The sequence below is a fragment of the Sulfurospirillum sp. SCADC genome (genome assembly GCF_000743525.1).
Taxonomy (GTDB): Bacteria; Campylobacterota; Campylobacteria; order Campylobacterales; family Sulfurospirillaceae; genus Sulfurospirillum.
On sequence record NZ_JQGK01000011.1, the window covers coordinates 878 to 57,634 of the forward strand.

General features: G+C 42.0%; 64 protein-coding genes, 1 tRNA gene, 1 rRNA gene and 1 pseudogene (2 of these 67 only partly in view). 54 read left to right on the forward strand and 13 right to left on the reverse strand.

Annotation, left to right across the window (positions count from 1 at the left end; genetic code table 11):
- The 3 genes from JU57_RS07970 to JU57_RS07980 form a co-directional block, all read left to right on the forward strand.
- Positions 1–1,884 (forward strand): 23S ribosomal RNA (locus JU57_RS07970) (its annotated part extends 877 nt beyond the left edge of the window); the annotation flags it as partial.
- Between the two features lie 319 nt (positions 1,885–2,203).
- Positions 2,204–3,094 (forward strand): DMT family transporter, encoded by an 891-nt coding sequence (locus JU57_RS07975; protein WP_037959365.1) that lies wholly within the window; start codon positions 2,204–2,206, stop codon positions 3,092–3,094.
- On the forward strand, positions 3,091–3,483 hold the full coding sequence (locus JU57_RS07980; RefSeq protein ID WP_037959368.1) for a thioredoxin fold domain-containing protein: 393 nt from the start codon (positions 3,091–3,093) through the stop codon (positions 3,481–3,483). The genes JU57_RS07975 and JU57_RS07980 overlap by 4 nt, the downstream gene beginning before the upstream one ends.
- Here the strand turns inward: JU57_RS07980 and JU57_RS07985 are convergent.
- A complete protein-coding gene (locus JU57_RS07985; RefSeq protein ID WP_037959371.1) occupies positions 3,476–4,354 on the reverse strand; it encodes a nucleoside recognition protein in 879 nt (292 codons plus the stop codon). The genes JU57_RS07980 and JU57_RS07985 overlap by 8 nt on opposite strands.
- Before the next feature lie 68 nt (positions 4,355–4,422).
- On the opposite strand from JU57_RS07985, the gene JU57_RS07990 reads away from it, so the two are divergent.
- A tRNA-Arg gene (locus tag JU57_RS07990) sits at positions 4,423–4,499 on the forward strand.
- Positions 4,500–4,504: 5 nt separating this feature from the next.
- Here JU57_RS07990 and JU57_RS07995 read toward each other — a convergent pair.
- Genes JU57_RS07995 through JU57_RS08005 form a run of 3 tightly spaced genes read right to left on the reverse strand, consistent with a single transcriptional unit; the run spans position 4,505 to position 7,151 of the window.
- The gene (locus tag JU57_RS07995; protein ID WP_037959374.1) at positions 4,505–4,963 is read right to left on the reverse strand and encodes a GNAT family N-acetyltransferase; all 459 of its coding nucleotides are present in this window, start codon (positions 4,961–4,963) and stop codon (positions 4,505–4,507) included.
- Complete coding sequence (gene murG / locus JU57_RS08000; protein WP_037959377.1) at positions 4,957–5,994, reverse strand: undecaprenyldiphospho-muramoylpentapeptide beta-N-acetylglucosaminyltransferase; 1,038 nt, start codon at positions 5,992–5,994, stop codon at positions 4,957–4,959. The genes JU57_RS07995 and murG overlap by 7 nt, the downstream gene beginning before the upstream one ends.
- Positions 5,991–7,151, reverse strand: a complete 1,161-nt coding sequence (locus tag JU57_RS08005; protein WP_037959379.1) for an FtsW/RodA/SpoVE family cell cycle protein — start codon at positions 7,149–7,151, stop codon at positions 5,991–5,993. The genes murG and JU57_RS08005 overlap by 4 nt, the downstream gene beginning before the upstream one ends.
- Positions 7,152–7,274: 123 nt before the next feature.
- On the opposite strand from JU57_RS08005, the gene flgB reads away from it, so the two are divergent.
- The 4 genes from flgB to JU57_RS08025 are packed head-to-tail and all read left to right on the forward strand — an operon-like array spanning position 7,275 to position 10,311.
- Entirely contained in the window at positions 7,275–7,709 is a 435-nt protein-coding gene (gene flgB, locus JU57_RS08010; protein WP_037959382.1) for a flagellar basal body rod protein FlgB, read from the forward strand.
- Positions 7,710–7,718: 9 nt separating this feature from the next.
- Positions 7,719–8,213, forward strand: a complete 495-nt coding sequence (flgC, locus tag JU57_RS08015; RefSeq protein WP_037959385.1) for a flagellar basal body rod protein FlgC — start codon at positions 7,719–7,721, stop codon at positions 8,211–8,213.
- Positions 8,214–8,218: 5 nt separating this feature from the next.
- Positions 8,219–8,515 (forward strand): flagellar hook-basal body complex protein FliE, encoded by a 297-nt coding sequence (fliE, locus tag JU57_RS08020; RefSeq protein ID WP_037959388.1) that lies wholly within the window; start codon positions 8,219–8,221, stop codon positions 8,513–8,515.
- A 14-nt stretch (positions 8,516–8,529) separates the two neighbouring features.
- The gene (locus JU57_RS08025; protein WP_037959391.1) at positions 8,530–10,311 is read left to right on the forward strand and encodes a penicillin-binding protein 2; all 1,782 of its coding nucleotides are present in this window, start codon (positions 8,530–8,532) and stop codon (positions 10,309–10,311) included.
- On the opposite strand, the gene hemH is transcribed toward JU57_RS08025, so the two are convergent.
- Both hemH and JU57_RS08035 read right to left on the reverse strand, forming a co-directional pair.
- Positions 10,308–11,243, reverse strand: a complete 936-nt coding sequence (gene hemH / locus JU57_RS08030; RefSeq protein WP_037959393.1) for a ferrochelatase — start codon at positions 11,241–11,243, stop codon at positions 10,308–10,310. The two genes, JU57_RS08025 and hemH, sit on opposite strands and share 4 nt — an antisense overlap.
- 82 nt (positions 11,244–11,325) lie before the next feature.
- Entirely contained in the window at positions 11,326–11,967 is a 642-nt protein-coding gene (locus tag JU57_RS08035; protein WP_037959395.1) for a hypothetical protein, read from the reverse strand.
- Positions 11,968–12,072: 105 nt separating this feature from the next.
- Between JU57_RS08035 and JU57_RS08040 the strand changes: the two genes are divergently transcribed.
- Positions 12,073–12,759 carry an SDR family oxidoreductase gene (locus JU57_RS08040; protein ID WP_037959397.1) on the forward strand — a complete coding sequence of 229 codons (687 nt, stop codon included), beginning with the start codon at positions 12,073–12,075 and terminating at the stop codon, positions 12,757–12,759.
- On the forward strand, positions 12,756–13,238 hold the full coding sequence (locus JU57_RS08045) for a DUF1566 domain-containing protein (RefSeq protein ID WP_037959400.1): 483 nt from the start codon (positions 12,756–12,758) through the stop codon (positions 13,236–13,238). The genes JU57_RS08040 and JU57_RS08045 overlap by 4 nt, the downstream gene beginning before the upstream one ends.
- On the opposite strand, the gene JU57_RS14085 is transcribed toward JU57_RS08045, so the two are convergent.
- Together JU57_RS14085 and JU57_RS08050 are read right to left on the reverse strand one after the other, a co-directional pair.
- On the reverse strand, positions 13,235–13,399 hold the full coding sequence (locus JU57_RS14085; protein WP_294876701.1) for a hypothetical protein: 165 nt from the start codon (positions 13,397–13,399) through the stop codon (positions 13,235–13,237). The two genes, JU57_RS08045 and JU57_RS14085, sit on opposite strands and share 4 nt — an antisense overlap.
- A 64-nt stretch (positions 13,400–13,463) precedes the next feature.
- Positions 13,464–13,799 carry a hypothetical protein gene (locus JU57_RS08050; protein ID WP_051906726.1) on the reverse strand — a complete coding sequence of 112 codons (336 nt, stop codon included), beginning with the start codon at positions 13,797–13,799 and terminating at the stop codon, positions 13,464–13,466.
- On the opposite strand from JU57_RS08050, the pseudogene JU57_RS08055 reads away from it, so the two are divergent.
- The 10 genes and pseudogenes from JU57_RS08055 to JU57_RS08100 form a co-directional block, all read left to right on the forward strand.
- Positions 13,800–14,024, forward strand: a pseudogene (locus JU57_RS08055) (hypothetical protein); the annotation flags it as partial.
- Positions 14,025–14,083: 59 nt separating this feature from the next.
- A complete protein-coding gene (locus tag JU57_RS08060; protein WP_037959405.1) occupies positions 14,084–15,478 on the forward strand; it encodes an ATP-binding protein in 1,395 nt (464 codons plus the stop codon).
- A gap of 10 nt (positions 15,479–15,488) precedes the next feature.
- Positions 15,489–16,139, forward strand: a complete 651-nt coding sequence (locus JU57_RS08065) for a DUF4276 family protein (protein WP_037959408.1) — start codon at positions 15,489–15,491, stop codon at positions 16,137–16,139.
- A 178-nt stretch (positions 16,140–16,317) separates the two neighbouring features.
- Complete coding sequence (locus JU57_RS08070; protein ID WP_037959410.1) at positions 16,318–18,270, forward strand: exo-beta-1,3-glucanase; 1,953 nt, start codon at positions 16,318–16,320, stop codon at positions 18,268–18,270.
- A gap of 93 nt (positions 18,271–18,363) precedes the next feature.
- Positions 18,364–20,910, forward strand: coding sequence for an alanine--tRNA ligase (gene alaS / locus JU57_RS08075; protein WP_037959413.1), 2,547 nt, complete (start codon positions 18,364–18,366; stop codon positions 20,908–20,910).
- Between the two features lie 3 nt (positions 20,911–20,913).
- The gene (locus JU57_RS08080) at positions 20,914–21,411 is read left to right on the forward strand and encodes a hypothetical protein (protein WP_025345408.1); all 498 of its coding nucleotides are present in this window, start codon (positions 20,914–20,916) and stop codon (positions 21,409–21,411) included.
- Position 21,412: 1 nt separating this feature from the next.
- Positions 21,413–21,967, forward strand: a complete 555-nt coding sequence (maf, locus tag JU57_RS08085) for a septum formation inhibitor Maf (protein WP_037959417.1) — start codon at positions 21,413–21,415, stop codon at positions 21,965–21,967.
- Positions 21,968–21,969: 2 nt separating this feature from the next.
- Entirely contained in the window at positions 21,970–23,061 is a 1,092-nt protein-coding gene (locus JU57_RS08090) for a pyridoxal phosphate-dependent aminotransferase family protein (protein WP_037959419.1), read from the forward strand.
- Complete coding sequence (locus tag JU57_RS08095; RefSeq protein WP_037959421.1) at positions 23,058–23,753, forward strand: ATP-binding cassette domain-containing protein; 696 nt, start codon at positions 23,058–23,060, stop codon at positions 23,751–23,753. Before JU57_RS08090 ends, JU57_RS08095 begins: the two co-directional genes overlap by 4 nt.
- Entirely contained in the window at positions 23,750–25,675 is a 1,926-nt protein-coding gene (locus JU57_RS08100; RefSeq protein ID WP_037959422.1) for a PBP1A family penicillin-binding protein, read from the forward strand. The genes JU57_RS08095 and JU57_RS08100 overlap by 4 nt, the downstream gene beginning before the upstream one ends.
- Positions 25,676–25,869: 194 nt before the next feature.
- Here JU57_RS08100 and glnA read toward each other — a convergent pair whose 3' ends face one another.
- Positions 25,870–27,300, reverse strand: a complete 1,431-nt coding sequence (gene glnA / locus JU57_RS08105) for a type I glutamate--ammonia ligase (protein WP_037959424.1) — start codon at positions 27,298–27,300, stop codon at positions 25,870–25,872.
- 71 nt (positions 27,301–27,371) lie between these two features.
- Positions 27,372–28,151, reverse strand: a complete 780-nt coding sequence (locus tag JU57_RS08110) for a histidinol-phosphatase (protein WP_037959428.1) — start codon at positions 28,149–28,151, stop codon at positions 27,372–27,374.
- A 91-nt stretch (positions 28,152–28,242) separates the two neighbouring features.
- Between JU57_RS08110 and JU57_RS08115 the strand changes: the two genes are divergently transcribed.
- The 18 genes from JU57_RS08115 to JU57_RS08200 all read left to right on the forward strand — a co-directional run bounded on the left by JU57_RS08115 (position 28,243) and on the right by JU57_RS08200 (position 41,524).
- Positions 28,243–28,980 carry a chemotaxis protein gene (locus tag JU57_RS08115; protein WP_037959430.1) on the forward strand — a complete coding sequence of 246 codons (738 nt, stop codon included), beginning with the start codon at positions 28,243–28,245 and terminating at the stop codon, positions 28,978–28,980.
- Positions 28,981–30,246: a peptidase U32 family protein gene (locus JU57_RS08120; protein WP_037959434.1), complete on the forward strand. Its 1,266-nt coding sequence runs from the start codon at positions 28,981–28,983 to the stop codon at positions 30,244–30,246. It begins immediately after the preceding gene.
- Positions 30,247–30,249: 3 nt separating this feature from the next.
- Positions 30,250–30,744, forward strand: coding sequence for a 5-(carboxyamino)imidazole ribonucleotide mutase (gene purE / locus JU57_RS08125; protein WP_037959437.1), 495 nt, complete (start codon positions 30,250–30,252; stop codon positions 30,742–30,744).
- 11 nt (positions 30,745–30,755) lie between these two features.
- Complete coding sequence (locus JU57_RS08130) at positions 30,756–31,244, forward strand: DUF3972 domain-containing protein (protein ID WP_037959440.1); 489 nt, start codon at positions 30,756–30,758, stop codon at positions 31,242–31,244.
- Between the two features lie 36 nt (positions 31,245–31,280).
- Positions 31,281–32,138, forward strand: coding sequence for a glycine--tRNA ligase subunit alpha (glyQ, locus tag JU57_RS08135; RefSeq protein WP_037959443.1), 858 nt, complete (start codon positions 31,281–31,283; stop codon positions 32,136–32,138).
- The gene (locus JU57_RS08140; RefSeq protein WP_037959447.1) at positions 32,138–32,857 is read left to right on the forward strand and encodes a Nif3-like dinuclear metal center hexameric protein; all 720 of its coding nucleotides are present in this window, start codon (positions 32,138–32,140) and stop codon (positions 32,855–32,857) included. Before glyQ ends, JU57_RS08140 begins: the two co-directional genes overlap by 1 nt.
- A 14-nt stretch (positions 32,858–32,871) precedes the next feature.
- The gene (locus JU57_RS08145) at positions 32,872–33,594 is read left to right on the forward strand and encodes a zinc ribbon domain-containing protein (protein WP_037959449.1); all 723 of its coding nucleotides are present in this window, start codon (positions 32,872–32,874) and stop codon (positions 33,592–33,594) included.
- Positions 33,595–33,597: 3 nt separating this feature from the next.
- Entirely contained in the window at positions 33,598–34,749 is a 1,152-nt protein-coding gene (gene waaA / locus JU57_RS08150) for a lipid IV(A) 3-deoxy-D-manno-octulosonic acid transferase (RefSeq protein ID WP_037959452.1), read from the forward strand.
- A gap of 1 nt (position 34,750) precedes the next feature.
- On the forward strand, positions 34,751–35,479 hold the full coding sequence (locus tag JU57_RS08155) for an RluA family pseudouridine synthase (RefSeq protein WP_037959455.1): 729 nt from the start codon (positions 34,751–34,753) through the stop codon (positions 35,477–35,479).
- A gap of 276 nt (positions 35,480–35,755) precedes the next feature.
- Complete coding sequence (gene ffh, locus JU57_RS08160; protein WP_037959457.1) at positions 35,756–37,096, forward strand: signal recognition particle protein; 1,341 nt, start codon at positions 35,756–35,758, stop codon at positions 37,094–37,096.
- An 85-nt stretch (positions 37,097–37,181) separates the two neighbouring features.
- Entirely contained in the window at positions 37,182–37,412 is a 231-nt protein-coding gene (gene rpsP / locus JU57_RS08165) for a 30S ribosomal protein S16 (protein WP_037959460.1), read from the forward strand.
- Positions 37,413–37,414: 2 nt separating this feature from the next.
- Positions 37,415–37,660 (forward strand): KH domain-containing protein, encoded by a 246-nt coding sequence (locus JU57_RS08170; protein WP_037959462.1) that lies wholly within the window; start codon positions 37,415–37,417, stop codon positions 37,658–37,660.
- Positions 37,653–38,192: a ribosome maturation factor RimM gene (gene rimM, locus JU57_RS08175; protein ID WP_037959465.1), complete on the forward strand. Its 540-nt coding sequence runs from the start codon at positions 37,653–37,655 to the stop codon at positions 38,190–38,192. Before JU57_RS08170 ends, rimM begins: the two co-directional genes overlap by 8 nt.
- Positions 38,192–38,884, forward strand: coding sequence for a tRNA (guanosine(37)-N1)-methyltransferase TrmD (gene trmD / locus JU57_RS08180; RefSeq protein WP_037959468.1), 693 nt, complete (start codon positions 38,192–38,194; stop codon positions 38,882–38,884). Before rimM ends, trmD begins: the two co-directional genes overlap by 1 nt.
- 21 nt (positions 38,885–38,905) lie before the next feature.
- The gene (gene rplS, locus JU57_RS08185) at positions 38,906–39,262 is read left to right on the forward strand and encodes a 50S ribosomal protein L19 (protein ID WP_037959469.1); all 357 of its coding nucleotides are present in this window, start codon (positions 38,906–38,908) and stop codon (positions 39,260–39,262) included.
- A gap of 78 nt (positions 39,263–39,340) precedes the next feature.
- The gene (locus JU57_RS08190) at positions 39,341–40,201 is read left to right on the forward strand and encodes an ARMT1-like domain-containing protein (protein WP_037959472.1); all 861 of its coding nucleotides are present in this window, start codon (positions 39,341–39,343) and stop codon (positions 40,199–40,201) included.
- 186 nt (positions 40,202–40,387) lie between these two features.
- Positions 40,388–41,083, forward strand: coding sequence for a DUF4198 domain-containing protein (locus JU57_RS08195; protein WP_037959474.1), 696 nt, complete (start codon positions 40,388–40,390; stop codon positions 41,081–41,083).
- Complete coding sequence (locus JU57_RS08200; protein WP_037959477.1) at positions 41,084–41,524, forward strand: hypothetical protein; 441 nt, start codon at positions 41,084–41,086, stop codon at positions 41,522–41,524.
- Positions 41,525–41,627: 103 nt separating this feature from the next.
- On the opposite strand, the gene JU57_RS08205 is transcribed toward JU57_RS08200, so the two are convergent.
- Complete coding sequence (locus tag JU57_RS08205) at positions 41,628–42,788, reverse strand: PLP-dependent aminotransferase family protein (RefSeq protein WP_037959480.1); 1,161 nt, start codon at positions 42,786–42,788, stop codon at positions 41,628–41,630.
- Positions 42,789–42,890: 102 nt separating this feature from the next.
- Here JU57_RS08205 and JU57_RS08210 point away from each other — a divergent pair, with 102 nt between their 5' ends.
- The 3 genes from JU57_RS08210 to bioD all read left to right on the forward strand — a co-directional run bounded on the left by JU57_RS08210 (position 42,891) and on the right by bioD (position 45,017).
- Positions 42,891–43,754 (forward strand): AraC family transcriptional regulator, encoded by an 864-nt coding sequence (locus tag JU57_RS08210; RefSeq protein WP_037959483.1) that lies wholly within the window; start codon positions 42,891–42,893, stop codon positions 43,752–43,754.
- A gap of 94 nt (positions 43,755–43,848) precedes the next feature.
- Complete coding sequence (locus JU57_RS08215) at positions 43,849–44,271, forward strand: hypothetical protein (protein ID WP_037959485.1); 423 nt, start codon at positions 43,849–43,851, stop codon at positions 44,269–44,271.
- Positions 44,272–44,342: 71 nt separating this feature from the next.
- Entirely contained in the window at positions 44,343–45,017 is a 675-nt protein-coding gene (bioD, locus tag JU57_RS08220) for a dethiobiotin synthase (protein WP_037959488.1), read from the forward strand.
- Here bioD and JU57_RS13760 read toward each other — a convergent pair.
- Positions 44,979–45,500, reverse strand: coding sequence for a glycine zipper 2TM domain-containing protein (locus JU57_RS13760; protein ID WP_051906727.1), 522 nt, complete (start codon positions 45,498–45,500; stop codon positions 44,979–44,981). The two genes, bioD and JU57_RS13760, sit on opposite strands and share 39 nt — an antisense overlap.
- A 107-nt stretch (positions 45,501–45,607) precedes the next feature.
- Here JU57_RS13760 and JU57_RS08230 point away from each other — a divergent pair, with 107 nt between their 5' ends.
- Genes JU57_RS08230 through JU57_RS08250 form a run of 5 tightly spaced genes read left to right on the forward strand, consistent with a single transcriptional unit; the run spans position 45,608 to position 50,157 of the window.
- On the forward strand, positions 45,608–46,480 hold the full coding sequence (locus tag JU57_RS08230) for an aspartate carbamoyltransferase catalytic subunit (RefSeq protein ID WP_037959492.1): 873 nt from the start codon (positions 45,608–45,610) through the stop codon (positions 46,478–46,480).
- Positions 46,470–47,432: an aminodeoxychorismate synthase component I gene (locus JU57_RS08235; protein WP_294876767.1), complete on the forward strand. Its 963-nt coding sequence runs from the start codon at positions 46,470–46,472 to the stop codon at positions 47,430–47,432. The genes JU57_RS08230 and JU57_RS08235 overlap by 11 nt, the downstream gene beginning before the upstream one ends.
- Entirely contained in the window at positions 47,395–47,997 is a 603-nt protein-coding gene (locus JU57_RS08240; RefSeq protein WP_037959495.1) for an aminotransferase class IV, read from the forward strand. Before JU57_RS08235 ends, JU57_RS08240 begins: the two co-directional genes overlap by 38 nt.
- Complete coding sequence (locus tag JU57_RS08245; protein ID WP_294876837.1) at positions 47,991–49,715, forward strand: M3 family oligoendopeptidase; 1,725 nt, start codon at positions 47,991–47,993, stop codon at positions 49,713–49,715. Before JU57_RS08240 ends, JU57_RS08245 begins: the two co-directional genes overlap by 7 nt.
- On the forward strand, positions 49,708–50,157 hold the full coding sequence (locus tag JU57_RS08250) for a hypothetical protein (RefSeq protein ID WP_037959501.1): 450 nt from the start codon (positions 49,708–49,710) through the stop codon (positions 50,155–50,157). Before JU57_RS08245 ends, JU57_RS08250 begins: the two co-directional genes overlap by 8 nt.
- A 3-nt stretch (positions 50,158–50,160) precedes the next feature.
- Here the strand turns inward: JU57_RS08250 and JU57_RS08255 are convergent, their stop codons facing one another.
- A complete protein-coding gene (locus JU57_RS08255; RefSeq protein WP_037959503.1) occupies positions 50,161–51,066 on the reverse strand; it encodes a LysR family transcriptional regulator in 906 nt (301 codons plus the stop codon).
- A 257-nt stretch (positions 51,067–51,323) separates the two neighbouring features.
- Here JU57_RS08255 and JU57_RS08260 point away from each other — a divergent pair, with 257 nt between their 5' ends.
- The 8 genes in view from JU57_RS08260 to clpA are tightly spaced (at most 57 nt apart) and all read left to right on the forward strand, a layout consistent with a single transcriptional unit that may run on beyond the window.
- The gene (locus JU57_RS08260; RefSeq protein WP_037959505.1) at positions 51,324–53,369 is read left to right on the forward strand and encodes a UvrD-helicase domain-containing protein; all 2,046 of its coding nucleotides are present in this window, start codon (positions 51,324–51,326) and stop codon (positions 53,367–53,369) included.
- Positions 53,369–54,196, forward strand: coding sequence for a tRNA pseudouridine(55) synthase TruB (truB, locus tag JU57_RS08265; protein WP_037959508.1), 828 nt, complete (start codon positions 53,369–53,371; stop codon positions 54,194–54,196). The genes JU57_RS08260 and truB overlap by 1 nt, the downstream gene beginning before the upstream one ends.
- 1 nt (position 54,197) lies before the next feature.
- Entirely contained in the window at positions 54,198–54,425 is a 228-nt protein-coding gene (csrA, locus tag JU57_RS08270; protein WP_037959511.1) for a carbon storage regulator CsrA, read from the forward strand.
- On the forward strand, positions 54,425–55,216 hold the full coding sequence (locus JU57_RS08275) for a 4-(cytidine 5'-diphospho)-2-C-methyl-D-erythritol kinase (protein WP_037959514.1): 792 nt from the start codon (positions 54,425–54,427) through the stop codon (positions 55,214–55,216). The genes csrA and JU57_RS08275 overlap by 1 nt, the downstream gene beginning before the upstream one ends.
- Complete coding sequence (gene smpB, locus JU57_RS08280) at positions 55,209–55,673, forward strand: SsrA-binding protein SmpB (protein WP_037959516.1); 465 nt, start codon at positions 55,209–55,211, stop codon at positions 55,671–55,673. Before JU57_RS08275 ends, smpB begins: the two co-directional genes overlap by 8 nt.
- Positions 55,674–55,730: 57 nt before the next feature.
- Positions 55,731–56,330, forward strand: a complete 600-nt coding sequence (locus tag JU57_RS08285; RefSeq protein WP_037959519.1) for a thioredoxin — start codon at positions 55,731–55,733, stop codon at positions 56,328–56,330.
- 11 nt (positions 56,331–56,341) lie between these two features.
- On the forward strand, positions 56,342–56,650 hold the full coding sequence (locus JU57_RS08290; protein WP_051906729.1) for an ATP-dependent Clp protease adaptor ClpS: 309 nt from the start codon (positions 56,342–56,344) through the stop codon (positions 56,648–56,650).
- 53 nt (positions 56,651–56,703) lie between these two features.
- A protein-coding gene (gene clpA, locus JU57_RS08295) for an ATP-dependent Clp protease ATP-binding subunit ClpA (RefSeq protein ID WP_037959522.1) crosses the window boundary here: on the forward strand, positions 56,704–56,757 show its beginning. It continues 2,145 nt past the right edge of the window; only the first 54 of its 2,199 coding nucleotides appear in the window; its start codon is at positions 56,704–56,706; its stop codon lies off the right edge, out of view.

Consider the following 56,757-nt stretch of genomic DNA (forward strand, 5'->3'; position numbering starts at 1 on the left):
AAGTGATAACTCAGTGGAAAACGATGTGGAGTTGCTCAAACAACCAGGAGGTTGGCTTAGAAGCAGCCATCCTTTAAAGAAAGCGTAACAGCTCACTGGTCTAGCGATTCTGCGCGGAAAATATAACGGGGCTAAAGTTATCCACCGAAGCTGTAGATTCTATTTTTAATAGAGTGGTAGGAGAGCGTTCTAGTCAGCATTGAAGGTGTACCGGTAAGGAGCGCTGGAGCGGCTAGAAGTGAGTATGCAGGCATGAGTAGCGATAAAACGGGTGAGAATCCCGTTCGCCGAAAACCCAAGGTTTCCTACGCGATGTTCGTCATCGTAGGGTTAGTCGGGACCTAAGTCGAGTCCGAAAGGGGTAGACGATGGAAAGTTGGTTAATATTCCAACACCAATTATAGAGCGCGATGGAAGGACGCTTAGGGCTAAACGAGGCAACTGATGGAATAGTTGTTCGAAGGGTGTAGATTAGATTACAGGCAAATCCGTCATCTTTTATTCGAGACCTGACAGGCACTTGATGCTCTTCGGAGTGGATGGTGAATCGTTGATGCCGTCGAGCCAAGAAAAGTTTCTAAGTATATCTGTAATTGCTCGTACCGTAAACCGACACAGGTGGGTGAGATGAGTATTCTAAGGCGCGTGGAAGAATTCTGGTTAAGGAACTCTGCAAAATAGCACCGTATCTTCGGTATAAGGTGTGCCTCCTTCTGTATAGAGACTTGCTCTCGAAAGCGGAAAAGGTTGCAACAAAGAGTCCCTCCCGACTGTTTACCAAAAACACAGCACTCTGCTAACTCGTAAGAGGATGTATAGGGTGTGACGCCTGCCCGGTGCTGGAAGGTTAATTGATGGTGTTAGCGCAAGCGAAGCTCTTGATCGAAGCCCCAGTAAACGGCGGCCGTAACTATAACGGTCCTAAGGTAGCGAAATTCCTTGTCGATTAAATATCGACCTGCATGAATGGCGTAACGAGATGGGAGCTGTCTCGACCAGAAATCCAGTGAAATTGTAGTGGAGGTGAAAATTCCTCCTACCCGCGGCAAGACGGAAAGACCCCGTGGACCTTTACTATAGCTTGACACTGCTGTTGGGATAAAGATGTGCAGGATAGGTGGGAGGCTTTGAGAGTATGACGCCAGTTGTACTTGAGCCATTGTTGAGATACCACTCTTCTTTATTCTGATAGCTAACTGGGACATATTATCTATGTTCAGGACAATGTCTGGTGGGTAGTTTGACTGGGGCGGTCGCCTCCTAAAAAGTAACGGAGGCTTACAAAGGTTGGCTCAGAACGGTTGGAAATCGTTCGTAGAGTATAATGGTACAAGCCAGCTTGACTGTGAGACATACACGTCGAGCAGAGACGAAAGTCGGTCATAGTGATCCGGTGGTTCTGTGTGGAAGGGCCATCGCTCAAAGGATAAAAGGTACCCCGGGGATAACAGGCTGATCTCCCCCAAGAGCTCACATCGACGGGGAGGTTTGGCACCTCGATGTCGGCTCATCGCATCCTGGGGCTGGAGCAGGTCCCAAGGGTATGGCTGTTCGCCATTTAAAGCGGTACGCGAGCTGGGTTCAGAACGTCGTGAGACAGTTCGGTCCCTATCTGCCGTGGGCGTAGGAAAGTTGAGGAGAGTTAACCCTAGTACGAGAGGACCGGGTTGAACGAACCACTGGTGTACGGGTTGTTCTGCCAAGAGCATCGCCCGGTAGCTATGTTCGGATGTGATAACCGCTGAAAGCATCTAAGCGGGAAGCCAACTCCAAGATTAACTTTCCCTGAAGACCTCATGAAGACTACATGTTTGATAGGCTGGGTGTGTAATGGGTGAGAGCCCTTTAGCTGACCAGTACTAATAGGTCGTTTGGCTTACATATTATTACGTATGATAATGCTATTTCACTTCCTTATTAAGTGTAAAGTGTTCTGTTGACTAGACAATACTAAACTCACCAAAAGAATGGTGAATTAAGTAGTAATCTGATGGGAGTCAGAGCTAAACTTTAAACCTAAAGGTATTAAAGTATTAGCGCTGACCCCTATTTTTACTGTTTAATTCACGATTCTGGTGGCTATNNTAAGCTCTTCATCGCCGATAATACTCTCCCTTACTGGGATGGAAACGTAGGTCGCTGCCAGTTCCGTGATTCTTTTTTCTTTATTCTTTCATTTCGTCTTATACAAAGGCGGTCTTTCTTGGAAAAAAATCAATCAAAAGCTTATCTATTTGCTATTTCTGCTGTTTTACTTTGGTCAACCGTTGCGAGTGCTTTTAAACTGACATTAGCCCATTTTGATGCGTTACAACTTTTACTGTATGCTTCATTTTTTTCATTATGCGTCTTTTTTATGGCTATGGTGTATCAAAAAAAGTTTTATATGCTTTTGACCTATTCAAAAAAAACCTATCTCTACCTTGCTTTGTTGGGTTTAATCAACCCATTTATTTACTATTTAATCCTTTTTCGAGCCTATGAGCTGTTGCCTGCCCAAGAGGCACAGCCTATTAATTACACCTGGGCGTTGACATTGACGTATCTGTCTGTATTTATCTTAAAGCAGAAATTGAGTCTCTATGATTTTCTAGCAGGGCTTATGTGTTACTGTGGTGTTTTAGTCATCTCGACGCATGGAGATTTTTGGAATTTCTCTTTCTCAAGTCTCACAGGTGTTTTTCTAGCGCTTTTTTCGACCGTATTGTGGTCGCTTTATTGGATTTACAATACGAAATTACAGGTAGACCCTTTGGTTGGGCTTTTTATCAATTTTCTCTTTGGTGTTCCTGCTATTTTACTCTATGCCTTTGTGACATCGCATCCTCTAACCTTGAACTTCTATGGTTTTTTAGGCTCACTGTATATTGGGTTTTTTGAGATGGGTATTACGTTTATCCTGTGGCTGCAAGCGATGAAGTTAAGCACCAACACCGCAAAAATTGCCAATCTTATTTTTATCTCACCTTTTTTATCTTTAGTGTTTATCGCCTTCTTTGTAGGTGAAACCATTCTTTTTTCTACCTTTATTGGGTTAATTTTTATTATAATGGGCTTAGTGATTCAACAAAAAAAGAGAGTAATTTGTCAATGAAAAAATGGTTTCAAATCGCAATGATGGTTATGCTAAGTGCGTTTTCTTTACAAGCTGGATTTTTAGAAATGGAGCGCCAAAAAGCGTTGAAAGAAAATAAACTGATTCTTTTAACGCTTGAAAAAGAGGGGTGTCCCTATTGTATCAAGATGCAAAAAGATGTTTTTGATGTCACAAAATTTAATCAACATATTGCTAAAAACTATTTACATGTAAGCATTAATGGAGAAGACCCAACATTGCCGCAAGCGTTACATGTAAAGTATTTTCCTACGAATTTGATTTTATCACCACGTGATCTTAGTATTATAGATGAATTTGCAGGCTATAGTGATCCTCTAAATTTTATAGAGCTGTTAGATATTGTATACACGCAAGAGTTTAAGTAGCTTTAGAATACCGTATGACAAGAGTTGCAATCAAAGTTGCAAACAGTAAGCGTAGTCCTACGATAAGCCACGGATTAGCCCCAAAAATGACAAAAAGAAGCGTGTCTTCAATAATCGCATGCGCGATCATCAAATACGTCCCAATGAAAAGAATTTCCTTCTTTTTTAAAATACCTTTTTCATACTCGGAAATTAAAATACCAGCACCATAGGTAATGCCCAAAATGACACCCACGGTAATTGAAAAACCACTGTTCACCTTTTGTGAATGCTTTTCAATGATGGTGAGTGATTTGATAAAGTCAAGAAAAAAGATAAGCAGTGTGACGAGTACAATGACTTTGAGTGATAGCGAAAGGGATTCATACAGCGAGTTTTGCACGAGACTAAAGAGCGATTGATACACAGGATGCTCAGGCGTTACAGCTTCTTGGAGAATCTCGCTTGAAAACCAACTCTGAGGAAGCTTTGAAGTGAGTCCACCAACGAGCAAACCCACACTCAGTCGTAAAAGGATGGAGTAGATCCTTGAAAGTCCTAGACGTTTCATAATCTCAGTTTCAACAATAAGTGCATGGGCTATCCCTAAAAAGACGGCTAAAATTGTCCACTCTTTAGCGTCCAGTCCCAGTGGTGCTGCAAATGCAATGGCCGCATAAAGATTGAGAAAGAGACCACTAACAATGGCAAGGGCTGCCTCTTGAGGGAGTCCCAAGAGTGAAACAAGTGGTTTAAAAATGAAAGTAATGTGTGAGAGAAGATTGTAATAAAAGAGAACATCCGCCAAAATGTAAATAGGAACTATGAGTTTTAGAATCGTCCAAGAACTTTTTAACGATGTTCTAAGTGATTTTTGTACGCTAAATGACATTTTGACCCTTTTTTTAATACTTAATTTATATTAGCTAAGCTATAATACCGACCTCAAAAGAGAAATGTGCGCTCGTAGCTCAGCTGGATAGAGCATCGGTTTGCGGTACCGGAGGTCAGGGATTCGAATTCCTTCGGGCGCACCACTTCGTTAAAATGTCTCTTCAAATAATCTGTATTTCGTTTTTTGTAACCCCAACTCTTCATACGATTTTTGCGTTGCTTTATCATCTTTATGCACATAAAGTCTGATGCCACATACATCGTAATGCTCTTTAGCCAATACTTTTGCTTTATCTAACAGTGCATCATGAACCTCTTTTTCATGCGCATGATCGGTAACAAAAATACTTTGAATGCAGTAATAAGCACCGTTATTCCAATCACTCCACTCTCTCGTGATCATAGCCAATCCCACAATGACATTTTCAATGGTAGCAATAATATAGAATCCATTATGGAATTTTGCAAAGACTTGATGAACACCTTCGGTGGTAAGGGCAAGTGGGACGTTTTTATTGACCGTTTCTTTGGCGAAGAGGACATTAAACGTTGCAATCTCTTTGGCATCATCTCTGGTTGCAATACGTACGATAAGATTTTCTAACATGATTTCTCCTTTGTTTGGGTTTGTAACATGACATCAACGATCTCTGCTGCGCCACCTTTTTGAATCATCTGCATTAACCGCTTGGAAATGCTGAGCAGATCAAGCTGTTTGATCTGCTCTAAAAGCGCTTTAGGCTCAAACGCACTGCTTTGCTCAAGCATGAGCGCTACGTTTTGGTCGACGAGTGCTTTGGCGTTAAAATACTGATGATTGGCGGCTGCGTGAGGCAATGGAATAAACAAAGCAGGCACACCTGCGGCGCAAAGTTCCCAGAGGGTACTAGCCCCTGAGCGACTGATGGCAAAATCGGCAGATGCAAGCTTTGCAGGAATCTCTTTGGAAAAATCAAACACATCCGCTGGAATCCCATTCTGTTCGTAAAACGCTTTCATCGCTTCATACTCTTTTTGCCCAGTTTGGTGAATGATTGCAATACCTTCGTGGTGTAACAAGGGTGCCATTTTTTGCGCAAGTGTATTGATAAACGATGCACCTTGACTTCCCCCTAGAAAGATGATGGTTTTGAGCTCTTTGCGCTCTTTAGCGATGCCAAAGAAGGTTTCACTTACAGGGTAACTCGTTTTGAGCGCCGCTTGATCGTAGGAGCTAAACAAAGCTTTGCAAAACGGACGTAGCAGCGAATTGAGTTTACCTTGGACGGCATTTTGCTCATGAATGTACACAGGAATACCACACAGGAGTGCGCCAAACGATGCAGGCGCTGCTGAGTAGCCTCCGACAGAGAAGAGGGTATCGATGTGATGTTTTGTGAAAAGCGCTTTACATGTAAAGGCAGAACGCAGGATGGAGAAGAGCACAAGCAGTTTGCGAACTCCTTTTTTATTGACGACTCCTTGACTCTCGAGAAAGTAAGTTTTTGCAAAACCACCATCGTGTTCAAACCATGCTTTATCTTGTCCTGCGGTGGAACCAATGTAAATGGGTTGGATGCCTCGACGATTGAGCTCTTCTTTAATCGCACGTGCAATGACCAAGTGTCCGCCTGTGCCTCCGCCTGTAATAGCGATCATAATTTTGCCTTTTTGCTGATCATCAGCACCATTCCAATGCCAACAGAAAGCGCTAAAATGGAGCTTCCTCCGTAGCTGATGAAGGGAACGGAAATACCTTTGATCGGGGTAATGGAAGTAATGCCATACGCATTCATTAAAAAGGAGAAAACAATTAAAAGTCCGATGCCTAAGGAAAAGAGGTAGTAGACCTTATTGGTGCTTCGACTCGCAATTTTAAAGATGCGGTAAATAATGGTGATGATCACAAGCGTGAGAAACGTGACACCCAGCGCTCCGAGCTCTTCCGCAATGCCTGCAAGGGCAAAGTCGGTATGCACTTCACTGAGATAGCCTAGTTTAAACATACCATTTCCGATACCTTCACCAAAAAGACCACCGTGCTTAATCGCGTTGAGTGAGTGTGAGATCTGGTATGGCTCAGGGGCATCTTCCACACGAAGGACGGCTGCAATATTTTCAGGAAAAAGTGAGAGCACCATATTTTGAATCGTTGCCCACCATGTTTTAATCCTAATAATACGGTGTGTGGAGCTAAAAATAGCAACGAGAAAGATAAAAATAGAGCCAAGAATGGCGAGCATAAACAGTTGCAGACTCGTACCTGCAAAAAACGCCATGACTGCAAGGGTGAGTGCTAGAACGACCACTTGTCCGAGGTCATTTTGCATAACCGCAATCAAATAAATAACCAAGACAAAAACAGCCAAATAAGGCAAAATAAGCATCATCTCTTCTTTGAGTGTTTTTTTATTGTTATTGAGTTTTCGTGCAAAGCTCCATGCCAAAAAGTAGACAAAACCAATTTTGAAAAACTCAACGGGTGCGAGTGAAAATCCTGGAAGCCTGATCCATCGTTTAGCGCCACCTGCGGAGGTGACTAAGGACTCAGGAAGGTAGTGCATGAAGCCCATTAAAAGAAGACAACTGAAAAAAATGGTAAAGCCGATATGGATAAGAAATTTGTCAGGATCAATTTGTGAAAGAGCCCACATAATACTGATGCAGATCATGCCAACGGCGAATTGACGAATAAAAAAATGGTATTCTGAATAGTCAAAAAAGAGTGTCGTGAACACCGGCAGCGACAGTGAAAAAACAATGCCTACAAAGATGGCAAAGCTGCAAAGTGAAAAAAGTATTTTATCTGTTTCCATGGTTTCTTAGTGTATGATTTTGGGATTTTTGTGATTGTACATTAAAATAGATTAAACCTCATTATGAAGTAATTTGGAATACAATTTGCTTACATAAAGTATCTCACCACGAAAGGCAAAAAAATGGGTTTTGTGACCTCTAAATCAAATCCACTTTTAGAAGCAGGTCTTAGCGCCAGAGCTTTGAGACAAGATCTCGTCTCTAGCAATATCGCTAACATCGACACACCATTTTATAAAGCACGTGATGTTGACTTTGAAACCGCTTTGATTGAGAAGAAAAAAGCGATTTATGGTGAAAATAACGCTGCAACGAAGCTCGAAATGGCGCAAACCGATGCGTCACACCTCAGTGCTACCAGCGGTTTTGATAGCTCGCAATCAACGGTGTATCTTAGAGACGGACATATGGCTCGAAATGATGGCAATACGGTCGATTTAGATGTAGAAACATCGGAATTGGGTAAAAATGCCATGATGTTTAACGCACTTGCATCAGGACTACAAAAAAATGGTCTCATTTTTAAAAGCGTTATTGAATATTCGTCTAAAATATAAGGAAATACAATGGCATATTTAAGCAGTTTTGACATTAGCAGTTACGGACTCTCTGCACAACGTTTTCGTATGGATGTGATCAGTTCCAACATCGCCAATGCCAATACGACTCGTACGAGTGAAGGTGGACCGTATCAACGTAAAGATGTTGTCTTTAAAGCGGTTGATTTTAAAAAAACCTTGAATGCCAAAATTGCCAGTGATAACAACATGTTAGAGTACGAAAATCCGTTGGATGACCCATTCTTGCAAGAGGATGCCAATCCTGCTATAATGAGCGTTAAAGTGGATAAAGTCGTGCGCGATGAGAGCGAATTTAGGTACAAATATGAGCCTTCCCATCCGGATGCCAATGAAGAGGGTTATGTTGCGTATCCAAACATTAATCCTGTCATTGAGATGTCCAACCTCGTTGAAGCAACTCGCGCATACCAAGCAAACGTTTCCGCATTTCAAAGTGCAAAATCCATTGCACAAAGTGCGATTGATATTTTAAAAGGATAAGGTAAATGGCTAGTACAATTGATACGCTTACAGCATTAACCAATACATCCAATACAACGGTTGCAAAGACAGATGCCAGTAGTAGTGATTTTTCAAAAATTTTACAAGATTCTCTTGAAGAGATTAACGACACCCAAGTTAAAGGTGACAAAGCGATGGCAGATCTTGCGACGGGTGAAGTCAAAGATTTGCACCAAGCAGCGATTGCTATTAACAAAGCAGAAACGAGTATGAAAATGATGTTAGAAATTCGTAACAAAGCCCTGAGTGCTTATAAAGAGATTTCGAAGACACAGATTTAAGTTTTGCCGTTTACATGGAACAATCTGACGCAAAAAAAATCAAAATCCTTTTTCTCTTTGTGGTTGTCCTTCTTGGATTTCTCATTTTTCTTGGAACCCTTTTTTATTGGGCAACACTTGATCGAAGACTTCCAAAATTAGAACACAGCGAAGTGAACCACGCCCTTCGTGGTAATATCATCAGTTCGGATGGCTTCAAAATCGCTACGAGTCAAAAACTTTATAAAGCCCTCGTCGATACACGCAACATTGATCCCAAAAAATTTGACCTTTTTGTCAAACTCTATTCCCTTTACAGTGGTGATGACCCCAAAGCCGTCGCAGCAACCTTAAATGCCAATGTTGGCAGTACGGTGCTGTCTTACCGCATTGACTCCAAGAGTGCTAAGTACCTTCAAGAACTCTCACGAAAGCTTTACAAACTAGGGGTTTTTAAAAGCTATGAAGACCCTAAAACAGGTGTGGCATTTTTACATGGTCTAAGCGTCATTGAAAGCGGTGAAGACAGACTGTATCCATCCGTTGATTCGGTAACGCCTATTTTAGGCTATGTGAAGAAAATGGAGCAGAAAAATATTACAAAAACAACAGGGGTTAAAGGCATCGAACGCTTTTACGAAGATAAACTCTCCTCCGTGCAAGACTCTTTAGTCATAGGAGCGCGTGACATCTCTAATGCCATTATTTTAGATGGTAATAGTATCTCTTCGCGTCGTTATGATGGCTATGATGTTCATTTGACGGTTTCTTTAAAAATGCAAAAAATCATTGAAAATGTCTTAGATAAATATCAAAAAAACCTTGAAGCCAAAGAGATCATTGCGGGAATCGTCAATAGCGAAACGGGTGAATTTATCACCCTAGCGTCAAGCAATCGTTTTAACCCTGATCTCATTGAGAAGAAAGATTATGGAGCGCTCAATATCTCAGCGATTGAGTACATTTACGAGCCAGGTTCTGTGATGAAAAGCATCACCTTTTCACTGCTGCTTAAAGCGAATAAAATCAATCCGTATGACATCGTCAATGTCTATGGTGGAAGCTACAAGCTGGGAACCAAAGTCATCAAAGATACCCATAAAGCGGATAAAATCAGTGCAGAAGACATCATCGTCTACTCCAGTAATGTTGGAACGGCACAGATCGCGCAGAAGCTTGACCCGATAGAGTTTTATCAAGGATTGAAAGATTTTGGATTTTCCGTTCGCAGTGGCATCGATCTTCCGTTTGAAAATCCGGGCGTCATTCCCGCACTCAACCGCTTTAATTCGCCGATTTATAAAGCAACCGTTGGGTATGGTTATGGTATGAATGCGACATTTATGCAAGTCATCAAGGCGTATAATGCCTTTAATAACAATGGAAGGCTCATCAACCTCTCATTGGTGAAAAAACTGGTCTCTCCCACAGGGCAAGAGCTATTTCCTGAAAAAGTTCCTGAGGTACAAGTCATTCCCGTTTCGGTGGCAAAACGGATGCAGAAGATTTTGATTAAAGTCGTTCAACAAGGTACGGGTACGGGAACAAAAATGGAAGGATTGGAAATAGGGGGCAAAACAGGAACGGCGCACATTGCCGAAGATGGCGAGTATGTACGCATCTACAATGGTTCCTTTTTTGGTTTTGTCAACGATAAAAAGAACAAATACACCATTGGCGTATTGGTGCGTGAAGCGAAGAAAAAACAGGCATATTTTGCGGCACAAAGTGCGGTGCCTGTTTTTAAAGAGATTATCGAAAAACTGGTTGATAACGGCTATTTAACCCCATCTGCTGAGATTCAAAACACGCCTTAGGCAATGAAGCCTTTAATGCACTCCACAAACGCCTCATCATCATTGGGGCATTTTGCGACGATATAGCGCTCAAAGCCAAGTTTGTGTGCGAGTTCAGCATACTCTTGGCTTAGTTCAAACTCCGTTTCAGAATTGTCGATCGTAAATGAGATGGGAACAATGAGCGCGTTTTTATTTTCAAGCGTTGAGAGTTTTTCCTCCATCGAAGGCTCAAGCCATTTAACGGGACCAAGCTTCGACTGATAGGCTAAATGCACCGCTTTAAAGTGTACATTTTCCTTCTCTAAAAGTTGCTCAACCAGCTTTACATGTAAACTGATTTCTCTCTCATACGGATCGCCATTGGCGATGATCTTTTGAGGCAGAGAGTGCGCGGAGAAGATCAGCTCCATTTGCGTTGAATCATTTTCGCCTAATGCTTCTTTGATCTTTTTCACCAGAAGGCGGTTGTAGCTTTCGCTTTCAAAAAAACGATCAATGACGCGAATATTTGCTTTAAACTCTAAGGCTTTCGCTACTTTCATAAAATCTTCCACTGAAGACTTCGTGGTCGTGGTTGAGTAGTGCGGATAAAGCGGTAGCAAGATTACTTCTTCGATTTTTTGAGCTTTAAGTTCCTCAATCAACGCATCGCAAAACGGTGGCGTGTAGCGCATCGCAAAGTTTACATGTAAAGAAGGAAGTGCCTTTTGCAGCTTCGCAACCAGTTGCTTGGTGTAGCCGACCAAAGGTGATTTTCCTCCGAGTTTTGCGTAGTTGGCTTGGGCTTTTTTGGTACGTGTTGAGGTAATCATAAACGCGATAAAACGGCGTAAAAGAGCACTTTTGACGGTGATGATATTGGCATCATTGAACATATTGGATAAAAAAACTTGGACTTCATCCAGGTTATTAGGTCCTCCCATATTGAGCAGGACAAGCGCTTTTTTCATAATGAACCTTTTCCATAAAATAGTTTTTATTCTACTTTAGTGTTGCTAAAGAGCGCTTTACATGTAAAAAGTGCTAGAGCGATTAAGCGTTGTATGAAGATTGAAAATTCTCCCAAAATTTTGCAATCGTCTCTTTGATCTCAGGCGATGTATACGCCCCTTGTGTTGGATGAAGCATTGCATCGATGCGCGCAGCGAGTAGATCGTAGGTAAACGGTGTTGCTATTGTACTGGTTGATGTCTCCTCTACAGATGAAAGTGCTGAGGTAGCGTTCGTGAGTGTCACGGCAGTCATCGCGTCAAAACGTTCACGCTCATCTAGGGAGTTGAGCGCACTGACGTAAGACGCTTTCATCGCATCACTCATAGTGGTAGAAATCATTGAACTTTTATTGGCAATGCCATCTTGCACCATTCCATCGCCATTAAAGTCATATTTTTCAGCATCGTGCATGAGCAAATTGTAAGCACCTTCATCGCTGAGCGAACTAACGTTGATCTCATTAGCCAGCCCCGTGTAGTGTTGCAAGGTTGAGAGTTCATCTTCGCTGAGATGACTCAAAAATGCTTTAGCCGTAGAGAGCTTGACATCACTCTGGACGGCTTCGTGGTATATGGCTTCAAAATCTTCACTGTAAGACGATTGCATCGCTGTTCTATCGCTGTTTGGTTGCAGTTGCTTCATTAAACTCACATTGGTTTGATACCGTGTAGACGTTTCCATAAGATTGCCCCTCTTAGAAAATTTACATGCTCAATGCAAGCAAAAATTGTGCCGATTAAGCCATCCTATGGTATGTTTTTGTACTGAAATTTGAAAGGAATAGGGATGCAAAATGTCATGATTACAGGTGCATCAAAGGGCATTGGCAAAGCAATAGCACAGGCACTTTATACGCGGTATAACCTCATTGTTATTGATCAAGAAACTCCCACGCACACCTTTTTCAACCACTTTTACCGTTGCGATCTCAGTCAAAGTGAGGCGATTACTGAAACGATAAGACAGATAAAAAATGACGTAACATCACTTTACGGGCTTATCAATAACGTAGGCATGTTTATTCATAAACCGCTTCATGAGCAGACTTTACGCGATTGGGAAAAAGTGATTGCACTCAATCTTACCGTACCGTATCTTCTTTCGCACGCCTTTGCGCCTCTGTTGACGCACGGACATATCATCAACATCGCTTCAACGCGTGCGTCTATGTCCGAAGCAGGCACGGAGCCTTATTCGGCGTCCAAAGGTGGTCTCGTTGCATTAACGCATGCACTTTCTATCTCGTTGGCAGGAAAAGTCAGTGTCAATTCTATCAGCCCTGGGTGGATCAACACCGATGAAACCTATGAGCCAACCAAAGAAGAGCACGCATGGCATCCGAGCGGCAGAGTTGGCAAAACCAGTGACATTGCTGAGTTTGTGCGCTTTTTGTTGGAGAGAGAAGACGGGTTTATCACAGGCAGTGACTTCGTGGTTGATGGAGGCGTTTCTAAAAAGATGGTCTATCCATGAAACGATATGTCATTATTTTTTTGATTTCAACCCTGAGTTTAATGGCGAAGTGTTCCTCTAACACGAGCAGTTTCACCGCAAAAGAGGGCGAAGTCATTGATACAAAATCGAAATTAATCTGGAAGCGTTGTTCCCTTGGTGAAGAGTGGCAAAAAGGCAAAGGATGTGTCGGTGAAATAAAACTTATAAGGCGCAAAGAAGCAGAAGCATACGCACGCTCCTTGGGCAATGGATGGAGAGTTCCGAGCGTTGATGAGCTTTTGAGCTTGGTGGATGAACGCTGTAAAACGCCCGTTATCAATAGCGCACTGTTTGGAAAACTACACGACACAGGCGAGGGTGCGAATTATCTAACTTCGTCCGTTTACCTTGAGGGGGACGACGTGATTCCAACACTTTTTTATACGATTGATTTTATGAATGGTGTTGTAGATGCCCATACGAAAAGTTATATGGGCGCTGTGCGGTTGGTGCGTTAAAGTTTTTTAAGCGACACAGCATGGCATAAATGTTTTTCATCTTTAGAGACTCTGGCACATTTTTCGCAGATAAATTTTGGTTTTGAGACGATCTTGATGATCTTTGTGGCATACGTTTTGACGTCATCTTTTTTAAGAGAACAGAGTTGTTTGATTTTCATGCTCACTCCTTTTACATGTAAGAGTGTAGCATGAAATCAAACAGAGTGCGCTTTAAAAGAGCAGTTACACAGCACCCATGATTTTTTTGGAACTCTCACCTTTGTGGCTGAGTATCTCTTCAAAACTCATCGCTTTTGCCGCACAATCGGTCTTCAAAAGTCCTTCATACAGCACGTCGATTTTTTTCTTATTGTCGAGTTTTTTAAGCTCACTTTTATCAAGTCCTGAGAGATCAAGCAGTTCATTCCACACAGAACTTTCCGATAAAGAGTAGGCATGAATGGTGACACCTTCATAAGAAAATGTGCCGTTTTTATCCAAATCGGTCACATACAGCACGACCAAGGTTGCAGGGGTAAAAAACGCTTTATAACGCTCAAAAAAGGCTTCAAAATGCAAGATGCTCTCTAATTCAGCGGCAAAAAAAGTGACTGTCTCATGAAACGTAAAATCAGAAAAGGTGTCGAAACTGCTTTTTCTATGATAACTGCCAAATTTGGTAAAGTTATTAAGGCTACAGCCATTGATGGCTTCTTAACCAAGCTTAGACTCTTCATCACTGCTTACGCCATCAATTGTTTTTTGAAGCTTGGTGATGACAAAAAAGCTCTACTGTTTAACTAGCAGTTTGGGTTAATTAAACTAATGGTATAATCTAGTCAAATTGAAGGGTGATTAAATTCATGATTACAAAACTTGAAATAAGTGGTTTTAAAACATTTGAAAATTTTGAAATGGAATTTTCTCCGTTTACGATTATTGCCGGACCCAATGCATCAGGTAAAAGTAATCTTTTTGATGCGTTAGCACTTTTAACGCGTTTAGCAGAAACAGATTTAAAAACTGCATTTAGCGAACAACGAGGCGAAGCTATAGAACTATTTACAAAATATGATGATGATTTTGCAGATGAAATTTCTTTTGCTATTGAAATGCTTGTAGATAAAAAAGTTCGTGATAATTGGGGCGGTGAATCAGAACTAAAATATACACGTTTAAGGTATGAATTAAAAATAAAAAGAACTATCAATGAACGTGGAATTCTTGATCTTGCCGTTGCCTATGAAGTATTAGTAAATTTAAAACACAATGAAGATGTATGGCTTAGAAATCATTTAAAACCTGAAGTAAGAGAGATATGGAGACCAAAAGTTTCAACAGGTAAAAGAGGGAAACCTTATATTCTTACAGAAGATAGAGAAGGTACTGTAACTATATATTTAGCCCAAGATGGAAAATCAGGGAATAAAAAAGCAACACCTGCTAATGCTGTTTTACAAACAGTTTTAAGCAGTATAAATTCAGTGGATTTTCCTCATGTTTTTGCCGCAAAAGAGGAGATGCGAAAATGGCGTTTTTTACAACTGAGTCCAGATGCCCTGCGTAAGCCAAGTCCCTATATGGCGAAAGATACTATTTCGCATCATGGAGAGAATTTAGCGGCTGTTTTGTATCGCATCAAAAATGCAGATATTTCCGCCATTAAAGATATAGCGAGACGATTAAATAATCTTTTGCCGACAATAGTTGATGTAGATGTATATGATGACAGCGCAAATAAGCAGTTTATTGTAAAAGTGAAAAATGATGATGGAAGAGAGTTCTCTTCACGAGTTTTATCTGAGGGAACTTTACGACTTTTGGCATTATGTGTGTTTCTTTATGATGAGACATTTGGAGGATTACTCTGTTTTGAAGAACCGGAAAATGGGATACATCCATTTCGTTTAAAAGCCATGGTTGAGTTACTTAATGATTTAAGCATAGATTTTAATGATGTTGATATGCCACTTCGTCAAGTTTTGGTTAATACACATTCTCCTGTTTTAGTCGGAGAAGTTTTTCAATTAAAAGAGAAGAAAAATATTTCAGTATGGTTTTCAAGGTTGATAACGAAGATTACAAAAAAATCTGGTGTCATGAAAAAACTTCATGTTACCAAGATTTTTTCAGTTGATCCAAGTTCACAAGGAACTTTATTCCAAAATAATGTTGCAGATAATAATGTTACAGAGAAAATTACGCAAGCGGATTTGAAAAACTACCTTCAAACAGCTTATTTCCCTGAAATGATGTAGGTCTTATTGAATGAGTCAAATTATAACTATTGGGTACATCGTAGAGGGTTCAACAGATGTTCGATTTTTAGAAAATATTATTCGTAGGACATTTGAAGATGTTGCTCTATCATGTGAGCGAGAGATAGAAATTTATTCAGTAACATGGATAAAAGCAAGTAGAGGGAAGCCATTTGTTGAACAAATTCAAGAGGCGATAAAAGATGCAGATAGTTTAGGAATAAAATTTTTTTGTGTTCATTGTGATGCAGATGATAACAATGATGAACATGTTCAGCAATATAAAATTATTCCTGCTTTTGAAGCATGTGAAAGTTTTAGTGTAGAAAAAAATATAGAACTTGTATCATTAGTCCCAGTATATATGACTGAAGCATGGATGCTAGCAGATAAATCAGTTTTTAAAGATGAAATTAGCACTCGATTGAGTGATCGTGAATTGGGAATTGATAAACCTGCAGAAACATACAAGAACCCAAAAGAAATAATAAAAGAAGCAATTAGAATTGCACAGTCAGGCTTGTCTCGGAGACGTCAGAAGCTTAATATCTCTGATTTATACTCTCCTTTGGGACAAAAAATTTCTTTACACTCTTTAAAGCAATTATCTTCATATCAAAAATTTTTTGAATCAATAAGTAATTTGTTGAACAATGATTAAAGGAGAGGTATAGTAAAAGTGCTTTTAATTTTTGATATTTTTTATCATGTTACTCAATAAAACCACGCTAAAAGCTTACTTCAAACCATCTTAATTTTTATCTTTCACTCTTTACATGTAAACCCTTAAACCCATTTCTAGTATAATCGCGCAACTATTATAGATGGAGCTTGACTGTATGAATCACACGTTTAAAATGATCCTTTTTTACCTTGCGATGTTTGCCACATTGGGGCTTTTTTGGTTTTGGATGGCTTTGCCTTCTTCTAGCCTCATAACGCTTGATCCCAATGTCAAACTGCAATGCCTCTCGTATGCGCCTTTTGGCAAAGATGAATCGCCACTTGATATTCCTAAAGGGTTTCGCCCCTCACCCGAGCAGATGGACAAAGACTTGACGCATTTGGCGACGATTACGAGTTGTATTCGCTCGTATTCTAGCGTTGGGTTGGAAGAATTACCTGAAATTGCGCGCAAACATGGGCTGAAACTGTGGTTGGGTGCGTGGGTGAGCAATGATGTCAAATTAACACAAAAAGAGATCGACACGACGATTCGTTTGGCCAAAGAGAACAAAGACATCGTCGAAACCGTTGTGGTGGGGAATGAAGCGCTGTTGCGACGTGATGTAAGTGCAGGGCAGTTGGTCAGTTACATCAACGAAGTCAAACAAGCCTTGCCCGATATGATCGTGACGTATGCCGATGTGTGGGAGTTTTGGAACAAGCATCCTGAGGTTGCCCCTGCGGTCGATCGTGTGACGATTCACATTTTGCCGTACTGGGAAGACACGCCCATCAGTGTGGACAAAGCGCTTTTACATGTAAAAAATATTCGCGAGTTGATGCAACAAAAAATCCCCGATAAAGAGATCGTCATCGGTGAGACAGGCTGGCCAAGTGAAGGGCGTATGCGTGAATCTGCCTACCCAAGTGCGGTCAATCAAGCGATTTTTACGCGTGGGTTTGTCAAAATGGCAGAAGATAATGGCTGGAAGTACAATTTTATCGAAGCGTTTGACCAACCGTGGAAGCGCATGAGCGAAGGTGCTGTGGGCGGTTTTTGGGGTCTGTTTGATGCCGATAGGGCGGATAAACACATCTTGCATGGTTTTGTCTCCAACTTTCCCAATGCGCTGTGGCTTTTTATCAGCAGTTGTGCGCTCAGTCTTGTAGGGCTGATTTGGCTTTGGGGCGTGCCGACATGTTCGTGTAAAAAAGCGCCGTACTGGTTCGCAACGCTTTTTGGTGGCTCGGTGGCACTTACGTGGCAAGCCAATGCCTATTGGATCGTTTCGCGCAATAACCTTGAAGAGGCGTGGGCGATTTTATGCCTGAGTGTCGCTTTTTTACTGTGGCTTAAACTGGTGCGGTTTCTCATCGCCGAAGAGATCACGATGCGAGGTTCGATGGCGCGTTTTATCAGTGTGATAACGCTCAGTGAACCCAAAGGTGAGACGTTTTGGGAGGATGTTTTGCATCTGCTCAGTGTGAGTATCGTGCTTGTGATGGCGCTCTCCTTAGCGTTTGATGGACGGTATCTGAACTTTGAGCTCGGAACGCTGGGCATCATCGCTGTGGTGTATGCGGTCATTTATTTTTCAACTGAGCGAAAAGAGCTCAATGGTTTGATGGAAAAAGCGAGTGGATTGATCTTGTTTCTAAGTGCCTTAGCGGTCTTAGTTCAAGAGAGCGCACGCAATGATTTTGCGCTAAATTGGGTTATTTTGGTGATGGTTTTAGGCTCTACCCTGTGGCTTTCCACTTCAAAACTATGTGGTCTTTTTAGAACACTTCTGATTTTGCTTGTAGCGGCAGGTGCTATTGTCGCGATGAAAGAGGGTGTGTATGTTAAAGAGTCGTGGGTGGCGGTGTGCGCGGCTGAGCCGATGCTTCCTATCTGCCAATTTAGAACGCTTTTGGGCAAAGTGATTTACCTCAATTATGTAGGGCTTTCAGGTATCGTCGTTGCCATTTTTAGTGTGCTCTCTGGAAGCTATGTGTTGGGTATGTTAGCGATGATTATGGGACTGTTCTGCCTTCTGACATTCAATGGTTTTTTAGGTGCCATCATCGCGGTTCTAGGGTGGTGGATTGTCGGGTATCGTCTCAGTGAAAAGTGTGCGTTGTAATCGCCCTTAGTGCTGTTTGAGGGCATTTAATAATACCCTTTAGGTTTTTTCGTTAAAATAGATAAATTTTTATAATAAAACTAGGACAATAGTATGGATGTTAGAGCTGAGTTTTTAAAGTTTTTTGAACAAAAAGGTCACAAGATTATCGAGAGTTCTCCTCTTGTGCCCGATGACGCGACGCTTCTGTTTACCAACGCAGGCATGGTTCCTTTTAAGAGTGTTTTCACAGGCGAAGTGCCTCGTCCTAACCCTCCACGTGCGACAACCTGTCAGACATGTATCAGAGCTGGTGGTAAACACAATGACCTTGATAACGTGGGCTACACAGCGCGCCATCATACTTTTTTTGAAATGCTTGGAAACTTCTCTTTTGGCGATTACTTTAAAGAAGATGCCATCTCTCATGCGTGGGAATTTGTGACCGAAGTGCTTAAACTTCCCAAAGAAAAACTTTGGGTAACCGTTCATGAGAGCGATGATGAGGCTGAGGGTATTTGGAAAAAGCACATTGATGCGAGTCGCATTATGCGCTTTGGTGATAAAGACAACTTCTGGCAAATGGGCGATACGGGACCATGTGGCCCCTGCAGTGAAATCTTCATCGATCAAGGGGCTGAGAACTTTAACACGCCAGAAGATTATATGGGAGGAGACGGTGACCGTTTCTTAGAGATTTGGAATCTCGTGTTTATGCAGTATGAGCGTGACGCTTCTGGTGTGCTTCATCCGCTTCCCAAACCTTCCATCGACACGGGTATGGGCTTAGAGCGTGTGACTGCGGTGAAAGAGGGTGTTTTTAGTAACTATGACTCTTCACTCTTTATTCCTTTAACCGACAAAGTGGCAGAGTTGTGCGGTAAACCTTATGCGTATGCAACGGGAGCGAGTTACCGTGTTATTGCTGATCATATTCGTGCGGTTTCATTTTTGGTCGCGCAAGGAACCACTTTTGGTCGAGTGGGTCGTGGGTATGTGTTAAGACGCATCTTAAGACGTGCGGTCAGACATGGTTATTTACTAGGACTTCGTGAGCCGTTTATGTACAAACTTCTTGATACCTTGTGCGATCTTATGGGCAAACAATATCCATACCTTGTCGCTAAAAAAGAGGTGATTGCAGAGCAGATCAAAAATGAAGAAGAGAGCTTCTTTACGACCATCGCTTCAGGACTTGAACTCTTTGAAAAAGAACTCCCCAATACCAAAACGATGTTTAGCGGCGAAGTAGCCTTTAAACTCTACGATACCTACGGTTTCCCTCTTGATCTTACAGCGGATATGCTTCGTGAAAAAGGCTTAAGTGTCAATGAAGCAGAGTTTGAAGCTTTGATGGCGGAGCAAAAAGCGCGTTCCAAAGCCTCATGGAAAGGTAGTGGCGATAAAGCAACGCAAGGTGAATTTAAACCGCTTCTTGAAAAATTTGGTCTCAACACCTTTGTAGGTTACACCCAAAAAGAGGCCAAAACCAAAGTGTTAGCACTCTTAGATGAGAACTTCAAAGAGGTTCAAAGCTTAGATGAAAATGGCTGGGTCATGTTTGAACAAACCCCTTTTTACGCGATGAGTGGTGGACAAAGTGGCGATGAGGGTGTGATCGAAGGCTATGGTAAAGTCCTTGACACCAAGAAATTTTTTGACTTGAATCTTTCCCTCGTAGAGCTCGAAAAGCCTTTACATGTAAACGATGAGGTGAACCTTAGCGTTGATGTCTCACGCCTTGAGATCGAAAGACATCACAGTGCAACACACTTGCTGCACAGCGCGCTTCGTAAAGTTTTGGGTGAGCATGTTTCACAAGCTGGAAGTTTGGTCGAAAAAGACAGACTTCGTTTTGACTTCTCCCATCCAAAAGCATTGAGTTTTGAAGAGATCACTCAGGTTGAAGCGTTTGTGAACAGTGTCATCGCGAGTGGTGTTTCGGGAGAGACTAAACTAATGAATGTCGAAGAGGCTAAAAACAGTGGCGCGATGGCACTTTTTGGCGAGAAATACGGTTCTGAAGTTCGTGTGGTGAGCTTTGGCGATGCGAGTGTTGAGCTGTGTGGCGGAACGCACGTGAGCAATACGGCGAACATCGGAAGCTTTTTTATCCAAAAAGAGAGTGGCGTGAGTGCCGGTGTCAGACGTATCGAAGCGATTTGCGGTGGTGCGGCTCTTTCTTACGCACAAAGTTTGAGAAGCGAACTGGAAGCGATCAAAGAGAGTGTGAAACACAAAGAGCCACTCATCGGCATCAATCGTCTCAAAGAAGAGATCAAAACTCTAAAAACCGAAGTCGAATCGCTCAATGCAAACGCTGGAAAGTCAGTCGAATCTTTACATGTAAACGGTGTGGAACTCATTGTAGACGTTTTGGGTGCAGGCGATATTAAAGTGCGCATCGATGATCTTAAAAATGAAAAAAGCTCCGTTGCCGTTCTTTTACTGCAAGTCAAAGAGGACAAAGTGATGATCGCAGCAGGTGTGAAAAATGCCGCGATTAAAGCTGGTGCATGGATCAAAGAGATCGCACCGATCGTTGGCGGAGGCGGTGGCGGACGCGATGACTTTGCTCAAGCAGGCGGCAAAGATGCTTCTAAAATCGAAGAGGCAAAATCAGCAGCCCTTGCGTATGCAAAATCAGTTCTTCAAGGCTAAAGGATGCGCGATTTTTTCATAGAGATCTTTGGGGACTTTAGCCGAATCATCGTTTTTTTACATGTAATCAGTTCAGCACTGCTGATTGGGAGTATGTTCGTGATGCGTTTTGTGATTCAGCCTGTGGAAGAAGATGTCGCTGATGAGAAGATAAAATTTAACAGCTGCATTAAAATGATGCGTCGCTACATCCTCTTTTTGGTGCCTGTGTTGCTGATTATCATCATAACATCGGTGTTTATGCACATCGGGCTTGGCTTTAAAGCAGGCAATCCGACCACCTATGTGATGGTGCATACCAAAGAGGCTCTGTGGACATTCATCGCCTTTAATTTTATTTACATGTACTTCAAATACCTTAAAGCCAAAAAAGGGTTAGAGGAAGAGAATTACATCGAAGTCGAGGAAAATGTGATCTTGATGGTGAAGTATCTCATCCCTCTCAATCTGCTTTTAGCCGTTATCTCGGTCTATTTTGGCGTGATTTTACGAGGTTACTAAGATGCAAACGATTGTGCTTGGCTCCTCTTCAATCACGAGGGTGGAACTGCTGAGCAAGTTTGGCGTTCCGTTCATTCAACGAGAGCCTGGGTTTGATGAGGAGAGCCTTCGCATCGCTGATCCCGCACATTTTGTCTACCATGCAACCAAAGGGAAGATGCAAAGCTATCTTGAAACGTACGACTTAGAAATGCCTGTCTTATGCGCTGATACCGTGGTCACGGCGAATGGACAGATTTTGCGTAAAGCCAAAGACAAAGACGATGCCAAACGCATTTTAGAGGCGCAAAGTGGCAATACCGTGAGCATTCTTACGTGTATGATTTACAAATCCAAAACGATTGAACTGATCGATCTTTCTACCACGGATTATCTTTTTTTACCTTTTGAGCCCAAAGCACTGCAAGATTATTTGGAAAGTGATGAGTGGCGAGGCAAAGCAGGAGCGTGCATGGTGGAAGGCTTTTGCAAATCGTATATCAAAGAGGTGGTGGGGCTGGAAAGTACCGCCATGGGGCTCAGCGTTGAAAAACTCCTGCCTTTTTTATCCTTTTAGCCATGTATCAAAACGAACTGCTAGCCATCACCAAAGCCAATCGCTACCGAAGCCGAAAGCTTTACGATGAATCTTTAGCCGATTTTAGCTCGAACGATTACCTTGGTTTTGCGCAAAATAAAACGCTTTTTGAACGTGCGGTGGCGCAAGTCTCTTTGCATAAATTTCATGCACCTAAAGCCTCCATCTTGGTCAATGGGTATCATCCGATTCATCAAGAGTTTGAGGATTTTTTAATCCGTCATAACGGTTTTGAAGCTGCTCTTGTGTGTGGAAGTGGTTTTTTAGCCAATTTTTCACTCATTGAAGCGTTACCGCGCAAAAAAGATCTTTTGATCTTGGACGAAGCGTATCACGCGAGTGGCATGGTCGCTTCTAAAACCGTTGATGCGGAAGTGTTGCTTTTTAACCATAACGATGCCAATCACTTGGAAAGTCTGATCAACACGCATCATCACAATCGCATTATCATCGCCGTTGAGGGGATTTACTCGATGAGTGGCGATCTTTTAAACCCCGATATTTTCGACATTGCCGATCGTTACAACGCGATTTTAATTGTCGATGAAGCGCACAGTGTGGGCGTTGTGGGTGAAAATCTTCGAGGCGTGTTTGATCTGTTTCACATTACCCCCAAAGCCAACCACATCAAAATGGGAACCCTTGGCAAAGCGCTCGGAAGTTATGGTGCGTATATTTTATGCTCCAATCACATTGCAGAATTTTTACAAAATCGTGCCAAAGCGATTATTTATACCACGGCACCTTCTTTGTTTGATATTGCCCTTGGGTACCAAAGTTTGCTCTATATTCTTAAAAACAGAGCCAAGCTTAAAGCGGAGATTGTTGCGCGCCAAAAGGTTGTGCATGAATGTTTAGGTCTTAAAATGGATGGACTGATTTACTCGTATCCTTTGTGCGAAGGAGCGGATGCTTTGAGCATTCAGCAACACTTGATAGATGAAGGATTTTTAGTTGGAGCGATTCGCCCACCGACCGTTTTAAAGCCCATTTTGCGCATTATTCCTCGATTAGGTGAAAGTATTGAACAGCTTCGTGCGTTGTGTTCGCTTATCCAAAAGGGGTCATTTTGAGCTTTACATGTAAAGAGCTTGTGATTCACAATAGAGCCAAAACTCTTTTACATGTAAGCTTTTCGTTTGAGCGATCGTTTGCGTTGATTGGGGAGAGTGGCAGTGGAAAAAGCTTGACACTCAAAGCCCTTTTAGGCATGTTACCGCAGGAGCTAGAGAGCACACTGTCGTACAATGCTAGTTATGCGCTCAAACGAGGTGAGAGCATCGCTTTTGTGCCTCAAAATCCTTTTACAGCGCTCTCGCCACTCACCAAAATCGAAAAGCAGTTTATGGCACCACGTGAGAGGGCGCAAAAGTACCTTAGCATGGTCCATTTGGATGTGGAGTTTTTAGACCGCTTTCCCTCAGAACTGAGCGGTGGGCAGTTGCAACGCCTCATCATCGCGATGGCGCTAAGCATTGAGCCACGGTTACTGCTTTTGGATGAGCCGACAACGGCACTCGATGAAGAGAGCAAAACCACGGTTTTAGAGTTGATCGCAACGCTTCAAAAAGAGTGCGGTTTTGATCTGCTTTTTGTCACGCACGATATTGGAACGATTGAGCATTTATGCGAGGAAGTGGGTATTATTAAAAACGGACAAATCGTTGAGTCGGGTTTGACGAAAGATATTTTACATGACCCAAAAGAGGCGTACACACAGCAGCTTTTGACGTCTGGATTTAGACAAAGGAGTTTTAGAGAGTGAAATACATTATAACAATTTTAACCATGCTTGGATTTGCAGCGGTGATGGCAATTATCTTTTTATACGCACAGATTCGGTTTGATGCCGATAAAATTATTGACTACAATCCAAAATTAACCACACAAATTTACGACCGAAACGGTGATCTGGTTGCCAACTTGTTTGATGATGAAAATAGGATTTATGTGGAGTATCACGATATTCCTGCACGCGTCATTGAAGCGCTCGTTGCCACGGAAGATACCTCATTTTTTGAACACAATGGGATTAATATCGAAGCGATTTTTAGAGCGCTTATTAAAGATATTCATGCGATGAAGCTGGTTGAAGGGGCGAGTACCATCACCCAACAGCTGATTAAAAATACCGTTTTAACACGCCAAAAAACCTTAACGCGCAAAGTCAATGAAGCGATTCTTGCCTACACGGTTGAAGCGGCATTGAGTAAAGAGCAGATTCTAGAACGCTACTTTAATCATGTCTATTTTGGACACGGTTATTACGGCATTAAAACGGCAGCACTTGGGTATTTTAAAAAACCACTTGATGGATTGAGTCTTAAAGAGATTGCGATGTTGGTAGGACTTCCAAAAGCGCCTAGTTCGTATGACCCTACGAAACACATGGATCTCTCTCTCAGCAGAGCCAATCAAGTCGTCAACCGCCTTTACACACTGGGTTGGATCAGTGAAGGCGAATACACGAAAGCCACCTTGGAGCATCCTATGGTGTATGACGAGACCTTAACACGCAACCGCGCCCCTTATGTGGTTGATGAAGTGATTAAAAATTTAGCCTCTGAGTATGATGATCTTAAAAAAGGTGGGTATAAAATTTACCTTACGATTGATCTTAAGATGCAACAACTCGCTCATGAATCGCTCAATGTTGGGTACAAAGGTATGGTCTCTCGCATGGGAAAAGATGCCAATACCTCAGAGCTTAATGGTGCAATGGTGGTCATGGAAAATAACACGGGCAATGTGTTAGCACTTGTGGGAGGCATTGATTATGCTAAAAGCAGTTTTAACCGTGCAACACAAAGCAAACGCCAACCAGGATCAAGCTTTAAGCCTTTCTTGTACCAAAAAGCTTTGGATTGGGGGTATTCGCCACTGTCTGAAATTCCTGATATTTCTCGAACCTACGTAAACAGTGAAACCGATGAAGAGTGGAAACCAAAAAACTATGAAAATGATTTTGAAGGTCTGATCACACTTAAAGAGGCATTGGTGCATTCGCGCAACCTTGCGACAATCAACCTTTTGTCGCTTTTAGGGATGGACAGTGTCTACAAAGAGCTCAAAAAAGATGGTTTTAAAAATATTGCGATGGATTTGACGCTTGCCTTAGGCAGTTTTGGTATTTCGCCACTGGAATACAGCAGTTTTTACTCCATGTTTCCTAATTATGGTGTCAAAGTGGAACCTCTTCTTGTTAAGAAAGTGATCACACGTCAAGGGGTTGAAAAAGTGTATGAAACAGAGAGTCAGACCCTTACTTCTCCTAAGCAGAGCTACTTGATGATTGATATGCTCAAAGAGGTTGTCAAACGAGGAACGGGTCGAAACGCCCAAGTACCAGGTATTGAAATTGCTGGAAAAACAGGAACCACCAATAGCAGTGTGGATGTCTGGTTCTGTGGTTTTTCACCTGATATTGAAGTGATTACGTGGTATGGCAATGACAATAATACCCCACTTAAAAAAGGTGAAACGGGAGGTCGTTCAGCTGCACCTGCATTTAAATACTTTATGACAAAGTATGTGGAACTGCATCCTGAAACCACACGTGAATTTAAGATGCCAGAGGGTGTTAATGCTCGAAAAGTCGATGGTACAACAGAGTTCTTTACCGACGTCTCACCGTTTCCAAAAAGCAACACGAAAGAGTTAAAAGAAGAGGGTGGTTTGATCTTTTAATATACTTTGGAAGCCACGGAAACGTGGTTTTCAACCCTTCGATGTGTGTGCCAAACACATTTACATGTAAAACAATGAAAAACCATTTTGAGTGTTAAGTGAAATAATGCGAACGAAGAAAGAGGCAAGCTTTAGTGCATAGCGCAGCGTAGCTTTTGGGGCTTAGCCCCAAAAGCGTGTTAAACTAAAAATGATTAGCAAGAGAACATTGTTTTAAATTCAAACGCTGTTGGTCTAGCCTCATCTGGCCAAACTTGTGTTTCAAATTTGTAGTGTTGATACGTGTCCAAAAACTCTGGTGTCATAGCTGGTTTAAGATACTCATTGTCACGGATTAACGCTTCAAGTGAACCTCTTAGGGTATGAGGCATTTGGTTAATACCTTTTTCTCTAATTTCATCAAGTGTGAGTTCAAACAAATCTTCATCCATTGGTCCAACAGGCTCAGCTTTGGTTTTGATACCATCAATTCCTGCAAGAAGCATCGAAGCAAATGCAAGGTATGGGCAAGAGGTTGAATCTGGGAAACGCATCTCAACACGAACTGATTTCTCACCTGCACCGTAAGGGATACGGCAAGATGCAGAACGATTTTGCATAGAGTATGTAAGAATTGAAGGTGCTTCAAATCCTGGGATCAAACGTTTGTAAGAGTTGGTTGATGGGTTGGTAAACGCTGCAACACTGCGTGCATGTTTCAAGATACCACCGATGTACCAACGAGCCATGTCGCTAAGGTTTGCATATTCGCCAGCCTTGTAGAACATGTTTTTGCCATCTTTCCAGATCGATTGGTGAACGTGCATACCGCTACCATTGTCACCGTAAAGTGGTTTTGGCATAAAGGTTGCTGTTTTACCATTAAGGTGTGCGACCATTTTAACAACGTATTTGTATTTTTGAACGTTATCGGCTGCTTCGATTAAGGTTCCAAATTTAACACCGATTTCACCTTGTGCTTGTGCCACTTCGTGGTGAACAACGAAAACTTCAAGACCAATTTGTTTGAGGGTTTGTACCATTTCAGCACGTAAATCTACCATAGAATCGATTGGTTGAACGGGGAAGTACCCACCTTTTGTACCGGGACGGTGACCTGTGTTGTAACCATCGGTAAAGTTTTTAGCGCTATTCCAAGCACCCTCTTCGGAATCAACTTCATAGTAAGAGCAGTTGATTTCATCTCTGATTTTAACATCATCAAAGACGAAAAATTCATTTTCCGGTCCAAAGTACGCAACATCACCCAACCCTGTCTCTGCAAGGTATGCTAATGTTTTTTTCGCAATACTTCTTGGGCATTTCTCGTAGAGTTCGCCTTTGTAAATATCAAAAACATCACAGAAAACAACGACTGTAGAATCAGCCGTAAACGGATCTAAAAAGGCTGTTTCAGCTTCAGGTTTAAGGAGCATATCTGATTTGTTGATTGGTTGCCAAGCATCAATTGAAGAGCCATCAAATGGAATACCATTTGCGAAAGATTCAGCACTAATCGCTTCAATGGTATAGGTAAGGTGGTGCCATGTTCCTTTCATGTCCGTGAAACGAAAATCGACAAATTCTACTTCATTGTCAGCACAGTATTTGAAAAATTCTTCAACACTGTTAACGAATTTACCCATGGTGTAACTCCTAGATTTTAAATTTCAGTAATTTTATCAGATTGAGCTGAAAATAAAGCCGAAAGGTGTGCTTAAAAATTAACCAATATTCGATCTCGACTCTCGTATGTTGCACATTTTTTATACCCAAATGCTTTTGCGATCAAACGCAACTCGTCTTGACGCAATCCAATATGTTGAACCGTATGCGCATCCGAACCAAAAGTAATAGGAATATCATGCTCTGCGATCAACTCCATCAAAAGATGGCTTGGGTAGGCTTCTCCCACAGGTTTACGAAAGCCAGCCGCGTTGAGTTCGATGGTCATGTTAGCTTTTTTAATCGCTTTGATTGCCTCTTTTGCGATCAGTCTGACATCTTTTTTAGGCAAATAATTAAAGACCTTAATCAAGTCCAAATGACCTACAATATCAAAGAGTCCGCTCTTTGCCATCGCTTCAATCGCTGCAAAATAGCGTTCCCACACTTCATCAATGTTTTTGGTGCGGTATTCTCCGATAAATTCGGGATTATCAAAGCCCCAAGTGCCTAAAAAATGGACTGAGCCTATAAAATAATCAACCGGACGCTTCAACACACGCTCATCAATGTATCCGTCTAAAAAATCGACCTCGTAAGCGAGTAAAATTTGAATCCGATCACGGTAGGTTTCTTTTACATGTAAAACATCATTTTCATACGTTTCCATTTGGGAAAAATCCATACGATACGCTTCATCGTAATTCATGGGAGCATGATCCGAAAAGCCAAAAACATCGATTTTTTTCGCTATAGCGGCGTGTACATACGCTTCAATGCTCCCGTCTGCATGGTTGCATAAAGGGGTGTGGTTATGTAAATCAATCATCATGGCAGGCTTCCTTGTATCAGGGTCTTAAAGTTAAATTATATAAAAAGTTCACTATAATAGACCATAATTTGTCAGTTTGAGGAGAAAGCTTATGACGCAAGAAGAACTTGATGCTTTGATGGCGGGCGATTTGGATGAAATGGACGATGCCGCACCTGCCCAAAGTGCCATTGAAGAGAGTCTAGAATCAGAAGAAGATGCAATGTCGGACAGTGAGGCTTTAGAAGTTGAAAAAGATAAGGCTGCTACCCAATTGATGCACGAATACAGACCATCCTCTACGATGTCTTGGCCACCACCACCCCCAACGGATGACCATAAAATGGTGCATCAACTCGATGATGTGACCAAAGACTCTGAGATCAAAGCGACTCAAGTTTTTGACAAGCTTGAAACAGTCAATAACTTTATGATGAGTGCCGAAGCAAATGCTAAAGAGGTCATTAAACTGATTGAGACCAATATCACTCTGTTTGAAACGTTGGTGACAAAATTTCCTAAAATCGATCAGTTCCAAAAAGCATTGGATGATAACAAAGGGATGAAAGAGCGTGTGGAAGATCTTTTGATGAATGCGCAAATGGCAGAAGATGAGATCATGATGACGATGGACATTATGCAGTACCAAGATATTCACCGCCAAAAAATCGAGCGGGTTATTAACGTTATGCGAGCCCTTTCAAAATACATGAGCGCTTTGTTTGAAGGCTCTAAGGATGATTCCAAACGTGTCAGTTCGGCTGTGCATATTCACGGCGATGAGACAACCGAAGATGTTGTGAGCAGTGAAGATATTGAAGCATTGATTGCTAGTTTAGGAAAGAAATAGGTGTCAAACGTCGAACTGCTTTCTCCTGCTGGAAATTTTGAAAAGTTAAAAATAGCACTGGCGTATGGCGCAGATGCTGTGTATGCAGGGGTGAGTCACTTCTCTCTTCGCATACGTTCAGGCAAAGAGTTTACCTATGAGAGTTTTGAAGAGGCGATTAACTATACGCACGCACAGGGTAAACACCTGCATGCAACCGTAAATGGTTTTCCGTTTAACGCACAGATTCCTTTACTTGAAAAACATATTGAACGTGTGGCGGCGATGAAACCCGATGCGTTTATTGTCGCGGCTCCTGGTGTGATTAAACTCGCCCATAAAATTGCACCGCAGATTCCGATTCATCTCTCCACACAAGCGAATGTACTCAGTTACCTTGATGCGGAAGTCTATTCGGATATGGGTGTTAAGCGCATTATCGCAGCGCGCGAAGTGAGTTTGAAAGATTTGGAGCAGATCAAAAAGCATCTGCCGCATTTGGAACTGGAAGTCTTTGTGCATGGTTCGATGTGTTTTGCCTACAGTGGTCGCTGTTTGATCAGCTCCGTGCAAAGTGGGCGCGTTTCAAACCGTGGAAGCTGTGCCAATGACTGTCGTTTTCCTTACACGCTTTATGCACACAACGAAGAGAGTGGAACGCTGTTTCGTATTGAAGAAAGCGAAGAGGGTACGCACATTATGAATGCGAAAGACCTTAATCTCAGTGCGCATGTCAAAGAGATACTGGATTCTGGTGTCATTGATTCACTGAAAATTGAAGGGCGAACGAAGAGTTCGTATTATGTTGGCATTACGACCAAAACGTACCGTCAAGCGATTGAAGATTATTATGCTGGACAATTTGATGCCGCCAAATACACAGCAGAGCTCGATACAACGAAAAACCGTGGCTTTAGCGATGGCTATTTGGTGAACCGTCCGTTTGAAAAAAATGACACGCAAAATTTAGCGCACTCGATCAGCGAAGGCACCCACCAAGTCGTTGCGCAAGTAGATGAAGATGGTACAACCTGCCTTTGTAAGGATGTTTTATCTTTACATGTAAACTATGATTTGGTCATGCCAGCTCATCTAAAACTTGAAGCAATGGACAATGACATCGGCACGATTTTTGAAGAGAATGGTTCTTGGAAAATTTCCTTTAAAAAACTTCAAACACCAAGTGGCAAACTGTTTGATGAGATTCATAGCGGCAATGTCAATGCGATTGTTATGCCAACACCCTTACCTGGATTTACATTTTTAAGAGCAAAAGTAAAAGGATAAAACGTGAAGTTTGTTTCTATTATAATGGGAAGTAAAAGTGATTATACCGTGATGGAAGAGTGCGCAAAAACACTTGAGAAATTTGGCGTTTTGCATGAGATTATCGTCTCCTCAGCGCACCGAAGTCCAGAGCGAACACATGAATATGTGAAAAACGCGGAAGCTAAAGGGGCGAAAGTCTTTATCGCAGCAGCAGGTATGGCGGCACATTTAGCCGGTGTTGTGGCTTCGCTTACGACTAAACCTGTTATCGGTGTTCCGATGAAAGGTGGCGTTATGGAGGGCATGGACGCGCTTTTAAGCACGGTTCAGATGCCTGGAGGCATGCCTGTAGGTACGGTGGCGATTGGCTCAGCAGGCGCTATTAACAGTGCCTATTTAGCGATGGAAATTCTTGCTCTTTCCGATGAAGAGTTGGCGGCAAAACTGAGAGAAGATCGCATTTTAAAAGCAAAAAAAGTTGAAACCGATTCTGCGGGAATTGAGATTATTCTATAAGGGGCACCACAATGAGCAGTTGGATGGAAATTGAAGAGTTTAGCGGGTTGATGAATTTGGATATTTCTGCCATCAGGTCATTGATTGATGAGGGGAAACTGATCAGCAAAGAAGAAGAGGGGCAGTGCTTTGTAGAAATAAGCCGTAGTGCGCAAGCGCTCATTCCTGCGACCAAAGGCATTGTGCTTGATGATGCGTATGAAGGCTCTTCAGTAAGTCTAAGCTCTGAATTTGTGGAAAAAACGGTCGGGGCTATTTTAAGCCTGCATGAAAAAGTGTTGGATGCCAAAGAGGAGACACTCGATGCACTCAAAGGTGAAAACCGCTTTTTAAAAGAGGCACTTTTTTCGATGCAAGAGCTTTTTGATGAAGATCGTAAAACGATTGATACCCTGACCAAACAGCTTGGAGTGCTACAAGACGAGCTTGAATTTACCAAACGAAAATACAAAATGATGTGGAATAAAGCCGTTGATGGCTATACACCACCTTCACAATAATCTTTACATGTAAACAAATAAAGAAGGAAAGAAATAGTGCTTACATTCAGTCAAATGCTTTTAAACCTCCAAACTTTTTGGCAAGATCAAGGCTGTACGATTGTTCAACCTTACGATATGCCTGCAGGGGCTGGAACCTTTCATAATGCAACGTTTTTACGAAGCTTGAGTAACAAATCGTGGGCAACGGCGTATGTAGCTCCTAGCCGCAGACCCACCGATGGAAGGTACGGCGAAAATCCAAACCGTTTGGGAAGTTATTATCAGTTTCAAGTGCTCATCAAGCCAAGTCCTGACAACATTCAAGAGCTTTACCTTAAAAGCCTTGAAATGCTAGGACTGAACATCAAAAAACACGATATTCGTTTCGTCGAAGACAACTGGGAATCGCCAACGCTTGGTGCGTGGGGACTTGGTTGGGAAGTGTGGTTGGATGGTATGGAAGTCACGCAGTTTACCTATTTTCAACAAGTCGGAGGCATTCCTTGCAGTCCTGTTCCGGTTGAAATTACGTATGGTGTTGAGCGTTTGGCGATGTATTTGCAAGAGAAAGAGTCGGTCTTTGATTTGGTGTGGAACGAAAACCAATTTGGCGTGACAACGTACGGTGATGTGCACAAACAGAGCGAATATGAGTTTAGTAAATACAACTTTGAAATCGCTAATGTTTCCATGCTGTTTGATCAATTTGAAAACGCGCAAGTCGAGTGCAAACGCTGCCTTGAAGAGAATTTACCACTGCCTGCGTATGACTACTGTTTGATGGCGTCGCATACGTTTAACGTACTGGATGCGCGCAAAGCGATCTCGGTGACGCAACGTCAAAACTACATTTTAAAAATTCGTGAACTTGCCAAAGGGTGCGCTGTTAAATATAAAGAGGTCGTGGGCTAATGACATTAAGGGCACTGTACGATTATTTAGACACGCTAAGCCCTTTTGCTACGCAAGCAAGTTGGGACAACAGCGGTCTTCTCATCGGAAGACGTGAAGATGAGGTGGATCAAATCTACTTAAGCCTTGATGTAGACAGTGCGCTTTTGGAAGAGGTGCGCGAGCATTCGCTCATCATCACGCATCATCCATTGATTTTTAGCGGTCTTAAACAGCTTGATTTTGCGAAATATCCTTCCAATCTGATTCAAATCATGGTGCAAAAAAAGATTAGCTTAATAGCGATGCACACGAACTTTGACCTTTCACACCTGAATGCGTTTGTAGCGTCTAAATTAGGCTTTGAAATCACGCAAAGCAGAGAGTTTGTAGCCTACTGTGATGTGAACCAGAGTTTGGATGATTTGGCGTTACATGTAAAGCATGTTTTAGGCATTGAAAATCTGCGAATCGTGCGAGCGAAAGAGTGGATTGGGCGGTGTGCGATTACGACAGGATCAGGCGGAGATCTCATCTCCAAAATCGATGCGGATTGTTTCTTAAGTGGCGATCTAAAGTATCATCAAGCGATGGAAGCCAAAGAGAATAATCTCTCATTAATCGACATAGGGCACTTTGAGTCGGAGCGCTATTTCCCAGAGTGTTTAGCCCAATATTTGAAAAATTTGCCATTAAAGGCTATAATGTCAAATTCTAAAAATCCGTTTGAGTATAAATAGAGGACAAAACCAATATGAATAAGTATTTAGAGCAGTTAATTGAGCTTTCCAAGTTAGACAAAGAGATCGACGATTTTGGTCCACGTATCACCAAAGTTGAGAAAATGTTGAAGCTTTCTTTAGACAAAGAGAGAGATTTAAAACTCCAAGCAGAGTCTTTTCAAGCGGACATTGCAGACGCTAAACTCAAAAAAGCAAAAAATGAAGCACACCTTGCAGAATTGTCTGCAAAACTTAAAGATCTTACGAAAAAAAGTGCTTTGGTCAAAACGGCTAAAGAGATTAAAGCCCTTCAACTTGAAGAGGAAATTTCAAAAGAACAGTGTGATTTTGCCAATGATGAAATCAACCGCTTAGAGAAAATGATTGATCTTAAACAGACTAATATTTCAGGATTACAAGAGAAAATTGCAGAGGCGGTTAAAGAAGCCGAAGAGATTAAAGCTTCCATTGATTCTCAGATCCAAGCAATTGAAGAAGAGCGCAGAAATGTGTATCAATCCAAAGATGAACTTGTTTTACAAATGAGTCAAAAAATCTTAACGTTTTACCAAAAAATTCGTAAATGGGCGGAGAACACAACCGTTGTTCCTGTGAAAAAACAGGCATGTTACGGTTGTTTTATGCGCATGAATGACAAAACATATGCGAGCGTTTTAAAACAAGATGACATTGTGACATGCCCACATTGTGGTCGTATTTTATACAAAGAGATCGAAGAGGAAGTACAGGCGTAAGCTTTGAACTTTTTGTACTACGTTTTGGCAACGCTTCTTTATCTCTTAGCGTTGCCGTATTTACTGTTCCTTCGCTTTAAGCCTAAGTACAAAGATTCGATTTCCGCACGCTTTTTTTTGAAAAACACCCCCTCTTTTTCAGAAGATGGCATTTGGTTTCATGCGTGCTCTTTTGGTGAAGTTCGCTCCCTTAGCCCTTTGATAGAAAAAATCGATCCATCCTCCCTTCGCCTGAGCGTGATCACCCAAACAGGGTTTCATGAAGCATGCAAACATGCCAAGGCGGAGGTTCGCTATCTGCCTTTTGAGATTTTTTTACCGTTTTGGATACGCAAGCAGAAGGTATTGATCGTCATGGAAGCGGAGCTTTGGCCTTTGTTGTTTAGTGTTGCCAAAGCCAAAGGAATGCGAACGGTGTTATTGAACGCTCGAATATCCGATAATTCTTATGCTTCGTATCAGCGTTTTGCGTGGGTGTATCGTTGGATTTTGAGCCATATCGATCTTGTTTTGGCACAAAGTGAGCAAGATGCCCAAAGGCTTCAGTCTTTAGGTGCGAAGTCGGTTCACGTCAGTGGTAATATCAAAATGTTTGGTACCTATACGCTAAGTCATCTCTACCCCAAAGCTGAGGGTAAACGTGTCGTGGTTGTGGCAAGTACGCATGAGGGCGAAGAGGCTTTGATTTTATCGCAGGTGACACTCTTCCCCAATGATCAGCTTATTGTGGTTCCAAGGCATCCTGAACGATTTTCAAACGTGAGTCTGTTTTTAAGTGAATATGCTCACCGTTTGGGCAAAACGTATGCGTGTTTATCGAAGCAGTCTACGTTGGATGCCGATGTTGTTTTGTGCGATAAAATGGGTGAACTCATTAATCTCTATGCGATTGCAGATATTGTGATTTTGGGAGGCTCTTTTGTGGAAGGCGTGGGCGGGCATAATCCGCTGGAACCTGCTTTTTTTGGCGTCAAACTCATTAGTGGAGCGTCTATTTTCAATCAGAAAGTGCTTTTTGAAGCGGTTGAAAATAGCATTACATGTAACATTGAAGATCTCAAAAACATTTTTGATAGTATCGAGGATTATCCCAAGAGTACTATCTCTCATCGCAGTGACATTGCGCCACTGTTAGAGCAAATATTAGGAAGTTAAAATGGAAAAAGCTTATAAATTATTAGCCTTACAAGAAGGCATCTCAAACCGTGCTGCCAAAGATTTGATCGATCGTGGCGTGGTGTACGCTGCGGGTAAAAAAGTCAGCGTTGCACGTGGTGAGCTCAGTTCAAGTACAAAATTTAAAGTTGAAAAAATTGCACCGATCAAAGTCATTTTTGAAGATGAATTTATTATGGCAGTGGATAAGCCCGCGTTTATGACCTCTGAAGAGGTTGCAGAGATCAAAAAATTGCCTCTTTTGCACAGACTTGATCGTGAAACCAGTGGGGTTTTGCTCTTAACCAAAGACGATGAATTTCGCCAAAAAGCGGTTGCCGCGTTTAAAAAGCGTGAAGTGCACAAAGAGTATTTAGCCATTGTGGAAGCAAAAATCGTGGAAGCCGTGGAGATTAATGCCCCCATTATGACGATTAAAAAAGGCAATACTGCCTACAGTAAGATCAGTAGCGAAGGAAAAGAGGCGATCAGCCATGTTGAGCCTTTGATGTTTGAGGGAAAACGCTCCAAAATCAAAGTGCGCATCGAAACAGGCAGAACGCATCAAATCAGGGTGCATCTTAAAAGCATTGGAGCTTCTATCTTGGGTGATACCGAATACGGCGGACGCCCCTTTAAGCGTTTGATGCTCCATGCGTCTAAAATCATGCTTCTTGGGTATATTTTCCAAACGAAAGAACCTGAAGATTTTATTAAATTTAGTCAATGATCTACAAAAAATATTAAAGCTTTTATTCCCATAAAATGGGCGATTGTAACTATTTTTACGTTTAAAAATGGTCTGTATAATTTAAGGTTTAATTTAGTTTAAAGTATTTGTTTTGTAAAATTGCGTTTCTTTGTTAAACGTGGAAATGTGAATAGCGTTTTAAGCACCATGGGTGCGTGGGCTTGCGCCGAGCAAAACTCAGTGTTAACGTAGTTTTTAAAGCTTTGCTTTAAAAGCGTGTGAGGAATTCTAATAGAATAAAAAAAGGATAAGTTTGTGCTTGAGGTTTTAACCGATTCGTTTCGTTCAGCGATCAATAAAATACGTTTTAGTGATGATGAAAAATCTTTAAAAAGTGCTCTAGAGAACCTTAAAAAAGCGCTTCTCAAAGCCGATGTTCACCATAAAATCGTACGTGATTTACTGCGTAATGTTGAACTTGAGACAAAAGCAAAAGGCATTGGACAAGTCAATTTTTTACGTTCTTTAAAAACACATTTAACCACAATTTTAACCGTTCCAGGACATCAAGGGTTCGTTTTTGCTTCCAAGCCTCCCACCACCGTGTTGATGGTCGGTTTGCAAGGAAGTGGTAAAACAACCACAACGGTCAAATTAGCCAATTATCTTAAACTTAAACAAAAAAAAGTGTTAGTCGTTGCGTGTGACCTTCAGCGTTTAGCAGCCGTTGAGCAATTGCGCCAACTCTGTTCTGCCAATGAGATCGATCTTTACTTTGAAGATGCAACCACAAATCCAGTCAATATCGCTAAAAATGCGATGAAAAAAGCGAAAGAGGGTTTGTACGATGTCGTCTTAGTCGATACGGCAGGTCGTTTAGCGATTGATGCTGAGCTGATGGATCAGTTAGAGGCGATTAAAAAAGAGCTCTCTCCTGATGAGATCTTTTACGTAGCTGATTCTATGACGGGACAAGATGCTGTTAAGAGTGCGGTGACGTTTCATGAAAAAATCAGATTGAGTGGTGTCATTTTAAGTAAATTTGATGGCGATGGTAAGGGTGGTGTTGCTCTTGGTATTGCAGAGCAAACAAGTGTCCCACTTCGATTTATCGGCGTGGGTGAAAAAGTTGCGGATTTAGAGCATTTTATACCAGAACGAATTGTCAGTCGTTTGATGGGCGAGGGCGATCTTGAAACCTTGGCCGAAAAAACCAGTGGCATCATGAATGAAAAACAAGCCAAAGCAATGACCCAAAAGATCAAAAAAGGGCAGTTTAACTTTAATGACTTTTTAGAGCAGATGGAGCAGATGAAAAAGCTTGGAAGTATGAAATCACTCATTGGGATGATTCCAGGACTTTCACAAATGGCGGGACAACTCAAAGATGTCGATATGGAAAACTCGGTTGAGATGAAACGTATTAAAGCGATGATCGGTTCTATGACCAAAAAAGAGCGAGAAGATCCAGAATTACTCAATAACAGTCGAAAAAGACGCATTGCCGAAGGCTCAGGTCTTTCGCAAGTCGAGGTTAATCGCTTCTTAAAGCAGTTTGGCAATGCGGCGAAGATGGCGAAGAAATTCTCAGGTAAAAAGGGAATGCAAGATCTTCAAAATATGCTCTCACAAAGCAAACACGCACACCTTCGTTAAGGTGTGACGGTTTAGCTTTACATGTAAGCTTACATGTAAAGCTAAGTTGTAAAAAACTATAAACAAATTCAAGGAGACCATAAAAATGGCAACAGTTGTAAGATTAACACGAATGGGTAGAAATAAAACTCCATTTTACAGAATCGTCGTAACAGACAGCAGAAAAAAACGTGACGGTGGATCAATCGAGACAATCGGTTATTACAATCCATTAACAGAACCACAAGTGATCAAATTTGATGCTGAGAGACTTGCTTACTGGAAAAGCGTTGGCGCAAAGATGAGTGACAGGGTTGCTAAAATTACGAGCAAATAATCATGATTGACAAATTTCTCGAAGAGTTTGCCAAACTTTTGGTAGACAATCCAGCCGGTGTCCGCGTTGAGCGAAGCGATGTTGATGGAACATTTTGCGAAGTTGTCATCTATGCCGATAAAATTGATACGGGTAAGTTGATTGGGAAAGATGGCAAAATGATCAATTCACTCAAGACGCTTATCTCTGGATGTAAAGCCAAAGATGGCATCTCGTATCGAGTGACTGTCAAAGCTAACGATGAATAACCCATCTTCTCTCATCGAAGTCGCTCAAATCGGGCGACTCGTGGGCTTAAAAGGTGAGCTTAAACTTCACCTTCAATGTGACTTTCCCGAACAGTTTAAAAAAGGCAAAACGTTTACGACCCAAAAGGGTGAGACGCTTGAAGTCTTTTCGTTTCATCAAACGCGTGGGCTTATCTCGTTTGTTGGGTATCAAAGCAGGGAAGCGGCCGCTAAATTGGTCAATACTTTTTTGCTAACAACACAGGAAAATTCCATCAGTGAGTGTGCACTTCAAGAGGGCGAATTCTTTTGGTTTGATCTGATGGATGCCACTGTAATTGATGAGGATGGTACCGCTCTAGGCGTTGTGGATGAGATAGAGCGTATTGCTGCGACGGATTATCTGGTCATCAAAACCGATGAGGCATTGGTGAAAAAAGGGCTTGCTAAAACGTTTTATTTGCCCTACATTGAACGTTATATTATCACGTTTGACAAAGCCAAAAAAGAGGTTCTAAGCAAAGATGGTTTAGGAATTTTGGAGAACTCTTAATGCGATTTTCCTATGTGACGCTCTTTGAAGGGTTGATCGCTTCGTATTTTGAAGATTCCATTTTAAAACGTGCCATTGCCAAAGAGCTTTTGAGTGTTGAGTTTTTTAATCCACGTGATTATACGCTGAACAAACATGGTAAAGTCGATGACTATCAAGCCAGTGGCGGAGCAGGACTCGTGTTTTTTCCTCAACCGCTGTTTGATCTTTTACGTTCCATCAAACACGCATCCCCTGAAGCGTATATTATTTTCCCGACGCCCTCAGGAAAACTGTTTACGCAAAACGATGCGAAACGACTCGCCAAGAAAAAACATCTGGTTTTTGTGAGTGGTCGTTATGAGGGAATTGATGAGCGTGTGATTGAAACATTTGCCGATGAGCTTTTTTGCATAGGCGATTATGTGTTAACGGGAGGCGAACTTCCGAGTCTTGTGATGAGTGATGCGATCAGTCGCAACATCAAAGGCGTTCTTGGAAACGAAGATTCTTTAAGTATGGAGAGTTTTGAGAGCCCGCTACTAGAGGCACCGTGTTTCTCAAAACCGCCGATTTATGAAAATAAATCTGTGCCCTCAGAGTTTTTAAAGGGAAACCACGCTAAAATCACAAGCTTAAAAAATAAAATGTCTGAATCTAAGACAAAATATTTCAGACCCGATCTGTTTTCTCGCTTTAACGCGAAGCATTAGAATGAACAAAAAGGATACTAAATGAGAAATAAATATATTGAAGCTTTTGAAGCAGCACAGATTTCTGAGAAAAATGTTCCCGCTTTTAGAGCAGGTGATACCCTAAGAGTTGCTGTAAAAATTAAAGAAGGCGATAAACAACGTGTTCAAAATTTTGAAGGTATTTGTATTGCAAGACGAGGGTCTGGTACAGGCGAGACTTTCATGGTCAGAAAAATCGGTGCAAACAGTGTTGGTGTTGAGAGAATCTTCCCAATCTATTCTGATAGCATTGATGAGATCGTTGTTCTTAGACGTGGTGTTGTAAGACGTGCGAAACTCTTCTACCTTAGAGATAGACGCGGTAAAGCTGCAAAAATTAGAGAACTTAGAAAATAATACTTTTTTGGCAGTAACACGAATGGTGGTACTGCCTTTTCTTCTTATTCCTTCCTCAAATCTTTCTAAAAGAATCGTATGAAAATTCAAGAGCGTTGTTTAACCTGTATTTATGACCAGACTAAACGCGTGTGTGAACTTTTACATGTAAACGATGAACAAACACTTTTGATTGATGCCCTTGCCCATCAGCAGATCAAAAACTTCGATATGAATCAAAATCCTCCCCTCAATGCAGCCCCTTTGTACGAAGCCATGGCAGCACTTTTAGCGGTCGATGATCTTTACGCGGATTTCAAAAAAGCTTCCTCCGAAAAAGCTAAAGCCTTTCTTCCTTTGTGTGAAGCAAAAATCAATGCGAGTGCGAATACCCTTTTTGAAGCGACCAAAACAGCGGTGGCAGGCAATGTGATCGACCTTGCGGCGGTGATGCTGTACGATCTTGAAGAGGAGCTGGAGAAGATTTACCATACTCCTTTTGCGATTGATGATTTTAAAGTGCTTGAAGTGCAACTTGCAAAGACAAAAACCTTGGTCTACTTGGCCGATAATGCAGGCGAAGAGATCTTTGATAAACTCTATATTCAAACGATTAAAAAACGCTATCCAAACATTGAAGTTTACTATTTTGTGCGTGGGCGACCGATCATCAATGATCTTACATGTAAAGACGCTTTGGCTTCAGCAATGGACGAAGTTGCGGTGATTGTTGATAGCGGTGTTCCGACTCCGGGGCTTGTGTTGGAGCTGATGAATGAAGAGGCTCGCGCTATTTTTGAAAAAGCGGAGTGTATTATCGCCAAGGGTATGGGTAATTATGAATGTTTAGGCGAGATTCAAGGACTTCCGATTTTCTTTCTTTTTAAAGTGAAATGCGACGTTGTTGCTCAAGCGGTAGGTGCAAAACTAGGAAGCATCATCTGCAAACAAGGTATTTAGTTTCTCGCACTCTTCTTTTTTCGTCATGTAAATCATCATTTTATCATCATCTTCTCTGCAAAAGAGCCTATCCCCACTTCTAGATAATACTTATTTACATAATTTATTAAGCATCTCTATTATATGATTTTATTTAAATAAATATTATTTATAAATACTTTTTTAAATTTCTTCTAAGGAGTAAATGTGAAAGTTTTTTCGTTAGCCCTTGCGAGTCTATTGACCGCCAGTGTCTGTTTTGCCCATCAAATTGTGGCATCTAAAAAGGATAATAGCTACGAGGCAATGTATTGGAACCATGAAGCTTTTGAACCGTATGCCAAAGAGCAACTCAAAGGTGTTAAAGCGTTTGGCGTCAATGGCAAATCGATCTCGGCTGGAATTGATTACAGTGGGGCTGTACCTAAGATTTTAACCGATGGTGATGTGGGGATGATGAGTTTTTCCTTTGATGCGGGGCATTGGGTTAAAGGAACCAAAGGGTTTGAACATGTGAGTGCCAACCAAGTCAAAGGCGTCGTTTTTGGAACGCTTAAAAGCCATAAATTTAGCAAAACACTCTTTAATTGGAATGAAGCGTTTAGCAAGCCTGTCGGTCTTTATATGGAGATGGTTCCGCTTGTGAATCCTCTGGCGCTTAAAGTGGGCGATACTTTTCCAGTGCTTGTTCTTAAAGAGGGAATTCCTCTAGCGAACGCTGGTTTTGAGAGTAGTGATGAGGAAGAACCGAGTTATAAAACCGATGCGTATGGCATTGCGCAGATTCCTGTGAAGAAAAAAGGGCTCTTTATTGTGGCAGCAAAATATTATGCGCAACAATATGCAGATCCGTCTGTCGATGCTGTGACGATTCAAAGCAGTCTTTCGTTTACGGTGAAGTAGATGCGACTTCTTTGGATACTTCTTTGTCTTTTGTCGACATCGCTCTTTGCACACAGTGTTGAACACTCTTTTAAAGAAGGTGTGATGGCTGTGCAACTGCTCTTAGGTTCTGAGCCTGCTTCATTTGCGCCGTACACACTTTATGCGCCCAATGCGAGTTTGCCGTTTCAAGAGGGGCAGAGTGATAAAAATGGGATTGTCGCTTTTGTACCTGATCGTGCAGGGATGTGGAAACTCGTTGCAACACCCGGAAGTAATCATGGTGGGCATCTCTTTAACATTAGCTTTGAAGTGGATGAAAATCATGTGATGGTCTGGGAGTCTGCGCCACTGTTTACCAAGTACGCGCAAATTATCTCAGGGATCAGTTTAATTGTGGGATTTTTTGGATTGCTTTTGGCATGGAAAGCACGTTTACATGTAAAGAAAGAGAGAGGCTAATACCTCTCTTCGCTTTACTCTTGACACGCTTTTAAAGCAAAGCTTTAAAAACTACGTTAACACTAGGTAATCTTTGGCAGAAAGCCCACGCACCCTTGGTGCTCTAGACTTCTTGATACGCCGCGTACAGTTTTTTTACACCCTCTTCGATCTGTTCGAGGCTTGAGTTGGTGTAGTTGAGTCTTCCATAAGAGGTGATGCGTTTATCGGCAAAAAAGACGCTTCCCGGAACGAATGCGACCTCTTTTTTGATGGCGAGGTCAAAAAGCTTCATACTATCGGTACACTTTTTAAAGTTCACCCAGATAAACATACCGCCTTCTGGTACGACAAATTCGATGCTATCGCCAAAATATTTATGTAGTGCGTTTACCATCGCATCGCGTTTAGGGCGGTAGTATTCGATCAATATTTTGGTATGCTCTTGCAACTCACCGCTTTGCATCATTTTGGCGCAGATGTGTTGGAAAAACTTTGAGTTTTGAAGATCCGTACTCTCTTTGGAGAGCGTTAACGCGCTGATAATTTCTTGAGGAGCCTTCATCCAACCGATGCGAAAATCAGGGGCGAGTGTTTTGGAAAACGTTCCAAGCGCAATGGTCAGTTCTGGGAGCAAATCTGCAAAGGCAGTGGTTTGAACCCCATCGTAACGAAGCGCTTCATACGGACTGTCTTCAAGTAAAATGACGTTGTACTTTTGAGCCAAACGTGCCACTTCGTGACGATTCTCTAACGTATACGAGTAGCCTGTTGGGTTTTGAAAAATAGGAATCGTATAGAAAAATTTGGGTGAATGTTCTCTAAATAAAACTTCCAAGACTTCCGTATCAACGCCTTTTGAGCTCAGAGGTGCTGCTTTGATGGTTGCATTGTACATATGAAACAGACCAAGGGCGGCTAGGTAGCTTGGGTCTTCGACGACGATGCAATCTTGCTCATCTAAAAAGGTTTTACAGACCAAATCCAGCCCTTGTTGAGAGCCGTTGGTGAGCATAATTTGCGCGGAAGTGGTGTTGATGTATTTCTTCGCAATCTCCACTTTGAGGGCTTCAACGCCCGAAGCATTGCTGTATTGGAACAGACGGTTGTCTTCGGTTTCAAAGAGTTTTTTGGCATGTTTTTCAATGTTCTCTCGTGGGAAGAGCGCTGCATCAGGAAGTCCGCCTGCAAACGAGATGATGGAGCTTTGCGCCGTTAGGTCTAAAATGGTACGGGTAAATGAACGTGACGCCGTGGTGACACGTTTTGCAAATTTGGTTTGCATCCTTAAGCCTTTGTTAAAATGTATCGTATTATAGCGCTTCTTTGAAGGCTCTGCCATCTAAAATGAGGGATTAGCTTTGTCCATTTGTGCTATAATTGTGGCATGAAACACAAAACCAATACGAAAAATGACCATATTGAGCGTGTCAATGAGGTGCTTTTTTACATTCATGGCGATATTGCTAAAAACTTTGCTGTTGAGGAGCTCTCCTCATTGGTCGCGATGTCGCCGTTTCATTTTAACCGCATTTTTAAGGAGCAGACCAAAGAGAGTGTGCATGCGTACATAAAACGTGTCAAGCTGGAACATGCTGCTAATTTGTTGCTGTTTAACCCCGATGCGACGATCACACACATTATGTACGAGGTGGGTTTTAGCTCCAATGCTTCGTTTTCGCAAGCCTTTAAAGAGAACTTTGGTGTGACCCCAACGAAGTGGCGTGAAGTCGATCGTGCCAATGAAAATAGGGACTATACATTTGCGAATACCCCTTTACATGTAAAGATTGGCTCGATGCCCAGTTTTGATGTGGCATATGTGCGGCACAAAGGGTATGATCGTAGCATTAAGATGGCATGGTTGAAACTTCAAGCATGGGCGCTTCACGAAGGTATTGATTTTGCACAGCAAAAGATGATCGGTCTGCACCACAGCAATCCTCGTTTTGTGGAATCATCCCAGTGCCATTATGTCGCCTGTTTAGAGCTTCCATCGCACCAAAAATTTTACCGAAGCGGTGAAGTGGGTGTGATGCGCATTCCTCCTACGTTTTGTGCGGTTTTTTCACTGCAAGGCAAATACGGTGATTTGAAAAAATATATGGATGTGATTTACCACGAGTGGTTGCCAAAAAGTGTGTATGAAAAAGCGGCACTTCCTTCGTTTGCCTTGTACCGCAAAAACCATTTTATCGAAGCTGATGAGCTGTTTGATCTGGACTTTTGTGTGCCCGTACGATTTAAATAGTATAAATTATGATTAATGATTTCTTTTAAGCAACCCCCAAACAAACGAAAGTTACAATCTTCACATATCACGAAAATGAGACAAGGAGTTTGTTATGGATGCACTGTTTTTAATCGTTCCGCTTGGCGTTGCCTTGAATTTATTCGCCTTCCTTTTCTTTGAAAAAAAGGCTATCGCGTCTAAGAAGCTTAAGGAATCGAAAGGGTTGCCACCTCCAAGTGTGGAAGATTTTTACGAGAAGTTTCAACGCTATGAGACACTCACGAATGTTATCGGGTATTTTATAACGGCGTATGTAATCTCCTTAGCCCTTGCGAGCATTAAGTACGACCCTTCGTATGAGCTGACGCATGCACTCTCCTACATTTTTGCTACAACGTTTATTGGAACGCTGATTATCTTTGGAATGAAGCTTAAAAAAAGCATTCTTGTGCAAGTTTTTGCAACGTTTTTATTTGGAGCACCGCACATTGTCGCAGCTTCTCTTGGTTTTTTAACGCGTTATCTCATAGGCTAAGCCTTCACTAGGACACTATACGTGTGTCCTAGTCCATTTTTGCTATACTAACGCAAAAAAAGAAGTTTTCTATGAAATATCCTCCCATTTTTATTACTGCTACCAATACCGATGTGGGTAAAACCTACACCACCCTCAAACTGCTTGAGGCACTCAGTGCCAAAGGGCTCAAAGTTGGTGTTATGAAGCCGATTGAAACGGGTGTGGTGACACATCCTTTGGATGCCACACTGCTTTTTGAAACAGCCAAACGGTACCATCCTGCCCTAGAAGCGTTAAAACTTCGCGATATTGTTCCCTATCAATTTGAGCTCCCTGCGGCTCCTTATGTGGCAAAAGGGCGTAAAAAAGTGAGTTTAGAATTGTTGGAGAGTGCGTATGCCAAGATCGAAGCCTTGTGTGATATTGTCCTAATTGAAGGGGCAGGTGGGCTGTTAGTGCCGATTGAGGAAGATCTTTACATGTACGATTTTATTCGCCTGTTTAATGCCAAAACACTGCTCGTTGGACACGACCAACTCGGGTGTATCAACGATATTTTGCTCAATCTGCATCTGTTAGATGGCTTGGGTGTGGATGATTATGAGTGGTGTGTTAATTTTAAAGGGGATCGAAGTTCTTTTGATGAAACCACCCTGCCATTTTTTAAAAAAGTGTTTGGCAGAGTGCTTTCAGTCCAAGACGATATAGATGAAATTTTAAAAAGTTTAGTAAGTTACCATGACGTTCAAACGGATAAACTCTAAGGGTTTGTCCGAATACTTAACAATCGTTTGACCTTTATAGTTCGCTGTGTTGCGATACCCCATAAATTGTTCCATACTTTTCTCTTCATAACGAGTCGCACAACGTCTCTCTATGCGATACCCAGGAGGTGGCGGTGTGCTCGTTGCATTTTCTGCGAGGTTTTTACCCACCAATGTTCCCACGATAGCTCCACCAACGGTTGCTGCCGTGTTGCCTCTGCCGCCACCGACTTGATGCCCTAAAACACCGCCTGCAACACCACCGATGAGCGCACCCGCTACGCCGCTGCCATCATTGGACGGTTGTGGAGCATAATGCACTTCAACTTGCTCATCCCAACACTCTTGGTAGGGGACCCGAGAGTTGACCATACGGTACTCTGGTTTACTGGTTATAACGCGTACCTCTTCAGTTAGATTGAGCGTCTCCGCATAAAGGAGAGAACCCAAAAATAGAAGGGACGCATAAAAGATTTTTTTCATGTTGACTCCTTATTTGCGAATTGTAGCACATGCAATTGAACGAAGTGTTAACGAAACTTACAGTCAAAATTTGTTATTATTTTCGCAAAATCATCAAGGAGCGGTGCGTGAACCATTTGATAAATACACGGGATTTTTCGTTGGAAGAGATAGAGCAGTTGTTTGAGAGAGCAACCGAGTTTTTGGATGAAAAACCACGCGAAATTTTGAAAAATAAAACGGTCATCACCATCTTTTTTGAGAACTCAACGAGGACACGAAGCAGTTTTGAAATCGCAGCCAAACGCCTTGGCGCAATAGTTGTCAGTCTTGATGTCTCACGCAGCTCTTCGAGTAAAGGTGAAACGTTGTTTGATACCGCAGCCAACCTTGATGCGATGGGACCAGATGCCATTGTCGTGCGCCATAAAAGCTCAGGCGTGCCTCACATCTTAGCCAATTATGTCAACTGTCCTATCGTCAATGGCGGCGATGGAAGCCATGCGCACCCGACCCAAGCGCTCTTAGATCTTTTTACGATGAAGCGTCATTTTGGCGATGTTAAAGGTAAAAAAGTGGCAATTGTGGGAGACATTAAAAACTCGCGTGTTGCGAACAGCAATATCGAGCTTTTAGGACGTGTGGGCGTTGAAGTCATTTTGGTGGGACCTCCGCATTTCTTGCCACAAACCGATCTTCGTGTGCATCATAGCATCGAAGAGGTGATCGACGAGGTCGATGTGATTATGAGTTTGCGGGCACAAACCGAGCGCCATGCCAATCAGATTTACGCTTCACTCAAAGATTATGGAACCGATTTTTGCATTACTGCAAAACTGATGGGAGCGCGCGACATCATCATTTTGCATCCAGGCCCTGTGCATCGCAATGTCGATGTCGATGATTTTATGATGAAAGATCCACGCTCTAAAATTTTAGAGCAAGTTAAAAACGGTGTGGCGGTGCGAATGGCGGTGTTGGAGAAGCTGATTGAACATTGAGTTTGCGACCAAGCTCAATGCGTTTGGCAAAGCGAGAAAGCCTTTTTTCTTTATGATTGATTATGCGGCAGAACAGTTTGAGATATTTCCTCTTGATGCCGTTCCAAGCGGCATTGTGTACCAGTTAGAGAGCCAAAGTAACGCTTCTAATGCGTTTACATGTAAAGATGTTTTGTGGGCAAAAACGCCTCCTTCTAAAGAGCACTATTGTGCTCAATGCGACGCGGTGATCGAAGAAATCAAAGCAGGCAATACCTACCTGCTCAATTTGACCGCGCCCACCAAAGTCGAGCTTTCAAGTTCCCTTGAAACTCTTTTTTACACCGCCAATGCGCCGTTTAAACTCTGCTATCACGAACACTTTGTCTGCTTTTCACCGGAGCGTTTTGTGATGCTTAAAGAGAATCAGATCAGCACCTATCCAATGAAAGGGACGATCGATGCGAGTATCCCTAACGCGCAAGAAATGATCTTAAACGATGAGAAAGAAAAAGCGGAGCATGTGATGGTTGTGGATTTGTTGCGCAATGATCTTTCGATGGTTTCAAAGCAGGTACGCGTGGAGGAGTTTCGCTATGTCGAAACGATCCAAGCAGGCACCAAAGAGCTTTTACATGTAAGCTCCAAAATCACGGGAAAATTGGATGAACAGTGGCACGAAAACGTGGGCACCATCATAGCCAAACTGCTTCCAGCAGGCTCCATTAGCGGTACACCCAAACGCAGCAGTGTGGAGATCATCGAGCGTCTTGAAGGGTATGATCGAGGCTATTTTACGGGTATTTTTGGGGTGTACGATGGGAAAAGTTTGGACAGTGCGGTGATGATCCGCTTTTTGGAAAAAACCAAAGAGGGTCATCTGTTTAAAAGCGGAGGAGGCATTACGCTTTTAAGCGATGCGCAAAAGGAGTACGATGAGCTGTGTGATAAAGTCTATATCCCCGTGTTTTGAGACGCTCAAAGCGGTGGATGGTGAAGTACAGCACCTTTCGTTTCATCAAGCACGCTTCGATAAAACGCGCAAAGAACTCTATGGATCAACGCAGACAATCGTCCTTTTAGAGCATTTAAATCCACCCAAAGCGGTTACATGTAAAGTGCGCGTCGAATATGCCGAAACGATTCAAACGATCGAGTATCTTCCTTACGCACCGCGTGACTTTCAAACCTTCGCACTCGTGGAAGCGGACATAGACTACACGTATAAGTACTGTAATCGAGAGGCATTAAACGCCCATCTACGTGATGATGTTGATGATGTTTTGTTTACATGTAAAGGTGAGCTCAAAGACACGAGCATCGCCAATATCGCTCTTTTCATCGATGGAGTGTGGAAAACGCCGCTTCATCCCCTTTTGGAGGGAACCACGCGCGCACGACTGCTTACATGTAAGGAACTGAAGGCTGAAGTTTTAGACATCGAAAGCCTTCAAAAAGCGCAGAAATTTGCTATAATGAATGCACTTATAGGGTTTAGAATCATTGATAATGTATTATGGAAAAGGATTGAATTTTGAATTGGGATTTATCAGCACTGTATGAAAACGAAGCGTTGCTAGAAGCGGATTTAAAAGATGCGGCATCGCGTGCAAAAAGCTTGGAGTCGGTCTGCAAAGGCAAGCTCAAAGAGTTACATGTCAACGAATTTTTAGAGTCCATTCGCGAATACGAATCGATCAACGAGAAGCTAGGACGCATTATGACCTACGCCTTTTTAAAATTTGCCACCAACAGCGACAATGGCGGCTTTTATGCCAAGTACCAACAAGCCCACTCCAACATCGCTGAAAACCTTCTCTTTTTTGAACTTGAATTTAATAAACTCTCCAAACCCAAACAAGAAGAGTTGATCGCTTCGGCTCCGATGTACACCTACTATTTAGAATCATTGGTCGAAGAAAAACCGTATCAACTCAGCCAAAAAGAGGAGCGCATTCTCCTTAAAAAAGAGATGACCTCCGCTTCGGCGTTTAGCCGTCTTTTTGATGAGCATTTCAGTCGCCTCAAATTCTCCTATGAAGGGCAAAAGCTCTCGGAAGAGGAGATTTTGAGCAAGCTTCAAGACGGTGATCGTAGTGTGAGACAAAAAGCGGCGAGTGCCTTTACCAAAGGGCTCAAACCGCATCAACCTCTGCTTGCGTACATTTTCAATATGATTAAAACCGATCTTGCGAGCGATTGCGAACTTCGAGGCTACAAAAATGCCGAACAACCACGCCACATGGACAATAAAATCACCCAAAAAAGTGTCGATGCGTTGATCAAAAGTGCGGAGAGCAGCTTTGCCTTGGTGCAAGAGTATTACGTGCAAAAAGCAAAACTTTTGGGGTTGCCAGAGCTGTATGAGTACGATCGTTACGCGCCGTTAGAAGCTTCCAGTGCTTCGTTTGATTTTGAAACATCCAAAGCGATTGTTCTTGATGCCTTTGCGAAATTCAATCCAAAATTTCATGAAATTGCCACAATGGCATTTGAAAAAGGGTGGATCGACGTTTTCCCTAAAGATAAAAAACGAGGGGGCGCTTTTTCGCATCCGGCAACGCCTTCGACCCATCCCTACGTGCTGCTGAACCACACGGACACCAGACGTGACCTTTTTACCTTGGCACATGAGCTAGGACACGCGATTCATCAGTACCTCTCACGCGGTGTGGGCTATCTTGGAAGTGACACGCCGTTGACGACCTCTGAAACAGCTTCAGTGTTTGCAGAGATGCTCATTTTTGATGCGATCAAAGATAACCTCAGTGCGAGTGAAAAACGCTCTTTGTACGCGAGTAAAATCGAAGATATTTTCTCAACCCTTTACCGCCAAATCAATTTTACGACTTTTGAGCGTAAAGTACACGCACACGAGGGCGAGTTAGACCTTGAAACGTTCAATGCCTACTGGATGCAAGAGAGCCAAAAGATGTTTGGTAAAAGCATTACACTGAGCAAAGATTATGCGTTATGGTGGAGTTATATTCCCCATTTTATTCATTCTCCTTTTTACTGCTACGCTTACAGTTACGGGCAGTTGCTCGTTTTAGCGCTGTACGGTCTTTACAAAAAAAGCGATAAAGCCCTTTTTGTGCAAAACTACACCGCTTTTTTAAGCGCAGGGGGCAGTCAAAGTCCTAAAGAGCTGATTAAAAAGTTTGGATTTGATATTGAAGATGAAGGTTTTTGGCAACTGGGTATTGGGGAGATCGAATCTATTTTGGCAGAATTTAAAGGAATGTGCGATGCTTGAAGGCTTACTAGGAAGTGAAGAGTTCCATGGCTTAATGAAAAAACACGCCAAAGAGGTGTTGGAGATGCTTCTTAAACGGGGTGTTAATTTTTCGATTTTGACCAACATCGCTGATGTGACGTTTGATCCTGCTTTACCTTCGCATATCAGTCAAAATTTCAAACCCATCACGATGTTTTTTTTAGCCGGTTACACCTTTGAGAGTGCCCAAATTTATAACGGCAGAATCAGTTTTGAAGCAGGCTTTGGAAGCGATAATTTTGGATCCTTGGTCTCTTTGCCGATGGAGGCGATTTTGCAGATTATTATTGAAGAGATTCCAGTGTTTATCAACCTAAGTGCACCACCAAAAGTAGCTTCTGTGCCCAAAGAGAGAGGAATTAAGCGCTCCATGGAAGCGCTTATGTCCAATCCCAACAATCACAATTTAATCAAAAAGTAATCGTTAGGCTTTAAGGTCTTGTTTGTTCATAATGTAGTTGATGACGCTGTCGATGAGCGCATCATGCTTGCGGTCTTTGATGTAGCATAGATAGAGCATACGCGTAAGCTTCAGCCCTTTCATTTTTGTCGTAAACAAAAGACCTTGTTCGACTTCATCCGCCACAATATGTTTTGAGAGAATCGAAACAGTGGGAGTCTCTTCAATGTTCGCTTTCATCAGCGTGTGTTTGACCGCGGTTGAGCTGGTAACAATGCTCTTAACCTTAAAACTTTTGCAATCAATATCCATCTTTTCAAACGTTTCGTGAATGATTTTACGGGTATTAGACTCTTCTTCACGGCAAATCCAGTTGTAAGAGAGGAGATCCTCTTTTTTAACGAGTTTTGGAAGTGGTGAGCGGCTTGTGATGACGAGTTCATCTTCTAACCATTCGCGGTAAATAATCCCTTCTTGAAAGATAGGTGCTTCAATCAGCGCCAAATCCACTTTTCGATCGATGAGTTTTTCCGTAATATCTACGGCATCCTCGACTTTGAGCATCACATTGTTTTTAATCGCTTCTTGGATGTCATTGAGAAAATCGGGCAAGATGTAATTGCCAATAACAGGCGAGGCACCTAGGACAAAAATAACCTCTTTATTGACCAAACGAAGCATCTCACGCTCAGCCGCTAAGAGGTGTTTTTCAAGCTTGAGGGCTACTTTGTAAAGCTCTTCACCTGCGGTCGTGAGTTTAATGCCATTTTTTTTACGATCGACAATTTGAATATCGAGGTATTCTTCTAAGAGTTTGATCTGTTGCGTGACAGCAGGTTGGCTAATGCCTAGTTTTTTAGAGGCTTTGGAGAAGCTCTTTTCGCGCACAACGGTTAAAAAGGTTTCTACTTTGGAGAAATCTTTAAGCATGGAATAATCCTTATAATTTTCTTTTATAACTTGCAATGATTATAACAAAAAATAATAGCAAAAACAATGTACTTTTCAATTCATATTTTTCACTCAGTACGCTATGGATCTGATGGAATGTGTGTGGCAAAAATGTACAGAGTTTTGCTTAAACTTTTTTCGCTATAATAAATATAATAGACTTCTTGCATAACCTAACACANNTGTGTTAGGTTATGCAAGAAGTCTAATTTATATCACAAAAAAGTAGATAACGTATGCAAGATTTAACGATGTTAAACGAATCACAACAAGATGCAGTCAAATGCGTCGATGGTCCTGTACTTATCTTAGCAGGTGCTGGCAGTGGTAAAACCAAGACGATTACGTCACGCTTGGCGTATCTGCTCTCTTTGGGGATTCCTCCTGCGAACACCTTAACGCTTACCTTTACCAACAAAGCCGCAAGCGAAATGAGAGAGCGTGCGATGGCGATGATTGAAGAGCACAGTTATCCGCCGCTTTTGTGTACGTTTCATAAATTTGGTCTGCTATTTTTAAAGTTTCACATTGAAAAAATAGGACGAAAGAACAGCTTTGTGGTCATCGATACCGATGATAAAAAGCGCATCTTAAAAAGTTTTAGCACGAGTACGGAACTTTCAACGGGCATGATTTCCAGTGAGATTTCACGTTATAAAACTTCTTTGATCGATCCCAAAGTGGCGTGGGAAAAAGCGGAGCAAAAGAGCTACCAAGTGATTGCAAAACTTTACGAACAGTACGAAGATTACTTACAATCCAACAATTTGGTTGATTTTGATGACCTTTTGGTGCTTCCATATAAAATCTTAGAGAGCGATGATGCGTTGTGCGAAGAGGTGAGTAAGCGCTACCAGTACATCATGGTCGATGAGTACCAAGATACCAATGAACTGCAATACAAACTGCTTCGCAAGCTCTGCTTCACACACAATAATCTTTGCGTTGTGGGGGATGATGATCAGAGCATTTACGGGTGGCGTGGGGCGAATATTAAAAATATTTTAGAATTTCACGAATCGTTTGAGAATGTCAAAATCGTTAAATTAGAGAAAAACTACCGCTCGACCACACAAATTCTGAAAGCGGCGAATGATCTGATTGAACATAACCGTGGACGTATTGGCAAAGTGCTTGAGAGTACCAAGGGTGATGGTAAAGTGATTGATGTGATCGATTCACACGATGAGAACCAAGAAGCGCATACGATTGCAAAGCGGATTCGAAAGCTCATTGAAAGTGGTATTAACCCTCATGAAATCGCTGTTTTGTACCGCATTAATGCCCTTAGCCGTTCACTCGAAGAAGGTCTTAACAAAGAGAAAGTTCCTTACAATATGGTCGGTGGGGTGAAGTTTTACGAGCGTGCTGAGGTTAAAGACGTTATCAGCTATTTGCGCGTCATTGCCAATCCTCATGATGATTTTTCGATCAAACGTATTATCAATCGTCCCAAACGTGGGCTTGGAAAAGTCACCATTGAGCGCATCATCAAATCTGCTTATGAGAACCACCAATCCATTTATGAGTACATTACATGTAACGAAGTGGCGATTGAAAAAGAGGCGACCAAAAAGGCTTCCTTAGCGCTGAAAGAGTTTGTGCAAAACATCGCACACATGCAGAGCATTCAAGAAAATTCAACCTACGATATGATTGATGCGATTGAAGAGGCCTTTGCGATCAAAGCTTATTACACCAATCAGCCTGACTCGTTGGATCGCCTCTCGAACATTGATGAATTTTACGGACTTTTCCGTGATTATGTCAAACAAAACCCTCAAATGGGCGTGGACGATTTTTTAAATGAGTTGGCGTTGCAGAGCGATCAAGATCAGATCGATAGTGAAAATATCTCCATTATGAGCATTCATGCGAGCAAAGGTTTGGAGTTTGAATACCTCTTTGTCATTGGTTTGGAAGAGGGCTTTTTCCCTCTCATAGGGGACGGTAGTGACATTGAAGAAGAGCGCAGACTTGGGTATGTGGCGATCACGCGCGCTAAAAAAGAGTTGACCCTTAGTTTCTCAGGCAGTCGTTTTTACAAAGGGCGAAGAACGGAGCTTACCAAAAGTCGTTTCTTGAAAGAAGCAGGCGTGTGCGAGGGAAGTTTGATTTTAGAAAAAACGACCTCGTTTAAAAAAGGCGATCTGGTCAAGCATAAAATCTTTGGCATTGGACGTATCACGGAAGTGAGCAAAGTAGGGCGTGAGTTTAAATTGCAGATCAATTTTAGCGGTACCAAACGCGATATTTTAGCCTCGTTTGTGGAGAAGATTTAGTGGATAACCGCCTTTTTGTTGCGTACAAGCCTTCCTGCATGGTTTCAAACCATTTTTTAAGCCGAATTAAGAGACGTTACAACGTCAAAAAAGCGGGATTTTCAGGTACGCTTGATCCGTTTGCACAGGGTGTTTTGATTATCGCATTTGGGCAGTTTACAAAATTGTTCCGTTTTTTGAAAAAAGCACCAAAAACGTACAGAGCCACACTTTGGATGGGTGCAACAAGTCCGACTCTGGACATTGAAAAAGTAGAAAAGATTGAGCAGATGATGGCATTTCATCCTGATTCTGTTGCTTTTGTGCTGCAAAGTATGGTGGGTGAAAAAATGTATTTGCCGCCTAAATATTCAGCCAAGAAAGTCGATGGGGCGCGTGCGTATGATCTGGCACGCGCTGATAAAGCCTTTGAACTCAAAGCGATCACGAGTACCATTTATGACTGCCACTTGGTGCATTACGTTCACCCTTTTTTAACCTTTGAAATCACGATTTCAGAGGGGGGATATGTGCGCAGTATCGGCGCTTTGATCGCCGAAAAACTGGGCTTTTCTGGTGCACTCAGTGCACTGGAGCGCCTGAATGAGGGTGCTTTTGTCTATGACAATGAAAAAGCGCTCAACCCTTTGGCGTATCTGGATTTGCCGGTGAATGCGTATCGTGGTGATGTTTCAGATATTTTGTTGGGTCGAAAGTTAGTACGTGAGAATTTTCAAAAGCCAGAAGAGGGCATCTATCAAATCGTAATCGATGAAATGCTCAGCGTTGTGGAAATCAGCGCAAATGGAGTAGAATATCTCCTAAATTCATTATCGCTAAAGGCGTAACATGTTAATACTCACACGAAAAATCGGCGAAGGTGTCGTTTTAAATGAAAATATTACCATTCGTATTGTTGAAATTTCCAAAGGTGTGGTCAAACTAGGCTTTGATGCGCCTAAAAATATGCTGATCCTTCGTGAAGAGCTTGAAAAAGCGATTAAAGAAACGAACATTGAAGCCAGTAAACATAGCAATCATACTGCCCTCTTATCTTTGAGTGAGAAGCTGAAATAATGGACTATCAAGCACATGCAAAGGTCAATATCTTTCTCAAAATTGTCGGCAAGCGTGGTCATTACCACGAATTGCTTTCACGCTTTATGCTCGTTCCTTCTGTGTACGATACGCTCACGTTTGTGCCTAAAAAAAGTAAAGAATCGTTTGAATTGGTGGGCGATTTTAACTGTGCATTAGAGCATAACACGCTGTACCGTACGTTTATGGTGTTAAAATCCCATGGTTTTGACAAAGAGGTTGAGCAGGTGATGCGTGATTTTGCGTTACATGTAAAGAAAAATATCCCCACCGGCTCGGGATTGGGTGGGGGCAGTAGTGACAGTGCAACGTTTTTGAAAATGCTCAATGAGCATGCTGGTCTGGGGCTAGATACAGAATCGATGATGCACCTTGGAAGTGAAGTGGGAGCAGACGTTCCTTTTTTTGCCTCAGGGTATGCAAGTGCCAATGTAAGTGGCATCGGCGAATGCGTTGAACACTATGATGAGCCTTCTTTAAATCTCGACGTATTTACACCACCCCTTGCGTGCAATACCGCGCTCGTGTATAAAACCTATAGGGAATATTTCTTGCAATCCATCCAGCAAGCAGTTGCTTTGGAAATGGTTGCACTCAAAAGTTCTGAATTGTTGGCTCGCTTTAAAAAAGAGGAGCTTAACGATCTTTTCCCTGCATGCTTAAAAGCGTACCCCGAACTTGGTGTTTATGCCAAAGAGGGATGGTTTTTTAGCGGAAGTGGAAGCAGTTTTTTTAGATTATCAAACAAGGCAGATGTGAAACATGGGTGAACCCGTCGCACGTAATAAAAAAGCGTTTCATGATTATGAAATTTTAGAAAAAATTGAAGCGGGCATTGTGCTTCAAGGCAGTGAAGTGAAGGCGATTCGCCAAGGAAGGGTGAATCTAAAAGATTCGTTTGTGAAGATTATTAAAGGGGAAGCCTTTTTGCTCAATGCGCACATTTCGCATCTCTCAACAGCGAATCTCAACTATGCGCCCAATGAGAGAGCGCCTCGCAAATTGCTTTTACATGTAAAGCAGTTGCGCAAATGGGATATGAAAGTTGCGAAAGATGGACTCACCATCGTACCACTTTCGATCTACTTTAACAGTAAAAATCTGGCGAAAGTGGAGATTGCCTTAGCGCGTGGCAAAAATGAACACGATAAGCGTGAGAGCCTTAAGGAAAAAGATGCTCAAAGAGAAGCTAAAACAGCTCTCAAAAATTACGCTTACAAAGAGTAGTTTACATAGTATTTATCTAAATAAAGTAGAATGAAGCAAAAGTTATATGAGGGAACTATGAAAAAATTGATCTGTTTAATCATGATGACAACCTCTTTTTTATTCCTTGGATGCGGCTCAGAAACTTCGAGTGTACCTGTGGTGAAAGAGACCTATAAAGAGGGTGATAAAGTAGAACTGAAAAGTGTTTCAGGTGCGAAGTTGACCTTGCTTCGTAAAAATGGTGGTTTTGTCATTGAAGATGATGAAAGTAAAGTCGTTCTTATCGACATCTTTGGCACGTTTTGTGTCCCATGTCAAGAAGAGGCTCCCTCTTTGATGGACTTTCAGCTTCAAAACAGCGATGAGGTGATGCTCCTTGGTTTGAACTTTTTTGAAGAGGTTAGCGATGAGTATGTCGTTGAGAATTTTGCGGCGAAGTATAATGCGTACTATTTCATCACCAATTCACCGAAAAATAAAAAATTGGTGGAGACGATCATCCAAGATATTCAGTACAAAGGAACCCTTCAAGTACCGTTTAAAGTGGTCCTTAAAGCAGGAAAGTATCAAAATGTGACGGATGTTTATGGGGCAAATCCAGAGAATAAATTTTACATCGGTAAAGTGGATTTGGATATTATCCAAAAAGACATCGATAAACTTACAGAACAATAGAGGCGGCGTCAATGCACCATTTTAATGGAAATTTTCAAAACGAAACGATGGATGCGATCGAGCTCAAAGAGCCACGCATGTACAAAGTTCTGCTGCTCAATGACGATTATAGTAGTATGGATTTTGTCATCAAAGTGTTGATGCAAATTTTCCACCATAGTTTTGACAAGGCGAACGAAATCATGTTCAACGTCCACGAACAAGGCAAAGGGCTTTGTGGGGTGTATGTGTATGAGATCGCTGAGACCAAAGTGGCGCATGTACGCAAAATGGCAAAAGAGGAGCAATTTCCCCTTCGCGCCATTATGGAAGCAGAATGAAAATTTCTACCTTACGTAAGGTAAATGTGTATTAAAGTAAAGAGGAGTAGATTATGGTGAACCAAGAACTTAATTTCGTTTTCAACGATGCCATCGCATTTGTCAGA

Bases quoted from the DNA above. Each gene is read 5' to 3' on its own strand.
- JU57_RS07980 (WP_037959368.1), top strand. From the start codon at position 3,091: ATGAAAAAATGGTTTCAAATCGCAATGATGGTTATGCTAAGTGCGTTT.
- JU57_RS07985 (WP_037959371.1), bottom strand. From the start codon at position 4,354: ATGTCATTTAGCGTACAAAAATCACTTAGAACATCGTTAAAAAGTTCT.
- JU57_RS07995 (WP_037959374.1), bottom strand. From the start codon at position 4,963: ATGTTAGAAAATCTTATCGTACGTATTGCAACCAGAGATGATGCCAAA.
- murG (WP_037959377.1), bottom strand. From the start codon at position 5,994: ATGATCGCTATTACAGGCGGAGGCACAGGCGGACACTTGGTCATTGCA.
- JU57_RS08005 (WP_037959379.1), bottom strand. From the start codon at position 7,151: ATGGAAACAGATAAAATACTTTTTTCACTTTGCAGCTTTGCCATCTTT.
- flgB (WP_037959382.1), top strand. From the start codon at position 7,275: ATGGGTTTTGTGACCTCTAAATCAAATCCACTTTTAGAAGCAGGTCTT.
- flgC (WP_037959385.1), top strand. From the start codon at position 7,719: ATGGCATATTTAAGCAGTTTTGACATTAGCAGTTACGGACTCTCTGCA.
- fliE (WP_037959388.1), top strand. From the start codon at position 8,219: ATGGCTAGTACAATTGATACGCTTACAGCATTAACCAATACATCCAAT.
- JU57_RS08025 (WP_037959391.1), top strand. From the start codon at position 8,530: ATGGAACAATCTGACGCAAAAAAAATCAAAATCCTTTTTCTCTTTGTG.
- hemH (WP_037959393.1), bottom strand. From the start codon at position 11,243: ATGAAAAAAGCGCTTGTCCTGCTCAATATGGGAGGACCTAATAACCTG.
- JU57_RS08035 (WP_037959395.1), bottom strand. From the start codon at position 11,967: ATGGAAACGTCTACACGGTATCAAACCAATGTGAGTTTAATGAAGCAA.
- JU57_RS08040 (WP_037959397.1), top strand. From the start codon at position 12,073: ATGCAAAATGTCATGATTACAGGTGCATCAAAGGGCATTGGCAAAGCA.
- JU57_RS08045 (WP_037959400.1), top strand. From the start codon at position 12,756: ATGAAACGATATGTCATTATTTTTTTGATTTCAACCCTGAGTTTAATG.
- JU57_RS14085 (WP_294876701.1), bottom strand. From the start codon at position 13,399: ATGAAAATCAAACAACTCTGTTCTCTTAAAAAAGATGACGTCAAAACG.
- JU57_RS08060 (WP_037959405.1), top strand. From the start codon at position 14,084: ATGATTACAAAACTTGAAATAAGTGGTTTTAAAACATTTGAAAATTTT.
- JU57_RS08065 (WP_037959408.1), top strand. From the start codon at position 15,489: ATGAGTCAAATTATAACTATTGGGTACATCGTAGAGGGTTCAACAGAT.
- JU57_RS08070 (WP_037959410.1), top strand. From the start codon at position 16,318: ATGAATCACACGTTTAAAATGATCCTTTTTTACCTTGCGATGTTTGCC.
- alaS (WP_037959413.1), top strand. From the start codon at position 18,364: ATGGATGTTAGAGCTGAGTTTTTAAAGTTTTTTGAACAAAAAGGTCAC.
- JU57_RS08080 (WP_025345408.1), top strand. From the start codon at position 20,914: ATGCGCGATTTTTTCATAGAGATCTTTGGGGACTTTAGCCGAATCATC.
- maf (WP_037959417.1), top strand. From the start codon at position 21,413: ATGCAAACGATTGTGCTTGGCTCCTCTTCAATCACGAGGGTGGAACTG.
- JU57_RS08090 (WP_037959419.1), top strand. From the start codon at position 21,970: ATGTATCAAAACGAACTGCTAGCCATCACCAAAGCCAATCGCTACCGA.
- glnA (WP_037959424.1), bottom strand. From the start codon at position 27,300: ATGGGTAAATTCGTTAACAGTGTTGAAGAATTTTTCAAATACTGTGCT.
- JU57_RS08110 (WP_037959428.1), bottom strand. From the start codon at position 28,151: ATGATGATTGATTTACATAACCACACCCCTTTATGCAACCATGCAGAC.
- JU57_RS08115 (WP_037959430.1), top strand. From the start codon at position 28,243: ATGACGCAAGAAGAACTTGATGCTTTGATGGCGGGCGATTTGGATGAA.
- JU57_RS08130 (WP_037959440.1), top strand. From the start codon at position 30,756: ATGAGCAGTTGGATGGAAATTGAAGAGTTTAGCGGGTTGATGAATTTG.
- JU57_RS08140 (WP_037959447.1), top strand. From the start codon at position 32,138: ATGACATTAAGGGCACTGTACGATTATTTAGACACGCTAAGCCCTTTT.
- JU57_RS08145 (WP_037959449.1), top strand. From the start codon at position 32,872: ATGAATAAGTATTTAGAGCAGTTAATTGAGCTTTCCAAGTTAGACAAA.
- JU57_RS08155 (WP_037959455.1), top strand. From the start codon at position 34,751: ATGGAAAAAGCTTATAAATTATTAGCCTTACAAGAAGGCATCTCAAAC.
- rpsP (WP_037959460.1), top strand. From the start codon at position 37,182: ATGGCAACAGTTGTAAGATTAACACGAATGGGTAGAAATAAAACTCCA.
- JU57_RS08170 (WP_037959462.1), top strand. From the start codon at position 37,415: ATGATTGACAAATTTCTCGAAGAGTTTGCCAAACTTTTGGTAGACAAT.
- rimM (WP_037959465.1), top strand. From the start codon at position 37,653: ATGAATAACCCATCTTCTCTCATCGAAGTCGCTCAAATCGGGCGACTC.
- trmD (WP_037959468.1), top strand. From the start codon at position 38,192: ATGCGATTTTCCTATGTGACGCTCTTTGAAGGGTTGATCGCTTCGTAT.
- rplS (WP_037959469.1), top strand. From the start codon at position 38,906: ATGAGAAATAAATATATTGAAGCTTTTGAAGCAGCACAGATTTCTGAG.
- JU57_RS08190 (WP_037959472.1), top strand. From the start codon at position 39,341: ATGAAAATTCAAGAGCGTTGTTTAACCTGTATTTATGACCAGACTAAA.
- JU57_RS08200 (WP_037959477.1), top strand. From the start codon at position 41,084: ATGCGACTTCTTTGGATACTTCTTTGTCTTTTGTCGACATCGCTCTTT.
- JU57_RS08205 (WP_037959480.1), bottom strand. From the start codon at position 42,788: ATGCAAACCAAATTTGCAAAACGTGTCACCACGGCGTCACGTTCATTT.
- JU57_RS08210 (WP_037959483.1), top strand. From the start codon at position 42,891: ATGAAACACAAAACCAATACGAAAAATGACCATATTGAGCGTGTCAAT.
- JU57_RS08215 (WP_037959485.1), top strand. From the start codon at position 43,849: ATGGATGCACTGTTTTTAATCGTTCCGCTTGGCGTTGCCTTGAATTTA.
- bioD (WP_037959488.1), top strand. From the start codon at position 44,343: ATGAAATATCCTCCCATTTTTATTACTGCTACCAATACCGATGTGGGT.
- JU57_RS13760 (WP_051906727.1), bottom strand. From the start codon at position 45,500: ATGAAAAAAATCTTTTATGCGTCCCTTCTATTTTTGGGTTCTCTCCTT.
- JU57_RS08240 (WP_037959495.1), top strand. From the start codon at position 47,395: ATGAGCTGTGTGATAAAGTCTATATCCCCGTGTTTTGAGACGCTCAAA.
- JU57_RS08250 (WP_037959501.1), top strand. From the start codon at position 49,708: ATGCTTGAAGGCTTACTAGGAAGTGAAGAGTTCCATGGCTTAATGAAA.
- JU57_RS08255 (WP_037959503.1), bottom strand. From the start codon at position 51,066: ATGCTTAAAGATTTCTCCAAAGTAGAAACCTTTTTAACCGTTGTGCGC.
- JU57_RS08260 (WP_037959505.1), top strand. From the start codon at position 51,324: ATGCAAGATTTAACGATGTTAAACGAATCACAACAAGATGCAGTCAAA.
- csrA (WP_037959511.1), top strand. From the start codon at position 54,198: ATGTTAATACTCACACGAAAAATCGGCGAAGGTGTCGTTTTAAATGAA.
- JU57_RS08275 (WP_037959514.1), top strand. From the start codon at position 54,425: ATGGACTATCAAGCACATGCAAAGGTCAATATCTTTCTCAAAATTGTC.
- smpB (WP_037959516.1), top strand. From the start codon at position 55,209: ATGGGTGAACCCGTCGCACGTAATAAAAAAGCGTTTCATGATTATGAA.
- JU57_RS08285 (WP_037959519.1), top strand. From the start codon at position 55,731: ATGAAAAAATTGATCTGTTTAATCATGATGACAACCTCTTTTTTATTC.
- JU57_RS08290 (WP_051906729.1), top strand. From the start codon at position 56,342: ATGCACCATTTTAATGGAAATTTTCAAAACGAAACGATGGATGCGATC.